This window comes from Xanthomonas sp. NCPPB 3582 (genome assembly GCF_041475735.2).
Taxonomy (GTDB): domain Bacteria; phylum Pseudomonadota; class Gammaproteobacteria; order Xanthomonadales; family Xanthomonadaceae; genus Xanthomonas; species Xanthomonas codiaei.
Window position 1 is genome coordinate 2,089,994 of record NZ_CM192968.1, and the last position, 57,671, is coordinate 2,147,664.

Annotated in this window: 41 protein-coding genes and 3 pseudogenes (2 of these 44 running past the window's edge); 33 read left to right on the forward strand and 11 right to left on the reverse strand. The window is 65.5% G+C overall.

The window, feature by feature from the left end; genetic code table 11:
- The 3 genes from ACCQ05_RS08900 to ACCQ05_RS08910 all read left to right on the forward strand — a co-directional run.
- Window positions 1-273, forward strand: the final stretch of a protein-coding gene (locus ACCQ05_RS08900; RefSeq protein WP_372394003.1) for a S9 family peptidase. Its footprint begins 2,043 nt before the window's first position; 273 of the gene's 2,316 nt are visible here — the last part of the coding sequence; its start codon lies off the left edge, out of view; the stop codon is at window positions 271-273.
- A gap of 83 nt (window positions 274-356) precedes the next feature.
- The gene (locus tag ACCQ05_RS08905; protein WP_372394005.1) at window positions 357-1,910 is read left to right on the forward strand and encodes a DUF5597 domain-containing protein; all 1,554 of its coding nucleotides are present in this window, start codon (window positions 357-359) and stop codon (window positions 1,908-1,910) included.
- 117 nt (window positions 1,911-2,027) lie between these two features.
- Window positions 2,028-2,324 (forward strand): hypothetical protein, encoded by a 297-nt coding sequence (locus tag ACCQ05_RS08910; protein ID WP_104544186.1) that lies wholly within the window; start codon window positions 2,028-2,030, stop codon window positions 2,322-2,324.
- Window positions 2,325-2,353: 29 nt separating this feature from the next.
- Here the strand turns inward: ACCQ05_RS08910 and ACCQ05_RS08915 are convergent, their stop codons facing one another.
- Window positions 2,354-3,424 (reverse strand): DUF5694 domain-containing protein, encoded by a 1,071-nt coding sequence (locus ACCQ05_RS08915; protein ID WP_228961613.1) that lies wholly within the window; start codon window positions 3,422-3,424, stop codon window positions 2,354-2,356.
- A gap of 594 nt (window positions 3,425-4,018) precedes the next feature.
- Here ACCQ05_RS08915 and ACCQ05_RS08920 point away from each other — a divergent pair.
- From ACCQ05_RS08920 to ACCQ05_RS08940, 5 genes are all read left to right on the forward strand, one after another.
- A complete protein-coding gene (locus ACCQ05_RS08920; RefSeq protein WP_372393545.1) occupies window positions 4,019-6,376 on the forward strand; it encodes a glucosidase family protein in 2,358 nt (785 codons plus the stop codon).
- 244 nt (window positions 6,377-6,620) lie between these two features.
- Entirely contained in the window at window positions 6,621-8,903 is a 2,283-nt protein-coding gene (locus tag ACCQ05_RS08925) for a S9 family peptidase (RefSeq protein ID WP_372393546.1), read from the forward strand.
- A gap of 504 nt (window positions 8,904-9,407) precedes the next feature.
- Window positions 9,408-12,299, forward strand: coding sequence for a TonB-dependent receptor domain-containing protein (locus tag ACCQ05_RS08930; protein ID WP_372393547.1), 2,892 nt, complete (start codon window positions 9,408-9,410; stop codon window positions 12,297-12,299).
- Between the two features lie 391 nt (window positions 12,300-12,690).
- Window positions 12,691-15,123 (forward strand): beta-L-arabinofuranosidase domain-containing protein, encoded by a 2,433-nt coding sequence (locus tag ACCQ05_RS08935; protein ID WP_372393548.1) that lies wholly within the window; start codon window positions 12,691-12,693, stop codon window positions 15,121-15,123.
- Window positions 15,124-15,300: 177 nt separating this feature from the next.
- Window positions 15,301-16,053 (forward strand): AAA family ATPase, encoded by a 753-nt coding sequence (locus ACCQ05_RS08940; RefSeq protein WP_372393549.1) that lies wholly within the window; start codon window positions 15,301-15,303, stop codon window positions 16,051-16,053.
- A gap of 82 nt (window positions 16,054-16,135) precedes the next feature.
- On the opposite strand, the gene htpG is transcribed toward ACCQ05_RS08940, so the two are convergent.
- Window positions 16,136-18,040: a molecular chaperone HtpG gene (gene htpG / locus ACCQ05_RS08945; RefSeq protein WP_228961601.1), complete on the reverse strand. Its 1,905-nt coding sequence runs from the start codon at window positions 18,038-18,040 to the stop codon at window positions 16,136-16,138.
- Between the two features lie 240 nt (window positions 18,041-18,280).
- Here htpG and rsmD point away from each other — a divergent pair, with 240 nt between their 5' ends.
- The 5 genes from rsmD to ggt all read left to right on the forward strand — a co-directional run bounded on the left by rsmD (window position 18,281) and on the right by ggt (window position 22,268).
- Window positions 18,281-18,904 carry a 16S rRNA (guanine(966)-N(2))-methyltransferase RsmD gene (rsmD, locus tag ACCQ05_RS08950; RefSeq protein WP_228961600.1) on the forward strand — a complete coding sequence of 208 codons (624 nt, stop codon included), beginning with the start codon at window positions 18,281-18,283 and terminating at the stop codon, window positions 18,902-18,904.
- A complete protein-coding gene (gene coaD / locus ACCQ05_RS08955) occupies window positions 18,901-19,407 on the forward strand; it encodes a pantetheine-phosphate adenylyltransferase (protein ID WP_104544008.1) in 507 nt (168 codons plus the stop codon). The genes rsmD and coaD overlap by 4 nt, the downstream gene beginning before the upstream one ends.
- A gap of 48 nt (window positions 19,408-19,455) precedes the next feature.
- The gene (locus ACCQ05_RS08960) at window positions 19,456-19,953 is read left to right on the forward strand and encodes a hypothetical protein (protein WP_029220243.1); all 498 of its coding nucleotides are present in this window, start codon (window positions 19,456-19,458) and stop codon (window positions 19,951-19,953) included.
- Window positions 19,954-20,184: 231 nt separating this feature from the next.
- A complete protein-coding gene (locus tag ACCQ05_RS08965; protein WP_029220241.1) occupies window positions 20,185-20,469 on the forward strand; it encodes a YfhL family 4Fe-4S dicluster ferredoxin in 285 nt (94 codons plus the stop codon).
- Window positions 20,466-22,268, forward strand: a complete 1,803-nt coding sequence (gene ggt / locus ACCQ05_RS08970) for a gamma-glutamyltransferase (protein ID WP_228961598.1) — start codon at window positions 20,466-20,468, stop codon at window positions 22,266-22,268. The genes ACCQ05_RS08965 and ggt overlap by 4 nt, the downstream gene beginning before the upstream one ends.
- A 70-nt stretch (window positions 22,269-22,338) precedes the next feature.
- On the opposite strand, the gene ACCQ05_RS08975 is transcribed toward ggt, so the two are convergent.
- Window positions 22,339-22,599: a hypothetical protein gene (locus tag ACCQ05_RS08975; protein ID WP_104544014.1), complete on the reverse strand. Its 261-nt coding sequence runs from the start codon at window positions 22,597-22,599 to the stop codon at window positions 22,339-22,341.
- A gap of 430 nt (window positions 22,600-23,029) precedes the next feature.
- On the opposite strand from ACCQ05_RS08975, the pseudogene ACCQ05_RS08980 reads away from it, so the two are divergent.
- Window positions 23,030-24,682, forward strand: a pseudogene (locus tag ACCQ05_RS08980) (glycoside hydrolase family 9 protein); the annotation flags it as partial.
- Window positions 24,683-24,841: 159 nt separating this feature from the next.
- On the opposite strand, the gene upp reads toward ACCQ05_RS08980, so the two are convergent.
- On the reverse strand, window positions 24,842-25,474 hold the full coding sequence (gene upp / locus ACCQ05_RS08985) for a uracil phosphoribosyltransferase (protein WP_228961596.1): 633 nt from the start codon (window positions 25,472-25,474) through the stop codon (window positions 24,842-24,844).
- Between the two features lie 152 nt (window positions 25,475-25,626).
- On the opposite strand from upp, the gene ACCQ05_RS08990 reads away from it, so the two are divergent.
- From ACCQ05_RS08990 to ACCQ05_RS09005, 4 genes are all read left to right on the forward strand, one after another.
- Window positions 25,627-28,188: a TonB-dependent receptor gene (locus ACCQ05_RS08990; protein ID WP_372393550.1), complete on the forward strand. Its 2,562-nt coding sequence runs from the start codon at window positions 25,627-25,629 to the stop codon at window positions 28,186-28,188.
- Window positions 28,188-29,306, forward strand: a complete 1,119-nt coding sequence (locus ACCQ05_RS08995; protein ID WP_372393551.1) for a phytase — start codon at window positions 28,188-28,190, stop codon at window positions 29,304-29,306. Before ACCQ05_RS08990 ends, ACCQ05_RS08995 begins: the two co-directional genes overlap by 1 nt.
- Complete coding sequence (locus ACCQ05_RS09000) at window positions 29,303-30,682, forward strand: purple acid phosphatase family protein (RefSeq protein WP_372393552.1); 1,380 nt, start codon at window positions 29,303-29,305, stop codon at window positions 30,680-30,682. Before ACCQ05_RS08995 ends, ACCQ05_RS09000 begins: the two co-directional genes overlap by 4 nt.
- A 245-nt stretch (window positions 30,683-30,927) precedes the next feature.
- Window positions 30,928-31,635: a glycosyltransferase family 32 protein gene (locus ACCQ05_RS09005; RefSeq protein WP_104544020.1), complete on the forward strand. Its 708-nt coding sequence runs from the start codon at window positions 30,928-30,930 to the stop codon at window positions 31,633-31,635.
- Window positions 31,636-32,252: 617 nt separating this feature from the next.
- On the opposite strand, the gene ACCQ05_RS09010 is transcribed toward ACCQ05_RS09005, so the two are convergent.
- Window positions 32,253-33,749, reverse strand: coding sequence for an aminotransferase class III-fold pyridoxal phosphate-dependent enzyme (locus tag ACCQ05_RS09010; protein WP_372393553.1), 1,497 nt, complete (start codon window positions 33,747-33,749; stop codon window positions 32,253-32,255).
- A gap of 121 nt (window positions 33,750-33,870) precedes the next feature.
- Here ACCQ05_RS09010 and ACCQ05_RS09015 point away from each other — a divergent pair, with 121 nt between their 5' ends.
- The 6 genes from ACCQ05_RS09015 to secF all read left to right on the forward strand — a co-directional run bounded on the left by ACCQ05_RS09015 (window position 33,871) and on the right by secF (window position 40,526).
- Complete coding sequence (locus ACCQ05_RS09015; protein ID WP_372393554.1) at window positions 33,871-34,302, forward strand: Lrp/AsnC family transcriptional regulator; 432 nt, start codon at window positions 33,871-33,873, stop codon at window positions 34,300-34,302.
- A 205-nt stretch (window positions 34,303-34,507) separates the two neighbouring features.
- Window positions 34,508-35,578, forward strand: coding sequence for a tRNA preQ1(34) S-adenosylmethionine ribosyltransferase-isomerase QueA (gene queA, locus ACCQ05_RS09020; protein WP_372394007.1), 1,071 nt, complete (start codon window positions 34,508-34,510; stop codon window positions 35,576-35,578).
- A gap of 69 nt (window positions 35,579-35,647) precedes the next feature.
- Window positions 35,648-36,793: a tRNA guanosine(34) transglycosylase Tgt gene (gene tgt / locus ACCQ05_RS09025; RefSeq protein ID WP_372393555.1), complete on the forward strand. Its 1,146-nt coding sequence runs from the start codon at window positions 35,648-35,650 to the stop codon at window positions 36,791-36,793.
- 132 nt (window positions 36,794-36,925) lie between these two features.
- The gene (yajC, locus tag ACCQ05_RS09030) at window positions 36,926-37,282 is read left to right on the forward strand and encodes a preprotein translocase subunit YajC (protein ID WP_104544028.1); all 357 of its coding nucleotides are present in this window, start codon (window positions 36,926-36,928) and stop codon (window positions 37,280-37,282) included.
- 336 nt (window positions 37,283-37,618) lie between these two features.
- On the forward strand, window positions 37,619-39,463 hold the full coding sequence (secD, locus tag ACCQ05_RS09035) for a protein translocase subunit SecD (protein ID WP_372393556.1): 1,845 nt from the start codon (window positions 37,619-37,621) through the stop codon (window positions 39,461-39,463).
- A 94-nt stretch (window positions 39,464-39,557) separates the two neighbouring features.
- Complete coding sequence (gene secF, locus ACCQ05_RS09040; protein ID WP_372393557.1) at window positions 39,558-40,526, forward strand: protein translocase subunit SecF; 969 nt, start codon at window positions 39,558-39,560, stop codon at window positions 40,524-40,526.
- A gap of 118 nt (window positions 40,527-40,644) precedes the next feature.
- Here secF and ACCQ05_RS09045 read toward each other — a convergent pair whose 3' ends face one another.
- Entirely contained in the window at window positions 40,645-40,968 is a 324-nt protein-coding gene (locus ACCQ05_RS09045) for a phage integrase N-terminal SAM-like domain-containing protein (protein WP_372393558.1), read from the reverse strand.
- 328 nt (window positions 40,969-41,296) lie between these two features.
- Between ACCQ05_RS09045 and ACCQ05_RS09050 the strand changes: the two genes are divergently transcribed.
- The 6 genes and pseudogenes from ACCQ05_RS09050 (at window position 41,297) to ACCQ05_RS09075 (ending at window position 45,171) form a co-directional block, all read left to right on the forward strand.
- Window positions 41,297-41,605 (forward strand): hypothetical protein, encoded by a 309-nt coding sequence (locus tag ACCQ05_RS09050; RefSeq protein WP_372360380.1) that lies wholly within the window; start codon window positions 41,297-41,299, stop codon window positions 41,603-41,605.
- 70 nt (window positions 41,606-41,675) lie between these two features.
- On the forward strand, window positions 41,676-42,098 hold the full coding sequence (locus ACCQ05_RS09055) for a hypothetical protein (protein ID WP_228961583.1): 423 nt from the start codon (window positions 41,676-41,678) through the stop codon (window positions 42,096-42,098).
- Window positions 42,099-42,115: 17 nt separating this feature from the next.
- Window positions 42,116-42,772 (forward strand): hypothetical protein, encoded by a 657-nt coding sequence (locus tag ACCQ05_RS09060; protein ID WP_228961582.1) that lies wholly within the window; start codon window positions 42,116-42,118, stop codon window positions 42,770-42,772.
- Between the two features lie 226 nt (window positions 42,773-42,998).
- A pseudogene (locus tag ACCQ05_RS09065) lies at window positions 42,999-43,565 on the forward strand (transposase); the annotation flags it as partial.
- A 112-nt stretch (window positions 43,566-43,677) separates the two neighbouring features.
- The gene (locus tag ACCQ05_RS09070) at window positions 43,678-44,319 is read left to right on the forward strand and encodes a DUF1629 domain-containing protein (protein ID WP_372393559.1); all 642 of its coding nucleotides are present in this window, start codon (window positions 43,678-43,680) and stop codon (window positions 44,317-44,319) included.
- Between the two features lie 33 nt (window positions 44,320-44,352).
- Window positions 44,353-45,171, forward strand: a complete 819-nt coding sequence (locus tag ACCQ05_RS09075) for a hypothetical protein (RefSeq protein WP_372393560.1) — start codon at window positions 44,353-44,355, stop codon at window positions 45,169-45,171.
- Here the strand turns inward: ACCQ05_RS09075 and ACCQ05_RS09080 are convergent.
- Window positions 45,160-46,110 (reverse strand): IS481 family transposase, encoded by a 951-nt coding sequence (locus ACCQ05_RS09080; RefSeq protein ID WP_372391432.1) that lies wholly within the window; start codon window positions 46,108-46,110, stop codon window positions 45,160-45,162. The genes ACCQ05_RS09075 and ACCQ05_RS09080 overlap by 12 nt on opposite strands.
- An 84-nt stretch (window positions 46,111-46,194) precedes the next feature.
- Here ACCQ05_RS09080 and ACCQ05_RS09085 point away from each other — a divergent pair.
- Both ACCQ05_RS09085 and ACCQ05_RS09090 read left to right on the forward strand, forming a co-directional pair.
- Window positions 46,195-49,416, forward strand: a pseudogene (locus ACCQ05_RS09085) (hypothetical protein); the annotation flags it as partial.
- A gap of 39 nt (window positions 49,417-49,455) precedes the next feature.
- Window positions 49,456-50,106, forward strand: coding sequence for a hypothetical protein (locus ACCQ05_RS09090; protein ID WP_372393561.1), 651 nt, complete (start codon window positions 49,456-49,458; stop codon window positions 50,104-50,106).
- Window positions 50,107-50,345: 239 nt separating this feature from the next.
- Here ACCQ05_RS09090 and ACCQ05_RS09095 read toward each other — a convergent pair whose 3' ends face one another.
- The 4 genes from ACCQ05_RS09095 to ptsP all read right to left on the reverse strand — a co-directional run bounded on the left by ACCQ05_RS09095 (window position 50,346) and on the right by ptsP (window position 57,152).
- Window positions 50,346-51,623 (reverse strand): carbohydrate porin, encoded by a 1,278-nt coding sequence (locus tag ACCQ05_RS09095; RefSeq protein ID WP_372393562.1) that lies wholly within the window; start codon window positions 51,621-51,623, stop codon window positions 50,346-50,348.
- Window positions 51,624-51,796: 173 nt separating this feature from the next.
- Entirely contained in the window at window positions 51,797-53,530 is a 1,734-nt protein-coding gene (locus tag ACCQ05_RS09100; RefSeq protein WP_372393563.1) for a PTS fructose transporter subunit IIC, read from the reverse strand.
- Between the two features lie 152 nt (window positions 53,531-53,682).
- A complete protein-coding gene (gene pfkB / locus ACCQ05_RS09105) occupies window positions 53,683-54,639 on the reverse strand; it encodes a 1-phosphofructokinase (RefSeq protein ID WP_372393564.1) in 957 nt (318 codons plus the stop codon).
- Window positions 54,636-57,152, reverse strand: coding sequence for a phosphoenolpyruvate--protein phosphotransferase (gene ptsP, locus ACCQ05_RS09110; protein WP_372393565.1), 2,517 nt, complete (start codon window positions 57,150-57,152; stop codon window positions 54,636-54,638). The genes pfkB and ptsP overlap by 4 nt, the downstream gene beginning before the upstream one ends.
- A gap of 160 nt (window positions 57,153-57,312) precedes the next feature.
- Here ptsP and ACCQ05_RS09115 point away from each other — a divergent pair, with 160 nt between their 5' ends.
- A protein-coding gene (locus ACCQ05_RS09115) for a LacI family DNA-binding transcriptional regulator (RefSeq protein WP_372393566.1) crosses the window boundary here: on the forward strand, window positions 57,313-57,671 show its 5' portion. 637 nt of this gene lie beyond the right edge of the window; the window shows 359 of its 996 coding nt (coding positions 1-359); it begins with the start codon at window positions 57,313-57,315; the stop codon falls past the right edge of the window.

Below are 57,671 nucleotides of genomic sequence, written 5' to 3' on the forward strand. Positions count from 1 at the left end.
GTCAATGCGAGCAAATTACAGGGCGACCTGCTGCTGATCGTCGGCGAGCAGGACAGCAATGTGGACCCGGCGTCCACCGCACAGGTAGTGGATGCCTTGATCAAGGCCGGCAAGGACTTCGACCTGCTCAACGTGCCGGGCGGCGAACATTCGGTGGGCCGCTCCAGCGGGCCGATCGACTACGTGCAGCGCCGCCAGTACGACTTCTTCGTGCGTCATCTGCTCGGGCAGCCCACGCCGCACTGGAATTCATCCGCCCCGGAGGCTCGCTGATGCTGCTTGCCCGTTTATCCGCGCTGCGCCAGCGTGGCCGCGCGGTTGTTTACCTGTGTGTGGTGTCGCTGCTGGTCATCGCGATGACACCGGCGGCATACGCCGAAGAGATGCCGCGCTTCGTCAGCGAGAACGGCCGCCACGCGGTCTTCGTCGACGGTGCGCCGTACACCATCCTGGCCGCCCAACTGCACAACTCCAGCGCCTGGCCGGCGGTGTTGCCCGAGGCGCTGGACGAGGTGGTCGCGCTGCATGCCAACACGGTGGAAGCGCCGGTGTACTGGGAGCAGTTCGAACCCGTGCAGGGCCGCTTCGACACCACCAACGTGGATGCGTTGATCGCCGGCGCACGCAAGCGCGGGCTGCGCGTGGCATTGCTGTGGTTCGGCAGCTGGAAGAACGGCCAGATGCATTACGTGCCGGAGTGGATCAAGCGCGACGAGACCACCTACCCGCGCATGCGCGATACAAATGGCACGCCGGTGGATGTGCTGTCGCCGCATGCGGCCGCCAATGTGCAGGCCGATGCGCGTGCGTTCACCGCGTTGATGCAGCACCTGCGCAAGGTCGATGGCGAGCGCCACACGGTGATCCTGGTGCAGGTGGAAAACGAGCCCGGCGCGATCGGGACGGTGCGCGACCATGGCGCGGCCGGCGAGGCGGCATTCGCGCAGCCGGTGCCCGCAGCGATCGCGCAGGCGCTGGGCAAGCCGCAGGGCAGCTGGCAACAGCTGTTCGGCGCGGAGGCGGCCGAGGCCTTCAACGCGCATGCCACCGCGGCATACATCGAGCAGGTGGCCGCCGCCGGCAAGCGCGCGTATCCGCTGCCGCTCTACGTCAACACCTGGCTGCGCTACAAGGGCAAGCGCTATCCGGGCCTGGACTATCCGTCCGGTGGCGCCACGGTGAACGTGTTCGCGCTGTGGCGCGCGGCCACGCCGTCGATCGATTTCATCGGCACCGACATCTACACCAACGATTACAACGAATACACCAAGGTCATCGGCCAGTACGCGCGGCCGGACAACCCGGCCTGGGTGTCGGAAACCGGGTTCGAAGCGGCGACGGCGCCTTACCTGTTTCATGTGCTGGGGCAGGGCGGGGTGGGCTTCTCGACCTTCGGCATGGATGGCAATCCGGACAGCGAGGCCAATCGCGCCGCCACCGCCGCGCATGCGGCCAACTTCCAGCTGCTGGCGCCGCTGCAACGCGTGCTGGCGCAGGCCGCCTTCGATGGCCGCTTGCAAGGCATCGCCGAGCAGCCTGGCATGCCGCAACGCACGCTGCGTTTTGGCGATTGGCAGGCCAAGGTATCGTTCGGGGCGCCGCTGTGGGGCGATGCGCCGGCGATCCTGCCCGGCAACGCGGACCACGCCGGTCGGCTGCTGGTGGCGCAGCTGGGCCCGGAGGAGTTCCTGGTCACCGGCATGGCCGCGCGCATTGAATTTTTCCGCGAGGCGGCCGATACCCGTCATGGGCAATTGTTGCGGGTGGAGCAGGGGCGGTATGTCGACGGACGCTGGCAGGTGGACAAGCAGCTCAACGGCGACCAGACCGACTACGGGCTCAACTTCGGCCGCGGTGGTCCTGGCAGCCCGGAACCGGTGGTGCTGCGGGTGCGGGTCGGAACCTATTGACGGACACAGGCGCTGCGGCGACTGCGTGCCTAGGGTTGCCAGCACTCCCTTGGCGTCCGTAGTGCCTCACTCCATCGAATCCCGCATTTCCTCACTCACTTGCGTAACGGAGCCAGCATGAGCATCAGCACCATCGCCAGTTCCGGCATGCAGGCCGCCGCGCTGCGCCAGCAGGTGGCCGCCAGCAACGTGGCCCGCCACCCGGTGGAGGGCAGCCCGCGTCAGGCGGTGGCCGCCAGCACGCAGGTCAATGGCGGCGTGACCGCCAGCGTGGTGGAGGCGCCAGCCGATCCGGCCGCACCCGTCGCCGATCTGGTCGAGGGGCTGTCGGCGCGCACCGATTTCCAGGCCAACGCCACGGTGCTGCGCCGCTCCGAGCAGGCGCTGGGCAGCCTGCTCGATGTACTGGCCTGACCGGCCCGTCGCCGCTTCTTCGGCCGCGCTTACTCCGGGTCGGCCCCCAGTACCTGCTGCGCATCGACGATATCCACGCCTTGCAGTTGGCCCAGCCAGTTGTCGAACCACGGCTTGTGGCTGGCGCCGACCACCGCCAGCACGCGGGCGCCCGGTTGCTCGGCGAAGCTGGCACGCACGTTGGACACCATGCGCAGGTTACGGATCTCCCAGCCGGACACGTAGCGATACCCGTAGCGCGGCGCTGAGGCTTCGCCCAGTGCCGCGCGAAAATCCACCGCAATGGCCAGTTGCTGGCTGGCCGGCAGGTTGATTGCGCGATACAGCGCCAGCAACCTGCCCGCACCTGCCAGCGCGTCTTCGTGCGCGCGCATTGCGGCTGCACGCGGCGCGGCCTTGTCCCAGGCGGCCTGGATCGCCTTGCCATAGGCCGACGGGTCGCCCAGGTCCACGTTGTCGCCGGTGTGGTCGTCGACCGGATACACGCGCTGCAGGCCAAGCCGGGCCGCCAGGCGGGCGGCGATCTGGTAGCTCTCGTTGGGCCGCTGCTCGGCGTTGCGCAGCCGGCTGACCAGCGCGGCATCCAGGCCATCGCCCGCCCGTTGCTCGCCAGGCGCCAGTTGCAGCCACTGCACCAGCGCCGACGACGGATCGCCCGCCGCAAGACACCACGCGGCCAACTGGCGGCGTTGCGCAGGCGTGGGCGTGGCCGGCCAGCGACGCAGCGTGTCCCGCACCCGCGCGATGGCCGCCGGCACATCCAGCCCGGTGGCACGCAGGGCGTCGGCGGTGTCCGGGCAATAGCTCGCGCTGTCTTCGGGGAGATACACCGCCGGATGCCGCCGCATCAGATCGCAGGTCTCGCCGGACAGGTTCTCGACGGTGATGATGGTCGGCGCGTAGGCCGCCAACCGCTCCAGCAAGGGCTGCAGGCGTGCTGCACTGATGTCGCTGCCCGTAGGCAGCTGCGACAGGTGCACGCTGCCAAGCACCAGTACCTGGGTGCGCGGCGCGGCCATCTCCGCATCCAGCTGCGACAGATCCACTTGCGCCTGCGCGAGGCAGGGGGCGAGCAGCGCCAGCAGCGCCGCGCACAGCATGCGAGGCCGCAACAGCGCGTTCAGGACTGGCAAGGCCATCGGGCGCACTGGCGTGGCGACGGACGTGCCCGATGTCGACGGTGGTGGGATCTGCATGAGCTTCCTTGTGGAGTGGTTGCGTTCGCACCGCCGCATGTGCACCCCTGCGGCAGGACAGGTGCGGCGAGTGTGGCTGCCGCACCGCCTGGTGAGCCTGGGCGAGAAGTCATGCGGTCAATCGGCAGGGGCGACGCTGCGGTGCGCTCGGTCCTGCCGTAGCGCGGCGGTGCGCGTTACGCCGTTGGGCACGCCCAGGCCGGTGTTGGCGTCCCGCCCGCTGGCGGCGCGACAGCCATCGTTGTCGCGGCCACCCTTCCGTGCCGCTGCGGTAGCGCCAGGCGCGGCTGCACGCCGCCGGCACCAGGGAGGCGTGCCGGCAAGATCACTCACGCGGCGCGGCGGCATTGGTACCACCCGTCACCGCCGGCTGGCCATCGATCGAATGATGCCGACGTTGCTGTGTGCCCATTTCCGCACGCGCACCAGACAGGCCTCACAAGACGGAGCCGGTGCCAGCGCGCAGCATGCAGGGCGGGATCACTCGAGGGCGCAACGATGGACCGGAGAACCTTCCTGCGGCAGGGCATGGCCGCTACCGCGGCAGTCGGCACCGGCGCAGTGCTTGCGGCGCAGGGCGGCCTGAACGCCACCGCCGCACCCGCCGCGCTGGCGCAACCGAAGCTGGAGGCCTTGCCCGCCACTGCGCCTGCAGGCAGCAAGCTCTGCAGTTTTCGGCATCTGCAGCAGGACTGGACCGTCTACGAGCGTCTGGATGATCCGCAAGCTGCGCTGACCCTGCAGACCGATGCCGGTGTACTGCGCCTGGACAAGCGCCTCGAAGCCACCTATCCGGCAGCAGGCGCGCCGTACTTCGGCCTGCCGCTGGCGCAGGTGGCCATGGCCGATGCGGACCTGCTGGCCGACCGGCTGCTGCGCGACGGCGACCCGGACGAGGCGCAGGTACGCGATGTCGCGCCGCCGCCGGCCTCCTTGCTCGATCCCAAGGACAACGGAGGCCGCTGGCCATGGACCACCTTCGTCGGTACGCGTGAAGCGTTGGACACCATGCCGATCCTGCCGAATGGCCGCAGCCGTACCGCGCGCCCGGAACACGCCTTCGCAGAGCTTGGCGAAGAGGCGCTGATCAAGCGCCGCGAAGAAGGCATGCTGGGCGGCTGGATGCCGGCGGTCCGCAAGGTGATGCGCCGCGAAAACGCGAGCGACGCCTGGTACGACGTGCTGGTGTTTGCCGATGTGCGCGCCACCGACCGCTTCGTGGTGCAGACCTGGCACCGCACCATGCAGGTGCGCGGCGGGCAGATCGTGGCGGTGCACTACACGCACAGCTATCCCGCATTCGGTACCGCGCGCACGGCGGCCACCGCAGAACAGTTCTACGCGGCGCTGATCGATTTCGCCGCGTACTGGCAGCACGCGCTGGCCGGCACCGTGCAGGCGCAACTGCCGGACCCCAGCTGGAACGACATGGCGCACTTCGCCTTCGCGCGCGAGCTGGTGGTGCGGCCCGGCGGCGACTACCCCAAGTACGGCGCGGTGGAGCGCGACTATTACGGCAACGAGTACGACGGCTTCCAGGACACCTTCACCAGCGCGCTGTACGCCAATCTGGAATGGGGCCGCTTTGAGCAGGCCGCGGCGGTACTCGACAACTATTTCGATGCGTTCGTGCAGGACGATGGCCTGCCGAACATGCGCGGGCCGGAAGTCGGGCAGTTCGGGCTGACCCTGTCGCTGCTGGCGCGCTATCTGCGCTACACCGGCGACGCCGCGCGCCTGCGCCGGCTGTTGCCCAAGATCGCCGCTACTGCCCAGGTGTTGTGCGATCTGCACGACCAGGCGCTGGCGCTGCCGCGCACAGTGCATGGTCATGGCCTGCTGCATGGATGGAACGAATCCGATGCCTGTTTGTTCCCCGATCCCTCGCTGTGGTGGAAGCCGTACTACGCCAACAGCGCGCTGACGATCCGCGGCTGGGAAGACATCGCCCAGGTATGGAGCACGCTGGGCGGCGATACCGCAAGGGCGGCGCAGTGGCGGCGCCGCGCACGACAGCTGCGTGCGCGGCTCCAGGCCAGCCTGCGCGCGAACGTGCGCCGCGACCTGTCACCGCCCTACGTGGGCCCGCTGCCGGGCACCACGCTGACCTTTCGCCAATCGTTGTTGCAGGAAAAGCCCAGCGAACAGCAATGGCCGCACCGCGCCTACGCCGAACTGCTGCAGGCCGATGTGCTGCCCGACGATCTGGCCCATCTGGTCATCGACTGCCTGCGCGGCCATGGCGGTACCAGCATCGGCGTGGTGGCCAATATCGCGCCGCCGGAGCCGGGCAGCCGCGACCTGCTCGGGTTCATTTCCTACGGGTATGCGCAGCAATTGCTGCGGCTGGACCGCATCGAAGAATATCTGCTGTTCGTCTATGCGCACCGCTACCAGGTGCATACGCGCGGCAGCTGGACGGCGGGCGAGGTCAGCGGCATCACCGGCGGCATGCCGCTATTCTGCATGCCCGCACAGATGACCATTCCCTTGCTGCTGCGCTGGATGCTGGTCAGCGAGGACAGTGCGGGCGAGCAGCTGTTCCTGGCGCGCGCGCTGCCGCGCGCGTGGCTGGGCAGCGGTGCACCGATCGGTATCAGCGCTGCCCCCACGCGCTGGGGCACGCTCACGCTGCGCCTGCGCACCGATCTTCAACAGCGCCGCATCGAGGGCGAGGTGGAACTGCCCGAGCGCAGGCCCGAGCGCACCTGGCTGAGCCTGCGCGTTCCGGCGGGCACGCGGTTGCAGCGCGTTCTGGTCGACGGCAAGCCGGTGCGTCCGCAGGGCCCGCATGCCGACCGGGTGGCGTTGCCGGGAGCGGCGGCGCTGGTCAGGGTGCAGGCGTGGTTTGCATGACGCGCGCTCGTCGCGGCGGCAACACGCTACGTCGTTGAATACATCGGCCTCGTAACGGTGCGCAGTCGCGCAGGCATTTGCTGCGATGCTGGCCGTGCCCTCTACCTCACAAGCCGGCGCTGGATAGACCGGGCCATCACTGCGCTGGATCGACGGAACCGCTATGAAGTCCTTATCTGCTTGTACGCTGATGCCCCGCCGTCGTCACCCTGTGGGCTGGCGCGTCTGCGTTGTGCTGTTGTCGATGCTGACGAACGCCGCGTTGGCGCAGAACGCGGCACCCACCGCCGCGCAGTACACCCAGGCGATGGAACTGTCCGATCGTTACCTGTCGCTGGTCGATCATGAACCTGCCGAGCCGGTGTGGGTCGATGCGGGGCAGTTCCTGTACCGGCGCGGTGTTGCGCGTGCCAATCGGGCGCCGGCCATCGAATACCGCCTGGTGGATGCCGCCACCGGCCGCAATGCGCTGGCCTTCGATCATGCACGGCTGGCAGCAGCCTTGAGCCAGGCCGGCGCGCAAGATGTCGACGCGGCCGCACTGGCGCTGAAACAGCCAACGCTCGTGCAGCAGCGCCTGGGCTTTCAATTGGCGCGGCTGGGGTGGCAATGCGATCTGGCGCGGTATCGCTGTGCGCGTCAGCCTGACCGCGACGTGCCAGCCGAAACGATGGACATGGCGCTGCCACTCAAGCAAGGCGAGCGCACTGCCAAGCCATCGCCGGACGGGCGCTGGCGCGCGTGGGTGGAGCAGGGCAACCTGGTGATTGCGCCGAAGGACGGTGGCGAACGCCGGGTTCTCAGCCGCGACGGCAGCAGCGGCGACTATTACGCTATCGACAGCGTGGAATGGTCGCCGGACTCGCAGCACCTGGCCGCCTACCGGGTCAAGGCGCCGCCGCCACACATGGTGTATTACATCGAATCGGCGCCGGCCGATCGCGTGCAGCCCAAGCTGCATCAGCAGATCTATCCAAAGCCGGGCGATGCGTTGCCGGTGATGCAGCCGGTGCTGTTCGATATCGCCACCGGTGCGGCCCACCCGGTCGCAATGACGTTGCTGCCCAATGCCTTCACGCTGACCAGTCTGCAGTGGTGGAAGGACAGCCGCGGCTTCACCTTCGAGTACAACGCGCGCGGCCACCAGCTCTATCGCGTGATCGAGGTGGATGCGCGCACGGCGGCCGCACGCACGCTGATCGAAGAAACCTCGCCCACCTTCATCGAATACTCCGAACTCAGCGGCAGCCACGAAGACGGCGGCAAGCACGCGCGCAAGGATCTGGCCGACGGCACGCAGATTCTGTGGGCTTCCGAGCGCGATGGCTGGGAGCACGTGTATCTCTACGATGGCCATCGCGGCGAGGTGATACGCCAGGTGACACGTGGCGACTGGGTGGTGCGCAAGCTCGACTACATCGATGAGGCGGCGGGCCAGCTGTACTTCACCGCCTCGGGCATGCAACCCGGGCAAGACCCGTATTACCGGCACGCTTACCGTATTGGCCTGGATGGCACGGGCCTGATAGCGCTGACGCCGCAGGCCGCCGATCACCAAGTGAGCTACTCGCCGGACGGAAAATGGTTCGTGGATCTTTACTCGCGCGTGGACCTTGGCCCGGTACTGGAGCTGCGGCGCAGTGCCGATGGCGGATTGGCGCAGACCGTGGAGCGCACCGATCTGAGCCGGCTGCTCGCCAGCGGCTGGCAACCGCCGTTGCCGTTCCACAGCGTCGGGCGCGATGGCAAGACCGAGATCTGGGGGGTGATCCATCGCCCGCAGCAGTTCGACCCGCAGCAGCGGTATCGCACGGTCGAGTACATCTATGCCGGCCCGCAGGGATCGTTCGTGCCCAAGACGTTCAGTGCCCACGTGTTTACCCTCACGGGGATGGGATTCGCGGTGGCGCAGATCGATGGCATGGGCACCAACAACCGCTCGCGCGCTTTTCACGATGTGGCCTGGCGCAACCTCAAGGATGCCGGTTTGCCCGACCGCATCGCCTGGCATAAGGCCGCTGCCGAGCAGTACCCGTGGTACGACATCGTCGGCGGCATCGGCGTGTTCGGCACGTCCGCCGGTGGGCAGAACGCGTTGGGTGCGTTGCTGTTCCATCCGGAGTTTTATGTGGCCGGCGTGGCCAATTCCGGTTGCCACGACAACCGCATGGACAAGATCTGGTGGAACGAGCAATGGATGGGCTGGCCGGTGGGGCCGTGGTACGCCGAATCCTCCAACGTGGAAAACGCCGCACGCCTGCAAGGCCATCTGTTGTTGATCACCGGCGACATGGACATGAACGTCGATCCGGCCAGCACGTTCCAGGTGGCCGATCGCTTGATCAAGGCCAACAAGGATTTCGACCTGCTGGTGGTGCCGGGCGGCGATCACGGCGCTGGCGGCGATTACGGCAGGCGGCGCCTGCTGGATTTCTTCATACGCTGGATGCAGCGCGCCCCAACGCCGGAGTGGAACCGCAGCCCGGCAAGCACTGCACCGCAGGCAGCGGTGCCCGCCGCACCGTGATGCACGGCGCGGCGCCGCGGTCGGCGTGATCGGGCCGGGCTGGCTGCCACCATCGCGCAAACGCGTCAGGCCGGGCATGCAGCAGCAATCACAGCGCGTGCCGATGGCCACGGGGGCGTGGCTGCGCGGATGACGGTGGATGGACCAGACCCAACTGCACTAGCGCTGCAGTGCCCGCGCATGCGCGGGCCAACCATGCTGTTTTCCGCATGCGCTGCCGCCAAATGCGACAAGACGTCGCGCGTGCGCATAGGCACATTGTGACCAACCGATGAAAGCGGATCGCATAGGGCGACACCGCTACGCAAAAACATCCATCCGACTCCGGGCAGTGCGACACGGCCGGTAGCGGCGTGCACCTGCAAGGTGCCGAACACATCCGCAGCGCGTGCGTCGCAGACGCCGTGCCGCGGCATGACCACTCTTTGGTTCCGACCGCGCTGGCGCATGCCGGCACGGACTTGTGTTGCCGATCGTTTGCCCACGTTCTCCCAGGAGCTCCGCATGCCGATGTCGTTGTTGCCTCATTCTCCAGCCCGCGCTGCCGCCACCCGCACGATCCAGCATGTGCTCGGCAGCGCATTGTCGGTGGTGCTGTTTGCAGGTGCGGCGGTACCGGCGCAGGCACAACAGGCAGCAGGCGATGCAACCCAAACGCTGGACAGCGTGGTCGTCACCGGCTCGCGGTTGCGTCGTGTGGATACCGAAACCGCCAACCTGGTGGTCACGGTGAGCCAGGAACAGATCGCCGCCACCGGCAAGGCCACGGTGGGCGATCTCTTGCAGGAATTGCCATCGATCGCCGGCAATGCCACCAACCCGTACACCAATAATGGTGGCGGTACCGGCGCATCGGCGGTTTCGCTGCGCGGCCTGGGCGACAAGCACACGCTGGTGCTGGTCAACGGCATCCGCCTGGCCTACAACGACGTCAACGCGATTCCATCCAGCATGATCGAGCGGATCGAAGTGCTCAGCGATGGCGCATCTGCGGTGTACGGCTCCGATGCCATCGGCGGCGTGGTCAACTTCATCCTGCGCACGCGCTTGGACGGCGTGCAGTTCAGCAGCGACTTCGGCACCAGCAGCGAGCGCGATGGCAACCGTCGCAACTTCGCGCTCACCACCGGCAAGACCTGGGAGCGTGGCAGCCTGATCGGTGGGTTGTCGTATCACAGCATCGACCCGGTATCGGCCGGTGCCCGTGCGTATTCCAGGGACGCGCTGGCCTTGATCGATGGCCAACCGGTCAAGCAGGGCTCCTCCGCCACGCCCACCGGTACGGTCAATTTCAACGATGGCTCCGCGCAGTCGGCGCAACTCGCCCAGGCCAATGGCTGCAGCCGCGTCACGCTCAACAGTGGCGTCAGCGGGCGCGCCGGCCCGGGCGATTTCCACTGTTACGACGCCAGCGCAGATTCGTACAACTACCAGCCCTTCAATCTGCTGCAGACCCCGCAAAAACGCACCAATGCCTTCCTGCTGGGGACGTTTCGCTTCAGCGACAGCGTGGAGGGGTACCTCAACAGCTGGTTCAGTAAGACAGAGTCGGCATCGATCATCGCGCCAATCCCGATCTTCTCCAACGGCGACAACATCCTGGTATCGTCGCTGAGCTACTACAACCCGTTCGGGCTCAACTTCGGTACCGATCGCACCACCGGCACGTCCTACAACGATCTCAACACTCGTGCCACCGTGCTGGGCAATCGCAGTTACCAGTACAACACCTACAATTTCCAGATCAGCCCCGGGTTGCGTGGCCGTTTCGGCGACAGTTCCTGGCAGTGGGATGCCACCTTCAACTACGGCAAGGTCAAGCAGAAGTCGATCAACAACGGGTTTCTCGACTACGCAACGTTCAATCAGGCGATCGGCTCCTCGTTCCTGGACAGCGATGGTGTGGTGAAATGCGGCAGCGCGGGCGCGGCGATCGCCGGCTGCACGCCGTTGAACTTCTTCAACCTCAACGACAGCGCCAATCTGGATACGCTGCAGGGCATGGTGGTCAACCCGATCGTGACCAGCGTCTATACCGTCAAGCAGTTCGAGGCCAATGCCAATGGCTCGCTGTTCGAGCTGCCGGCCGGCACCGTCAGCCTGGCAACCGGCGTCTCCTATCGCAAGGAGCGCTCGACCACCGCCTCCGACCCGCTATGGACCGGCGATGAAGACGGGCTGTGCGGGGTGATCGAGTTCTGCTCGTCCACCTTGGCCGGCAGTTTCGACGTCAAGGAGGCCTATGCCGAAGCGCTGTTCCCGCTGCTGAAGGACCTGCCCGGCATCAACGCCTTGAACATCACGTTGGGCACGCGTTTTTCCGATTTCAGCTCGGTCGGCAGCAAGACCAACAGCAAGATCTCGCTGGAATATCGCCCGATCGAGAACCTGCTGATCCGCGGCACGGTCTCGGAGGTGTTCCGCGCGCCCAACATCAACGAGTTGTACGCCGGCGTAGCCGGCGATGCCGCCACCGTCAACGACCCGTGCAATGGCTACACCGGTGGCAATACCGCGGCCTGCGCCAATGTGCCCACCGATGGCAGCTACCAGCAATCCGATGGCCAGGTGTCGGGCAAGGTGTCCGGCGCAGCGGTGGCCGGGTACCAGCTCAAGCCGGAAACCGGCAAGTCCTACGACGTGGGGCTGGTGTACGACCCGCAGTGGATCGACGGCCTGTCGCTCAGCGCAGACTGGTGGCGCATCGATCTGGAAGACACCATCACCACGGTCTCCGCGCAAACGGTGCTCAACCAGTGCTACGCCAACGCTGCCAGCGCGTTTTGCGCGCTGATCCATCGCAACGGCAACGGCACCATCAACTACATTGCCGAGCCCACCGTCAACCTGGGCAAGCTCTGGGCCAAGGGCATCGATTTCAACCTGACCTACCGCCTGCCGGAGACCGCCTGGGGCAGGGTCAATGCCAGCCTCAATGGCACCTACCTCACGCGCTACGACGTGCTGCCCGACACCACCGACCCCAGCTCGGTCACCATCCACAACGTGGGACGCTACACCCAGGCCTATGGCAATTTCCCGCGTTGGCGCGGCCTGGGTACGGTGAATTGGGCATTGGGCAACTGGAGCGCCACCTGGCGTATTCGCTACGTCGGCAAGACCGACATCGGCAATGCCGATCTGGACCAGAGCCTGTCCGCCGACGCAGGCATTCCCGGCGTGGTGCGCAGGATCGGCGCGTATGTCTACAACAATCTGCAGCTGGGCTACGAAGTACAGCCCTGGCATACGCGCTTCGAGATAGGCGTGGACAATGTTGCCGACAAGCAGCCGCCGCTGTATTACTCCAACAATGTCGGCAACGCCAATACCGACGTCGCCACCTACGATTTGCTGGGACGGTTCTATTGGGCGCGCGCCACGGTGAAGTTCTGAGCTGCGGGCGCGCGTGCGCGTACCCAGGTTCGCCTGGTTGGTACGCGCACCTGCTGCGCCCCGGCATGCTGCTGCAAGGTGCGGCCCACAACCCGTCATGCGCAGCGCACAGGTGAAGGGCAGGGCCTGTGCAGTGCAGCAGTGGTCCACGCCGATTACCGATACCCGCGCGTACGCCTGGCCCACGCGCAGCAGCCTTTGCAGTCGCTGGAAGGATGGAACGGTGTGCATCGCCCATTCCGACGTTCTCGCGCCGGGCTCGCTGCCGTGGCGGCCAGGGTGGGGCGGATGCCGGCCGCACTGAAGTGCGATGCACGACGTTCTGCTTCCGCCATTCCTGCCCGCATGATGCGGGCGTGCTCCGTTCCATCAGCCACTGCGAGCCCAGCCAATGACCGACGCACGCGATTTCGACGATCCCCGCCTGACAGCCGCCAGCCTGTCGCGGCGGCGCTTTCTGGCCTGGAGCAGCCTGGCGGTTGCCGCCGGTTTTTTGCGCTTTCCCGCCGATGCCGCCGCCGCCCAACCTGGCCGCATGCGCGCGGTGCCGCTGAATCAGGTGCGGTTGACACCCTCGCTGTTCCTGGACGCAGTGCAGGTCAACCGCCGTTACCTGATGCGGCTGGCGCCCGACCGGTTGCTGCACAACTTCGTGCTGTATGCGGGTCTGGACCCGAAGGCGCCGGCTTACGGCGGTTGGGAGGCGGACACCATCGCCGGCCACACGCTCGGCCACTATCTCAGTGCGTTGGCGCTGATGCATGCGCAAACCGGCGATGCGCAATGCGCCACGCGTGCCGCGTATCTGGTCAGCGAACTGGCGCGTTGCCAGGCGCATGCCGGCGATGGCTATGTGGCTGGCTTCACCCGCAAGAACGCCGCAGGGCAAATCGAAAGCGGTCGTGCCGTTTTCGACGAACTCAAGCAGGGCAAGATCGATCCTGCACCGTTCTATCTCAACGGCAGTTGGGCGCCGCTATACACCTGGCACAAACTGTTCGCCGGCCTGCTCGACGTGCATGCGCACTGCGAGAATGCGCAGGCGCTGCAGGTGGCTGTGGACCTGGCCGGCTATCTGCAGGGCGTGTTTGCCGCGCTGGACGAAGCGCAGCTGCAACGGGTGCTGTCCTGCGAGTTCGGTGGCCTCAATGAATCGTTCGTCGAACTGCATGTACGCACCGGCGATGCGCAGTGGCTGGTGCTGGCGCAGCGCCTGCACCATCGTGCCGTGCTCGATCCGCTGATCGCCCAGCGCGATGAGCTGGTCCACCAGCATTCCAATACCAACATCCCCAAGCTGATCGGCCTTGCGCGCGAGTACGAAGTCACCGCCGATGCCGCATCGGGCGCGGCGGCGCGCTTCTTCTGGCACACCGTCACCGACCACCACACCTATGTGATCGGCGGCAATGGCGACCGCGAATATTTCCAGCAACCGGACAGCATCTCCAAGTTCCTCACCGAGCAGACCTGCGAGCACTGCGCCAGCTACAACATGCTCAAGCTCACCCGCCATCTGTATCAGTGGGGGCCACAGGCGGCGTTCTTCGACTACTACGAGCGCACCTTGCTCAACCACGTGATGGCGCAGCAGCACCCACGTACCGGCATGTTCACCTACATGACACCGCTGCTGGCCGGCGAGGCGCGCGGCTGGTCCTCGCCATTCGACGACTTCTGGTGTTGTGTCGGCAGCGGCATGGAGGCGCACGCCCAGTTCGGCGACTCGATCTATTGGGAAGACGGGCAGGGCGTTTACATCAATCTGTATGTGCCCTCCACGGTGCGCGATGCGGCAGGGTTCGCGCTCAGCCTGCGCAGCACGCTGCCCGAGCAGGGCCAGGTCTCGTTGCAGGTCGATGCCGCGCCTGCGGCAGCACGCACGTTGGCGCTGCGCGTGCCTGGCTGGGCCGGAGCATTCACCTTGCAGGTCAATGGCCAGCGGCAGGACTTGCAGCCGGTGGATGGCTATCTGCGCATGGAACGGCCGTGGACCGCTGGCGACACCGTGTCGCTGCAACTGGAGATGCCACTACGTCTGGAGCCCACCCCCGACGATCCTGCCTGGGTGGCGGTCATGCACGGCCCGTTGGTATTGGCGGCCGATCTTGGCGACGCCGCAAGACCCTGGAACAACAAAACCCCCGCGCTGATTGGCGGCGACGAGGTGCTGCAACGTCTGCAGCCGCTACCGGCACACGGCCATTACCGCTACACCGAAGGCGCGCAGCAATGGCGCCTGTCGCCGTTCTACGCCCAGTTCGACCGCCGCAGCGCCGTCTATCTGGAACATCGCGATGCTGCCGCCTGGCAGCAACGCCAGGCCGAACAGGCTGCCGGTGCGCAACGACAAAAGACACTGGACGCCAGAGCACTCGACTATGTGGCGCTGGGCGACGAAGCCTCCGAGAAAGCCCATGCCCTGACCAGCGCCAGCTCCTACGCCCTCAGCTATCGCCGGCGCGCCGGCCGCGACGCCCGCACCGGCGGCTTCATCGCCTTCACCGTGCGCAATACCACGCACGCCCGCATCCTGCGCCTGCGCTACTGGGGCGACGAAACCCGCCGCCGCTTCCGGCTCCTCGCCGACGGCGAGCTCATCGCCAACGAGCGCCTGGACGGCAACCGCGGCCTGGATTTCATCGATGTCGATTACACCTTGCCCGCAGCAGTGGCCGGCCGCGCCACCCTGCAGATCCGCATCGAACCGGAGACCAGCTACTCGGCAGGTCCGGCGTTCGGGTGTTGGGTGTTGGGTGTTGGAGTCGGCGTAAGGGTTGCTAGACAGGATGGACCCTTCTGCCGTCCGACTACGAGCAGGTAGGCAGCAGCACCTGATGCATTACATACTGGCCTCAATCCTTGATCGGGGCGCATCGTATGAATAACCAGCGCGGGGGCTGCATCGTGTTGAACGCCAACTGTTGCATGCCGGCATCCGCTTGGCGGATTTCTTCAGTGGTCCCGCGTCCCCGTACGCATCACAGGGGCTGAGCCTACGATGCGCGCACTCGATGCTGATCATTATTTGTTGGAAGTCAGTCTGAAGAAGAAACATCCGCCCCTTGGCCAGTACCCCTTTTCTCTCCCCGTTGTACGTCATCTAGGTGTTCTGGAGCTACATCCCAAAGTCACATTCATTGTTGGTGAGAATGGAAGCGGAAAGTCGACCTTGCTGGAAGCCATCGCGGTTGCCTTTGGCTTCAATCCTGAGGGAGGAACGAAGAATTTTAACTTCCAGACGCGGGCATCGCATTCGGACTTACATGAGCACCTGACCCTGGTGAAGGGAATTAGGCGTGCTAAGGACGGCTTCTTCTTGCGTGCAGAAAGCTTTTTCAATCTTGCAACAGAGATCGAAAGGCTGGACGGAGATGCTTACGGCGGTGGGGCAGTCATCGATTCGTATGGTGGTGTCTCGCTTCATCAGCAGTCCCATGGGGAATCCTTTTTTGCGCTGATGATGAATCGCTTCGGGGGAAATGGCCTTTACATCCTCGATGAGCCGGAGGCTGCGTTGTCCCCCCAGCGGCAGTTGGCGATGATTTCGCGTCTCCATCAGCTGGTTCAATCCAACTCCCAGTTCCTGATCGCCACGCACTCGCCAATTCTGATGGCCTATCCCGACGCCTGCATTTACCAGATTGGCGAATGCGGTCTGGAAAAAATCGACTATGAGGACACGGAACATTACAGGGTTACCAAATCATTCCTCAATAATTACAAGCGCCAGATCGACTATTTGCTTGATTGAAGAATTCGCGGTCATCGCTGAGCTCTCAAAACACAAAGGCCGGCATCAAGCCGGCCTTTGTGTCACGCTCAATTCCTACGGCTCACGCAGACAACTCCAACAACAATTTATTCAACCGCCGCACATACCCAGCCGGATCCTTCAGGCTATCGCCGGCCGCCAGCGCCGCTTGGTCGAACAACACCCGGCTCAGGTCGCCGAAGCGATCCATATCCTGTTCCGCGTCGAGTTTCTCGATCAGCGGGTGGGTAGGGTTGAATTCGAATACCGGCTTGGATTCCGGCACGGCCTGGCCGCTGGCTTCCAGCAGCTGACGCATCTGCAGGCCCAGGTCGCCCTGGCCGATCGCCAGGATGGCGGGGGAGTCGGTCAGGCGGTGCGAGACGCGCACTTCGGCTACGTCTTCGCCGAGCGCGGCCTTGATGCGCGAGGCCAGGCCTTCCTTGGACTTGGCGACTTCTTCCTGCGCTTTCTTGTCTTCTTCCGAGTCCAGCTTGCCCAGGTCCAGGTCGCCGCGGGCCACGTCCACGAACGACTTGCCGTCGAATTCGGTGAGGTAGCTCATCAGCCATTCGTCGATGCGGTCGGTGAGCAGCAGCACTTCGATGCCCTTCTTGCGGAACACTTCAAGATGCGGGCTGTCCTTGATCTGCGCGTAGCTCTCGCCGGTGAGGTAGTACAGCTTGTCCTGGCCTTCGGCCAACCGGCCGACATAGTCCGCCAGGCCCACGCTCTGCGCACCCGTGGCGTCGTGCGTGGACGAAAAGCGCAGCAGGCCGGCGACCTTTTCGCGGTTGGCATAGTCCTCGGCCGGGCCTTCCTTCAGCGCCTGGCCGAAGTTGCGCCAGAAGGTGGCGTAGTCGTCCGGCTTGTCCTTGGCCAGCTTCTCCAGCATGTCCAGCGAGCGCTTGGTCAGTGCGGACTTCATCGAGTCCACCACCGGGCCGGACTGCAGGATCTCACGCGAGACGTTGAGCGACAGGTCCGACGAATCCACCACGCCCTTGATGAAGCGCAGGTACAGCGGCAGGAACTGCTCGGCCTGGTCCATGATGAAGACGCGCTGCACGTAGAGCTTCAGGCCCTTGGCCGAATCGCGGTGATACAGGTCGAACGGGGCGCGGCCGGGCACGAACAGCAGCGAGGTGTATTCGAGCTTGCCTTCGACCTTGTTGTGGCTCCACGCCAGCGGGTTGCCGGCATCGTGGGCGATGTGCTTGTAGAACTCCTGATACTCCTCGTCCTTGATCTCGGACTTGGGACGGGTCCACAGCGCGCTGGCGCGGTTGACCACTTCCCACTCCGGCTCGGCCGGCTTGTCGGCTTCCTCGCCGTAATGCTCCTTGCGCATCTCGATCGGCAGGCCGATATGGTCGGAATACTTCTTGAGGATGTTGCGCAGGGTCCAGCCGTCGGCAAAGGAGTCTTCGCCTTCTTTGAGGTGCAGCACGATGCGGGTGCCGCGCTCGGGCTTGTCGATGCTGGCGATCTCGAATTCGCCTTCGCCGCGCGATGACCAGTGCACGGCCTCGTTGGCGGGCAGGCCGGCGCGGCGCGAGTACACATCCACCTGGTCGGCCACGATGAAGGCGCTGTAGAAGCCCACGCCGAACTGGCCGATCAGGTTGGCGTCCTTTTTCTGGTCCCCGCTCAGGTGCTTGAGGAAATCGGCGGTACCGGATTTGGCGATGGTGCCCAGGTGCGACACCGCATCCTCGCGGCTCATGCCGATGCCATTGTCGTCGATGGTGACGGTGCGCGCGTCCTTGTCGTAGTCGACGCGGATGCGCAGTTCGCCGCCGCCTTCCAGCAGCTCGGGCTTCACCAGCGCCTCGAACCGCAGCTTGTCGGCGGCGTCGGCGGCGTTGGACACCAGCTCGCGCAGGAAGATTTCCTTGTTCGAATACAGCGAATGGATCATCAGCTGCAGCAACTGCTTGACTTCGGTCTGGAAGCCCAGCGTCTGCTTGTCGGTCTCAACGGTCATTGGGGTCGTGCTCCGTGGTGGTCCAGGCCGCACTGCGGCCGATGGCCTGGGGGATGCGGCCGTGGGCGGATTTTTTCAAGGCGTGGGGGCACGAATGTGTCGTGCAGCCGTGCCCGGGCGGGTAGGTCGGGTCCGTTGACGACGGCGGTATCATGGGCACCCCCTTGCCGCGCTCCGAGCCATGCCGCCACGCGTTCCTGCCATCTTCGACCTCCGCCGGCCCGTCAACGGCAGGCCGCGATGAGCCGCCCGGCACGGCCGGCGCCGCGTGGCGCGGAGGGGCAGGTCCGCATCGTGGGCGGGCGCTGGCGCAATACGCGGCTGGCGGTGCCCGACGCGCCGGGCCTGCGGCCCAGCAGCGACCGCGTGCGCGAGACGGTGTTCAACTGGCTGATGCCGCGCCTGCCCGGTGCGCGCGTGCTGGACCTGTTCGCCGGCTCCGGCGCGCTGGGCCTGGAGTCGGTCTCGCGCGGCGCGGCGCATGCCACCCTGATCGAGCGCGACCCCGGGCTGGCGCAGCGCCTGCGCGAGCACGTGGCCCGGCTGGGCGCAGCCGCGCAGGTGCAGGTGCTGCAGGAGGACGCGCTGCGCTGGCTGGAACGCGCGCCTGCGGCCGCGGCCGATATCGTGTTCGTCGACCCGCCGTTTGCCGCCGGGCTGTGGGCCGGCGTGCTCGAACGCCTGCCTGCGCATCTGGCCGACGATGCCTGGCTGTACCTGGAGGCGCCGGCCGATGCGGGGCCGCTGCTGCCGGCCGGGTGGCAGGTGCACCGCGAAGGCGGCACCCGGCAGGTGCGGTATGCGCTGTATCGCCGGGCCGCTGCTACACTGAACAGCGATCCGATCCCGGTAGTGTCCGTATGAGCGTTGCCAACAGCCGCACCGCCGTCTATCCAGGTACCTTCGACCCGATCACCAATGGCCATATCGACCTGGTGAATCGCGCCGCGCCGCTGTTCGAGCGCGTGGTGGTGGGCGTTGCCTACAGCCCGTCCAAGGGGCCGGCCCTGCCGCTGGAAAAACGTGTTGCGCTGGCGCAGGAAGCGTTGGCGGCGCACAAGAACGTGGAGGTGCGCGGCTTCGACACGCTGCTGGCGCATTTCGTGCGCGACATGCAGGCCGGGGTGCTGTTGCGCGGGCTGCGTGCGGTGTCCGACTTCGAATACGAATTCCAGATGGCCAGCATGAACCGCCATCTGATCCCGGAGGTGGAAACCCTGTTCCTCACCCCGGCCGAGCAGTACAGCTTCATTTCGTCGTCGCTGGTGCGCGAGATCGCGCGGCTGGGCGGCGATGTGTCCGGCTTCGTTCCGGCCTCGGTGGTCGAGGCCCTGCGCCAGGTGCGGGCATCCCGCGCCCAGGCCTGATCCGATCTTTCGTTACATCACCACACGCAGTTCAAAGGGAGGAGTTTCATGAAACATACCATGCGCGCTCTGGCGCTCGCTTCGATCGCCGCGCTGGCGGTCACCGCCTGCAAGAAGGAAGAGCCGGCTCCGACCGCCGCTGCGGCTCCCGCGCCGCTGAAGGCGCCGGCCAAGGACGACAACGCCGGCTGGAAGAAGTACCTGCAGGAAGTGGTCGGCCAGAACCTGGGCGCCACCACCAACAGCCCGTTCCTGTACTACTTGCCGCCGGAATCCGATGCCGAGTTCGCCGGCAGCTACGAGCGTCAGCTGGAAAGCGTCAAGACCGCACTCGCCCGTGGCGTGCAGCCGGGCAACATGCTGGCCTTCGGTTCGTCGGCCTCCACCAAGATGGCCGACCTGATCGAGGCCGCGTTCAAGGACGTGCAGCCGGATTCGATGAAGGGTGTGCGCGTGCTGTTCATCGGCGATGCCGCCGAGAATGCGCGCGTGCAGACCATCGTCCAGCCCAAGGGCGCGGAATACACCTTCGTTGAAGCCAAGTAATGCCGTACCAGGCCGGATGCGCGGGAGGGCGCAGCCGGCCGCCGTGTGTGGAGCCAGCAGCATGCTGACTTCGCACATCGCCGGAGCCGGCCGCGTCAGGCCGGTATCAGACAGCGCCTACCGCGCTGTCCCCTGGTCGACCCGCGCCGAGTGCGCCTGCCTGCAGCAGTACGTTGCGTTCCAGCGCCTGCAGTTGAACCGCGCTGCCTCGCATCGCATGGTGTTGCCGATATGTCGCTGAAAATCAACGAGCTCTGCGTCAACTGCGACGTCTGCGAGCCGGCCTGTCCGAATCAGGCGATCTCGATGGGCGAAACCATCTACGTGATCGACCCGGCGCGTTGCACCGAGTGCGTGGGCCATTTCGACGAGGCGCAGTGCGTGGTGGTGTGCCCGGTCGAGTGCATCGACCCGGATCCGGACATTCCGGAAACCCACGATCAGTTGCTGGCCAAGCTCATGCAACTGCAGCGCGATCACCCCGAACTGTACGAACAGGAGCCTCCCGCCCCGTGAGCACTTTCCTCCGACATTTTTCGACACGCGGCCTGCTGTTGCTGGCTTTCGTGCTGGCACCGCCTGCCTGGTCTGCCGATGGCGTCGCGCCTGCCGCCGGCGCGCCCGCGGCGGTCGCCACGCATCCGCCCGGCGCCGCCGTGGCCAGCGGCCATGCGCTGGCCACCGATGCCGGGCTGCAGATCCTGCGCGAGGGCGGCAACGCTTTCGATGCGGCGATTGCGGTGTCGTCCACCCTGGCGGTAGTCGAGCCGATCAGCTCCGGTCTGGGTGGCGGCGGTTTCTTCCTGCTGCACGACGCCAAGACCGGCAAGGACGTGATGCTCGACGCGCGCGAATATGCGCCCGAATCGGCCTCGCCGGAAAAATTCCTCGACAAGCGGGGCGAGCTGGATCGCGACCGCTCGGTCAACGGCCCGTGGTCGGCCGGCATTCCCGGCCTGCCGGCTGCGCTGGTCGAGCTGGCGGCCAAGCATGGCCGGCTGCCGCTCAAGCAATCGCTGGCGCCGTCGATCCGCATCGCCACCGAGGGCTTTCCGGTCTATGCGCGCATGGCCAAGGGCTACGCTTCGCGGCGCGAGGTGATGGAGCGCTACCCCGGCACGCGCGAAGTGTACCTGCGCGGCGGAAAACCCATTGCCGAAGGCGACATCTTCAAGCAGCCCGAACTTGCGCATACCTTGACGCTGCTCGGCGACAAGGGCTTCGACGGCTTCTACAAGGGCGAGACCGCCAGGAAGCTGATCGCCGGCGTCAAGCAAGCCGGCGGGCACTGGACCGCGGCGGAACTGGCCGGCTATACGGTCAAGCAGCGCACGCCGATCCAGTTCGATTACCGTGGCTGGAAAATCACCACCGCGCCGCCGCCGTCCTCCGGTGGCATCGCACTGGCGGCGATGCTGCAGATCCTGGAGGGCTGGGATCTGAGCAAGCTCGATGACGTGCATCGCACCCACCTGGTGGTGGAGGCGATGCGCCGCGCCTACCGCGACCGCACGTTCTTCCTGGGCGATCCGGATTTTGTCGACGTGCCGCAGCGTGTGCTGACGAGCAAGGACTATGCGCAAGGCCTGCGCGCCACGATCAACCCGGACAAGGCCACGCCCAGCGATCTGTTGTCGGGCAATCCCACGCCGCTGGAAGACGACGAGACCACGCACTTTTCCATCATCGATGGCGAAGGCAACCGCGTCGGCGCCACCCAGACCGTCAACCTGCTGTACGGCTCGGGGCTGATTCCAAAGGGCACCGGCGTGCTGCTCAACGACGAGATGGACGACTTCGCGCTCAAGCCGGGCACGCCCAATGCCTTCGGCGTGATGGGCTACGACGCCAATGCACCCAAGCCGGGCAAGCGCATGCTCAGTTCGATGACGCCCACCTTCATGGAGTCGGCCGACAAGGCGATCGTGCTGGGCACGCCGGGCGGCAGCCGCATCATCACCATGGTGCTGCTCGGCATCCTGGGCTACGACGCCGGGCTGGATGCGCAGGCGGTCAGCGCACTGCCGCGTTATCACCATCAATGGATGCCTGACGTCATCGATGCCGAGAGCAACGCCTTCTCGGCGCAGACCGCCAAGGGTCTGGAAGCGCTGGGGCATGCACTCAAGCGGCCTGGCGACACCGCCGAAGGCGGGCGCGGTTCCAGCCATGTGTGGGGCAACCTGCAGACGGTGGAATGGGACAAGCGCCGCAACGTGCTCAGCGGCGGCAGCGACCCACGCAATCCGGTGGGCAAGGCGCAGGTGCAGCTGGATCCCGGTACTGGCGTCGACTCGAAGGCCGGCTCTCGATGATTCACAGACAGGCGGCAGGCCAGTGCCTGCCGTCTGTCTGCGTGGCTGTCTTTTCGCAGTTGATCCAGGATCAGTTCAATAGCCCGTAGAAGTGGCCATCCTTGGCCTCATAGACGGTATAGGTCTCGTAGTCGGGGTCGTCCTTCTTGCTGTTCACGGCGGCGTCGACCAAGCGAACGACGAGCTTGCCTTCCAGCACGTATACGTCCGGATTCGTATTGCCTCCGAGGAATGGCTTCCAGCGCAGCATTCCACGTTGTTTGGCTTGGTGCTGGTCAGGGTCCAGAGTTCCGGGCGGAATGGGTTTCTTGTTGCTGTCGATGAAGTTCATCGGATGTTCTCCTGGTGATGAAGTGGCGATGCGCCTGTCGTGAGAGCGGTGTACGCAGCGCGAGGACGCCAAGCCAAGTTAGCTGGCAGTCGAAGGTGAGGATCGGCGTAAACGACGTAAACCACGGGCGTTTCGACGGGAGTCAAATGTTTTTTTCGTGCAAGCGCAGCGTTGCCACAGCGAGGCAGTCCAATCAGGTCTAATCGCCTAAAGAATGCGACACGGCCATCATTTGACTGTCATTCTCGAACGATTCCAGTGGTCCCATCAGTGCGGCGGCAGCTGCGTCGCGAGTGCCGGGCTTGTGGTGGCGCTGTGGTGCGGCCACCATTGGCACATGAAAAATCCTGCCCTCATCTCGACTGCCGTCGTTCTGCTGTTTTCCTTGGGTGTCCTCGCTGCTGAGCCCGACGCCCCTCGTTCCGGTGGCCTGATCCACGTCAACCAGCTCGGCTATCTGCCGGGCTCGGCCAAGCTGGCGGTGGTCGGGTTGCCGCAGAGCTCGGCGCCGGGGACGGACCGCTTCACCGTCGAAGATGCACATGGCCGTACGGTGCTGCAAGGCAGCTTGCAGCCGCCAGCGCTATGGACGGCGGCTGGCCAGCAGGCGCAGGTGGCGGATTTCTCCAGCGTGCGTGCGCCGGGAAGCTACCGGTTGAAGATCGATGGGGTGCCGGCGTCGGACACGTTCGCAATCAATGCGCATGCGTATCAGCCGCTGGTCGATGCAGCGTTGAAAGCCTTCTACTTCAATCGTGCCAGCACCGCGCTGCCGGCGCAGTATGCCGGGCGCTACGCGCGTGCGGCCGGGCACCCGGATACGCAGGTGCGCATCCATCCGTCTGCAGCGTCGGCCACGCGCCCGGCCGATAGCGTGATCAGCGCGCCCAAGGGCTGGTACGACGCCGGCGACTACAACAAGTACATCGTCAACTCCGGCATCAGCACCTACACCTTGCTGGCGGCCTACGAGCATTACCCGGCGCTGTTCAAGACCCAGGCGTTGAACATTCCCAACGACGCGCCCGGGGTGCCCGGCATCCTGCAGGAGACCTGGTGGAACCTGGAATGGATGCTGGCCATGCAGGATCCGGCCGATGGCGGCGTGTACCACAAGCTCACCGATAAGCAGTTCGATGGGTTGGTGATGCCGGAGCAGGCCATGCAGCAACGCTACGTGGTGATGAAGGCCACTGCGGCCACGCTGGATTTCGCTGCGGTGATGGCGACCGCCAGCCGCGTGTATGCGCCGTTCGAAAAACAGTACCCCGGTGTGTCGGCGCGCATGTTGAAGGCATCGCGGGCGGCGTGGGCCTGGGCGCAGCAGCATCCGGACGTCATCTACCGCCAGCCCGACGACGTGCGCACCGGCGGTTACGACGATGCGCAGGTGGCCGACGAGTTCGCCTGGGCGGCGGCGGAGCTGTATGTCAGCACCGGCGAAGACCGGTTCTACGATGCCATGCTGGCGCGCAATGTGCCGGCCAGCGTGCCGGGCTGGAGCAATGTGGGCGGGCTGGCCTGGATGTCGCTGGCCGCGCATCGCGACACGCTCACCCCGCATGCGGACCGTGCACGCATCACCCGAGAGGTCACCGGTCTTGCGCAGCGCCTGGCGGATCAGTGGCAGGCATCGCCGTGGCGGTTGGCGATGACCGATACCGATTTCGTCTGGGGCAGCAATGCGGTGGTCCTCAATCAGGCGATGATGCTGTTGCAGGGCTACCGCGCGACGCAGCAGCGCCGTTACCTGGATGCCGCGCAGTCGCAACTGGACTACATCCTGGGTCGCAATCCGTTGGGGCTGTCGTTCGTCACCGGGGTGGGGCAGCGCACACCGATGCATATCCATCACCGCCCCTCGGAGGCCGATGGCATCGATGCGCCGGTGCCTGGCTGGTTGGCGGGCGGCCCGCAGCCGGGCCAGCAGGATGCCAAGGACTGCAAGGCGCGTTATCCCTCCAAACTGCCTGCGCTGTCGTACCTGGACGATACCTGCAGCTACGCCACCAACGAGGTGGCGATCAACTGGAACGCGCCGCTGGTGTATGTGAGCGCGGCGATCCAGGCTTTGACGCGCTGAGGGTAGGGCAAGACGTGTCAACCCTCATCCCGCTTGTGACGGCAGTTGCTTCCCTCGCCTGCGGGGGAAGGTGCCCGAAGGGCGGATGGGGGCCGCGCACCGCGCCAGTCATTTCTCAACACGCCCCACATCCACGCGCCGTCGGCCGGCGGGCAGGGCCTATTCCATCCGCGTGCCGAAGATGCGGTCGCCCGCATCGCCCAGGCCGGGCAGGATGTAGCCCTTTTCGTTGAGATGGTCGTCGATGGCGGCGGTGTAGACCTCCACGTCCGGGTGCACCGCTTCCAGCGCTTTCAGGCCTTCGGGGGCGGCGACCAGGAAGATGCCCTTGATGCGGCGCGCACCGGCGCGCTTGAGCATGTCGATGGTGGCGATCAGGGTGCCGCCGGTGGCCAGCATCGGGTCCAGGATCAGCGCGTCGCGTTCTTCCAGCCGGCCGGTGAGGCGTTCGAAGTAGGGCACCGGTTGCAGGGTCTCTTCATCGCGCTGCAGGCCGACCACGCTCACGCGCGCGGCCGGGATCAGGGCCAGCACGCCCGGCAGCATGCCAAGACCGGCGCGCAGGATCGGCACCAGGGTGATCTTGGCGCCGGCGATGCGCTGCACGTTCACCGGGCCGGCCCAGCCCTGTTGCACGTGCGTCTCGGTATCCAGATTCGCCGTGGCCTCGTAGGCCAGCAAGGTGCCCAGTTCGGTGACCAGTTCGCGAAAGCCCTTGGTGCTCAGGGCGGCATCGCGCAACAAGCCGATCTTGTGCTGGACGAGGGGGTGGCGGACTTCAACGATTTTCATGGGCGACGAGGACACGGAAGAGAAGCACAGTGTGCCGCAGCGACGCGTTGCGCTGCCACACATGGCGTGTGATCGCGCTTGCACATGTCATGTCGGTGAAACGTCGCAGACATAGTGTGCACACCCATTCTTAACCGATTGGGGACGCACTCGTGGTGAACAAGACTCCGCTCTGCCTGGCGATCACGCTGACGCTGGCAACCGCCGGCTGGAGTCAGCAGGCACGTGCGGCAGAGGTTGCTGCCCCGTCCGGCGCCGCCAGCAGCGCCGCCGCCATCGATCTGGAGCGCCTGGAAGTGCGCCCGCAGCTGGAAGCGCAGGAGCGCGCCGTGGATCTCAAGCGCGCCTCCGATGCCATCCAGGATGCGGTCGCCTCCGACGCGATGGGCCGCTACCCCGACAAGAATGTTGCAGAATCCTTGCAGCGCCTGCCGGGCGTGAGCGTCACCCGAGACCAGGGCGAAGGTCGCTTCGTGGTCATCCGCGGCCTGGACTCCTCGCTCAACAGCGTCACCATCGACGGCATGAACATGGGCACGCCTGAAGACGGCACGCGCTCCACCCCGCTGGACGTGATTCCTTCCGATTCGACCGAGCGGTTGAAGGTGGTGAAGTCGCCGACCCCGGACATGCCCGGCGATTCGATCGGCGGTGCGATCCAGGTGGAATCCACCTCCGCCTTCGACCGCGACGGCCGCACGCTGCGCGGGTCGATCGAAGGCAGCCACCAGTCGCTGTCCGGCAAGACCAGCCCCAAGGGCGCGTTCAACTACAGTGACATCTATAACGGCACCTTCGGTGTGGCGGTGGGGGTGAACTATCAGGACCGCGAGTTCGAATCGGACAATACCGAAGTGGCCTACGATACGTTCGCCGGCGGCGCCGAAGACGATCTGTTTGCCGGCGAAGTGCAACGCCGCAAATACTTCATCGAACGCACCCGCATGGGGGCCAACCTCAATCTGGACTGGCGCCCGGATGCGGACAACCGCTATTACCTGCGCTCGCTGTACAGCCGTTTCGACGATGCCGAAACGCGCCAGCGCACCATCTTCGGCCTGAGCGACGGCGAGGTGAGCGCCAATGGCGATGGCACCTACGACGTGGCCGACCTGCCGGCCGACGCGATCTCCAAGCGCGTGCGCTACCGCACCAAGAAGGAGGACAATACCGCGATCAGTTTCGGCGGCGAGAACCGCCTGAGCAGCGCCACCATCGATTACAAGGTGGGCTATACCAAGACCACCGAGCGCGTGAACGACGAGAAGGAGGCCTATTTCGACTACGACGGCGATGACCTGGCAGCCACGGTGGACCAGCGCAGCGGCATTCCGCGCCTGGGGTTCTCCGACAACGGCTGGCAGAGCAACCAGGACTTCGTGTTCGACCGCTTCGTGGTGGCACCCAAGCAGGTGGACGACAGCGAGCGCAGCGCGCAGGTCAACGTGCGCTTCGACGGCGAGCATTCCAGCCTGAAGATGGGCGTGCTGGGCCGCTGGCGCGAGCGCGACGTCAACGTGGACGAAAGCGAGCTGCGGCGTGGCCCGGCGATCGACCTGAGCAGCTGGACCACGGCGCCGCCGGAACACCGCGGCGGCACGCTGGGCCAGAGCATCGGCTCGGATGCCATGCGCCGTTACTGGAACACCTCCGGCAACCTGTACAGCGCACGCCCGCAGGATGTGGGTGGCAACCTGCAGACCTCGCTGCAGGACGATTACACAGCCACTGAAGATGTCTTCGCCACCTATGCGATGGGCACCTGGGACATCGGCGCGCTGCGCATGATTGCCGGCGTGCGCGTGGAAAACACCCAGTTCAACGCCACCGGCAACCAGGTGGACGTGTCGCCGAATGGCCGCAGCGCCACGGTCACCCCGCGCGAGGCCTCCAGCAGCTATACCAATGTGCTGCCGGGCCTGCATCTGCGCTACGACAGCGGCAACGACTGGGTGCTGCGCTTTGCGGCCAACAAGACGCTGTCGCGTCCGTCGTTCGGCGATGTGTCGCCGCGCGTCAGCATCAACCGCGGCGATGAGGAGGTGAGTATCGGCAATCCGGAGCTCGATCCGTACCGCTCCACCAACCTGGACCTGTCGTTCGAGAAATACATCGGCAATACCGGCCTGATCTCGCTGGGCGTGTTCCACAAGTCGATCGACGACTACATCGTGCAGACCATCAGCACCACCGATGCAGAGTTTCCGGGTCTGCAGGTCACCCGCTCGATCAACGGCGACACCGCCAAGGTGCGCGGTGCCGAATTCAACTGGCAGCAGACGCTGGATTTCCTGCCCGAAGGCTGGAACGGCCTGCTGGTCGGCGCCAGCGCCACCGCGCTGGACAGCGACTTCGATCCGGGCCTGGACAACCGGGCCGGCGACGACTTCATGCTGCCGCGTTCGTCCAAGCGCATCTACAGCGGCCACCTGGGCTATGAGAAGTACGGTTTCAGTGCGCGCGTGGCGGCGGTGTACCGCAGCGAGTACCTGGACACCATCGGCCAGAGCCGCGCTTACGATATCTATGTCGCCCCGCATACCCAGATGGACTTCAGCATGAGTTACCAGTTCAACCGCCACATCAGCCTGTACCTGGAAGCGCAGAACCTGCTGGACGAACCGCTGGAGCTGTATCAGGGCGTGCGCTCGCGCACGCTGCAGAACGAGGAATACGGCCGCACCTACGCGCTGGGCCTGAAGGTGGCGCTGTGATGCGCGCACCGCTGCTGCGCCACACCGCGCTGCTGGCCGGTGCGCTGGCGCTGGCCGGTTGCGCCAGCACCGGCGTCGATCGCGAGGCCGACGAAGCGCTGTTGAAGGACCCGCTGCTCAGCGAGGCGAAGGTGGCGCACCAGGTGGTGCCGGAAGCCTTCATCACCGCGCTGACGCCTTCGGACAACCTGGATTCGCCAGCCAGCTGGGCCGCGCCCGATGGCAGCCGCTGGGTGATCGCCACCGCCAAGGCCACGCACGCACTGGTGGTGTTCGATGGTGACAGCGGCAAGCGTCTGCGGGTGGTCGGCGGCAAGGGCAAGGCGCTGGGCAAGCTGGATCGCCCCAACGGGATTTCGGTGGTCGACGACCTGCTGTTCGTGGTGGAACGCGACAACCGCCGCGTGCAGGTGTTCTCGCTGCCGGAGTTCAAGCCGCTGACCGCCTTCGGCCAGGACGAGCTGCGCGAGCCGTATGGACTGTGGGTGCGCAAGCATGCCGGCGGCTACGAGGTGGTGGTCAGCGACAACTATATGTCGCCGGCCAACAAGGACCAGCCGCCGCCGCTGGCCGAGCTGGGCCAGCGCTTTCGCCGCTATCAGCTGAGTGCGGCGGGGCAGGGCTGGCAGGCGCAGCTTACGCAGAGCTTCGGCGACACCACCGAGGCCGGTGCCATCCGCATCGCCGAGTCGGTGTTCGGCGACGAGGCCAATGCGCGCCTGCTGATTGCCGAAGAAGACGTGGCGGTCGGCACGCAGTTGCGCGAGTACGGCATGGACGGGCGCTATCGCGGGCGCGATGTCGGTGCCGGGCTGTTCAAGGCGCAGGCCGAGGGCTTGACCCTGCTGCAGTGCGCCGACGGCAGCGGCTACTGGATCGCCACCGACCAGTTCAAGGACCGCAGCGTATTCCAGGTGTTCGATCGCCAGACCCTGGCGCATGTGGGTGCCTTCGCCGGTCGTGTGACCGCCAATACCGACGGCGTGTGGCTGGATCAGCGCGGCGATGCGCGCTTCCCCGGCGGCGTGTTCTACGCGCTGCACGACGACCAGGCCGTGGCCGCATTCGACTGGCGCGATATCGTGCGCAGCCTGCGCCTGAAGGAGTGCGCGCGGTGATCGCAGTGCGCATCACGCTGTACGCTGCGCTCTGTGCATGTGCACTGGCCGCTGCCCCGGCACTGGCCGCCGAGCGCACCGCCGAACCCAATACCCAGGTGCCGGCCGGTTCCACCCACTATGTGGCCGATGGCTTCCCGGACCGCATCGTCGCCACGCCGGCGCAGGACGCGGCCACCGGTTTTGCGGTGGCCTGGCGCACCGATACCAGCGTCGATCGGCCGTGGCTGGAACTGGTGGTGGCCGGCGATTCGCCCGACGTGGGCACGCCGCGGCGCGTTCGCGCCAGCACCGCCACGCTGAGCAGCGAGAACGGCAGCTCGCATCATCATCGTGCCGATATCGACGGCCTGCAGCCCGACACCTTGTACGCCTACCGCGTGCAGGGGCACGACACCTGGGGCGCGTGGAATCACTTTCGCACCGCTGCCACGCCGCAGACACCGCTGACGCTGCTGTATTTCGGCGACACCCAGAACAAGAATCTGAGCCTGGTGTCGCGGGTGATCCGCCAGGCCTGGCGCTCGGCGCCGGATGCGCGTCTTGCGCTGTTCGCGGGCGATCTGGTCAGCGGCAAGGATGGCCAGGACGACAACGAATGGGCCGAGTGGTTCGAGGCCGGGCGCTGGCTGCTGGAAGGCACCGCAGTGGCGCCGGCACCGGGCAATCACGAGTACCACGAAGACGGCGAAGACACCCCGCAGGCCACCCGCACGCTGGGCAGCCATTGGCCGGTGACGTTCGCACTGCCGCGCAACGGGCCGTCGGCCACCGCACGCACCAGTTATTGGTTCGACTACCAGGGCGTGCGCATCGCCGTGCTGGACGGCACCTCGGTACTGGACCTTGGGACCGGCCCGGCCCAGGCGCAATGGCTGGACAAGGTGCTGGCCGACAATCCGCACCCGTGGTCGATCGTGCTGATCCACCAGCCATTCTTCTCGCCGCGCGCCGACCGCGAGAACCAGAAACTGGTCGAGCAGGTGTTGCCGGTGATCCGCCGCCACAAGGTGGATCTGGTGCTGCAGGGCCACGACCATACCTACGGCCGGCGCGGCGATGACGCCGGGCAGGCGACGCCGGTATTCGTGGTCTCGGTGGCCGGGCCCAAGCAGTACCGGCTCTCGGACATGGCGCGCAAGACCATGCGCCCGGTGGGCGAAGACACCCAGCTGTACCAGGTGCTGCGCATCGACAACCAACATCTGGTCTACGAATCGCGCACCGCCACCGGCCGCCTGTACGACGCCTTCGAACTGCAGCGCGACGCAAGCGGCGGCAAGCGGCTGATCGAACACGAGCAGGGGCGTATCGCGCCGCGCGATTGTCCGCGCAACGCCACGCTCAAGGGGCGTGCGGATCGCTGTTGGGAGTGATGCCTGATGTCACGGCGAAGGCACGGCGATGACAGGCGTCGTGCAATGTGTGGCACATGTGCCAACTTCTGCCATGCATAGTTTTTGTTGATGGGGGAGTGGGTCACTCATTCAATACTGTGTGTTATGTCACATTGATAACGAGGCTACGGTGCGTCTAGCCAGAGCCTCCAGCGGGTTGCGTATTCGATGCAGCTGCGGCGGCCGGGGTTCTGGTGCCCCCCGGACCACTGAGCCGTATTCCCATGATCCCCCATGTGTTTCATCTGACCGCACCCACCAAACAGCTGTTGTGGGAAGAGCGCAGGGTGTGTGCCCGACTGCAACGTCTGCTGCCCGACTGGACCTGTTATGTCTGGGACGATGCGGATAATTCCGAGTTGATGCGGCGTGCATTTCCGGCGCTTGCGCAGCGCTACGAACAGATCCGCTTCGGCGTCATGAAGGCCGATATCGCGCGGTGCGCCTACATGCATGCGCATGGCGGCTTTTACTTCGACACCGACTACAAGCTGCTGCGCCCGCTGGGCAACGATCTGCTGATGCAGCACTGCGTCTTGCCGGTGGAAGAGGGCGCGCCGGGGACCGAGGATTTCAAGATCGGCAATGCCGTGTTCGGCTCCGAGGCCGGCCACCCGTTCTGGCGCGCCTTCATCGAGCATATCTTCGAGCTGCATGCCCCCGAGACGCTGGATGACCACCGGCAGATCCCGATGATCTCCGGCCCGCGCGGGCTGACGCGTTTCTACAACGCGCACCAGCAGCAGTTTGCCGGCATTGTCTTTCCGCCGCGCGATGCGTTCCATCCGGACCGCACCTGGTTTGGACTGGGCCATCGCGGCGGCGCACTCGCGGTGGGCTCGCACCTGTGCTGGGCATCCTGGCGCGGCAAGTCGCCGCGTCGCGCGATGACCAACTACTTGCGGCGCAAGTTGAGCGCTGTTCCGATCTGATCGGCGGGCAGGCAGCAGTGCGGATGCGGTTCGCCGATCGCCCAGCCGGCCGGCATGCAGCGCCGTGACTGGCCAGCCACGGAGTTGGCGGTAGCCGCGTTCCCGCGGCATCGAGGCGCACGGTGGCCTGCTCGCGCGTGGGTGCCCGTGTGGCGGCTAAGCGGCATCGCGAGGCGCAATGGTGGTTCGGAAGCCGCCTGCTTGCAGCATCGAAGGGCAAGGTGGCGTGCTCTCGCGTTAGGCCCGCGTGGGGAAAGTAAGCAGTAAAGAAATGCGCAGTGATGGCGCCGCGAGGCATGCATACGAACAGGGCGCAACAGCGAGCCCGGATCGACGCCGCTCGCCGGTCCGCGTGGCTGCCAAGCGCACCCGGCCAGCTGCGATTCATGCAAACCTGCCCGGTCGAGCCGTTTTTAGCTTCGCATCGCTGCTTGACGTTGCAAGACCACGCCGTACTCGGTGACCTTGGTGTTGTGACCTTGGCGTTCTGCATGCATGCCACCGGCATGCAGACCGTGCGCTGCGCTCTGGCCGCATCGCTGCCGGCGGCGTTGCACTGACGCGCGTTCGGGCACACACCTCGACTGCACTCGGGCAGTCGAGGTGCCGGTAACGACTCAGGCCGCCTCGGCCTGTGCCTGCCGCGGGCCTTCCTTCAGGGCGCGTGCGATCAGGCCGACCAGCAGGTCCAGCTCGTCTTCGTCCATCGCAAAGTGGGGTGTGAAGCGCAGCGAGTTTTCGCCGCCGTGGATCACGTTGACGCCGCGCTTGCGCAGCCACTCTTCGGTGGAGCCGGCACCGTAGCATTTGAACTGCGGGGCCAGCTCGCAGGAGAACAGCAAGCCGGTGCCCTGCACCTTGGTGATCAGACCGCCCAGCTCCGAGCGCAGCGCTTCCAGCTTGGCGATCGCCTGCGCGCCACGCACGCGGATGTTGTTGCGCACCTCGGGCGTGAACAACGCCAGGGTGGCGCAGGCCACGTCGAGCGCACGCGGGTTGGTGGTCATGGTGTTGCCGTAGGTGCCCTTGCGGTACACCTGCGCGGCGTGCTCGGTGACGGCCAGTACCGACAGCGGATATTGCGCCGCGTTGAGCGCCTTGGAATAGGTCTCAAGGTCCGGTGGGTCCAGCTGTTCGAAGCCGGGGTAATCCACCACCGACAGCACGCCGTGCGCGCGCAGGCCGGCCTGGATGGAATCCACCAGCAGCAGGCTGCCGTGGCTGCGGGTGAGCGCACGCGCGGCGGCGTAGAACTCGGCGGGCAGTGCACGGCCCGGGTCGCCTTCGCCCATCACCGGCTCCAGGAAGACCGCCTCGATGAACCAGTGATTGCGCGCGGCCTCGTCGAAGGCGCGCTGCAGGGCGGCCACATCGTACGGGGCGATGGCGATCACCGAATCCTCGTCGCGATAGCTGGCCAGGTATTTGGTGTAGGTCTTGCGGCTGGAGTCGGAATACAGGCCGGGCCGGTCGGTGCGGCCATGGAAGCTGCCCTTGACCACCAGGCGCTTGATGGTGGCGCCGGCATGGCGTGCGCCCGGGTCGGTATGCAGCTTGGCGTTGGTATCGACGATCCGCGCGGCCAGGCCCACCGCCTCGGACCCGGAGTTGAGGCACATGAAGCGCGCGAACGGGCAGCCGCCGCGGGTGTGGCCGATCTCGGCGCGCAGGGCGCGGTCGAACCGGCGCTGCGACAGGCTGGGCGTCATCACATTGGCCATCACCTGCGGGCGCGCCATGGCCTCCAGGACTGCTGCAGGGGTGTGGCCGAAGCCCAGCATGCCGTAGCCGCCGGCGTCGTACAGCACTGCGCCCTTGAGCGTGACCACCCACGGCCCGCGCGCGGCCAGCGCCACGTAGGGCGTCACCGCATCGTCGGCGTAGAAGTTGATGAAGCCCTCCTGCACGGCGGCGATCTGCGCCTCTTCGTCCAGCTCGAGCAGGTCGCCGGCCTCGTCACGCACCTGGGCGTATTCGGCAGCGGCGGCGGCGATCGCCTGTGCCAGGTCCGGGTGGCTGCCGGCCAGGCGCGTGATGGCGGCATCGTCCAGGCCATCGGTCAGGCGGCGGCCGGCATGGGCACGCAGCGGGGCGAGCGGGGCAAGGATGGACATGGCGCATCTCCAGCAAGGTGGCGTTGTCTTTCTATTATCGGCAGAGGATCGGCATTTGGCAGCGTGAATTCTGACGAGATGTGCGGTATTTTCGTCGATTCGCCGAAACGTCTGGACAAAAGTGAAGATCACCCCCTCCGACGAGCGCCTGTTGTCGCTGTTGCGCGAGGACGCCCGCGCCTCCACCGCGCAGATCGCGCGCCGGCTCGGCCTCTCGCGCACCACGGTGCAGAGCCGCATCGAAAAGCTCGAGCGCGATGGTGTGATCAGCGGCTACACCGTGCGCACCCACGACGCCTACGACCAGGGCCGCATCCGCGCGCATATCCTGATCACCGTCCTGCCCAAGAAGATGCCGGCGGTGGTCAAGGCGCTGCGCGAGATTCCCGAGGTGCGCTTGCTGCATTCGGTCAGCGGCGCCTACGACCTGATCGCCCTGGGCGTGGTGGGCGGCGTCAACGAGATGGACGTGCTCACCGACGCCATCGGTGCGATCGATGGGGTGGAGCGCACGACGACGTCGATCATTTTGTCGACGAAGTTCGAGCGGTGATAGGGGCGGGGAGTCGGCATTGGGGATTGGGGATTCGTCAAAGCGGGCCGGCCTGTGTCGTACACGTTCCGGCTAGCGGATCCTGCTTTTGCGAATCCCCAATTCCCAATCTCCAATCCTCGCCTCACTGCGAATCCCCAATCCCGAATCTCCAATCCCGGCCGCAGTTACAATGCCCGGCTCCTCAGCCAACCATCCTGCGGCCTTGAAGAAGTCCGATTTCCATTACGACCTGCCCGACGAGCTGATCGCCCAGGCGCCGCTCGCCGAGCGCGCGGCTAGCCGTTTGCTGGTCGTTCCACCGTTGCCGCAAGCGCTGGCCGATCGCCAGGTGCGCGATCTGCCCGAGTTGCTGCAGCCCGGTGACCTGCTGATCTTCAACGACACCCGGGTCATCCCCGCGCGCCTGTTCGGGCAGAAGGCCAGCGGCGGGCGGGTGGAAATCCTGATCGAACGGCTGCTGGGCGAACGCGAAGCGCGGGTGCAGATCGGCGCCAGTAAGTCGCCCAAGGCCGGTAGCCTGATCGCGCTCGATGCCGGCGGCCAGGCCGAGGTACTGGGCCGCGATGGCGAGTTCTACCTGCTGCGCTTCGATATCCCGCTGCCCTTGCATCAATGGTTGCCGGAGGCTGGCCGCCTGCCGCTGCCGCCGTACATCCGCCGCGAGCCGGGGCTGGAGGATCGCGAGCGCTACCAGACCGTGTTCGCCCGCGAAGTCGGCGCGGTGGCCGCGCCCACCGCCGGGCTGCATTTCGACGAAGCCCTGCTGGCGCGCCTGCGCGAGCGCGGGGTGGAGTTCGGCCACGTCACCCTGCATGTGGGCGCCGGCACCTTCCAGCCGGTGCGCGTGGACAGGCTGGACCAGCACGTGATGCACACCGAATGGCTCAACGTGGGTGCGGCGCTGGTGGAGCAGGTACGCCGCACCCGTGCGCGCGGCGGCCGCGTCGTCGCCGTGGGCACCACGGTGGTACGTTCGCTGGAAAGCGCCTGGCGCATCACCGACGCCGCGCCCGAGGGCGAGCTGCAGCCGTTCGCCGGCGAAACCCAGATCTTCATCCTGCCCGGCTACCGCATCCGCAGCGTCGACGCGATGGTCACCAACTTCCACCTGCCCGAAAGCACGCTGTTGATGATGGTGTCGGCCTTCGCCGGCCGCGAGCGCATCTTCGAGGCGTACCGGCACGCCATCGCGCAGCGCTATCGCTTCTTCTCCTACGGCGATGCGATGTTGTTGTGGGGCAGGGATTGGGGATTCGGGAGTGGGGATTCGTAACGGCCTGCCTCTCACCGCCTTCCCGCTCTTGCCAATCCCGACTCCCAAATCCCAAATCCCGGCCCCTCAATGTCCCGACTCCAGTTCCAGCTCCAGACCACCGATGGCCACGCGCGCCGTGGTCGCCTGACCTTTCCGCGCGGAACGGTGGAGACGCCGGCGTTCATGCCGGTGGGCACCTACGGGTCGGTCAAGGGCATCCTGCCCGAGCAGATCCGCGCGCTGGGCGCGGAAATCATCCTGGGCAACACCTTCCACCTGTATCTGCGCCCGGGCCTGGAGGTGATTGGCGACCACGGCGGCCTGCATGGGTTTGCGCGCTGGGACGGGCCGATCCTCACCGATTCCGGCGGTTTCCAGGTGTTCTCGCTGGCGCACCGGCGCAAGATCACCGAGCAAGGGGTCACCTTCTCATCGCCCGCCGATGGCGCGCGCGTGTTCCTGGGGCCGGAAGAGAGCATGCAGATCCAGAAAGTGCTCGATTCGGACATCGTGATGATCTTCGACGAGTGCACGCCATACCCGGCTACCGAAGAGGTGGCGCGGCGCTCGATGGAGCTGAGCCTGCGCTGGGCGCAGCGCTCGCGCGATGCGCACGACGGGCTGGGCAACGATGCGGCGCTGTTTGGCATCGTGCAGGGCGGGGTGCATCCGGACCTGCGCAGCCGCTCGCTGGAAGGCCTGCAGGCCATCGGCTTCGACGGCTACGCCATCGGCGGCCTGGCCGTGGGCGAGCCCGAGCACGAGCGCAACGCGATGCTGGAACACCTGCATCCGCGGCTGCCGGCCGAGCGCCCGCGTTACCTGATGGGCGTGGGCCGGCCGGAAGACCTGGTCGAAGGCGTGGCGCGCGGGGTGGACATGTTCGACTGCGTGATGCCCACCCGCAATGCGCGCAATGGTCACTATTTCACCTCGTTCGGCACGGTGCGCATCCGCAATGCCAAGTACGAACGCGACCTGGACACCATCGAGCCCGGCTGCGGTTGCCATGCCTGCAGCAGCGGCTACACGCGCTCGTATCTGCGCCACCTGGACCGCTGCAACGAGATGCTGGCACCGATGCTGGGCACCCTGCACAACCTCTGGTACTACGAAAAACTGATGGCCGACATGCGCGCGGCGATCGCAGCGGGAACCTTTGTGCAGTTCCGGCGGTCCTTCTATGCGGCACGCGGCGCCATCACGCCGCCGTTGCCGGGGGAAGCCAGCTGAGCCCTGCCGTCCGTGCCCCCGGCGCGGACGGGGTGGAACCCGCATGGCATAATTCCCGGCTGTTCCGCCCTGGCGGTACCTGAATAGCGAGTGTGCCCGTGGGCGCGCTGGCACCAAACTAGGATGCACTGAATGAATTTGCTCGATTTCCTGATCCCCGCTGCCCAGGCACAGGCTGCCGGTGGCGGCGCGCCGGCAGGCGGCCCGATGGGCGGCCTGTCCACCTTCGCGCTGCCGATCATCCTGATCGCGGTCATGTACTTCCTGATGATCCGCCCGCAGATGAAGCGCCAGAAGGAGCACAAGGCGCTGCTGGACAAGCTGGCCCGTGGCGATGAAGTCATCACCTCCGGCGGCGTGGCGGGCGTGATCACCGATATCGGCGACAACTTCATCACCGTGGAAGTGGCCGACAACGTCCGCATCCGCGTGCAGCGCAGCGCCGTGGGTCATGTGCTGCCCAAGGGCACGCTGAAGTCGGCCAGCTGAGCATCGCGCCCGGCACTGCGAGCAGCGTTGGGCAGACGCGGCCGGCGCTCGAAAACGGCAGGAACCACTCGTACACTCCGTGATCGCTGCGCCACCGACGCTTGACCGGCCGGTTGCCCGCACCGTTGTTCGCTTTGCAAGATCCGCAACATCACTGCTGCGCGCACCGTCAGGCGGGCGCAGTCGGTGCAAGGAGCCGCATCGCACCCTGTGTGCTGCGGTTTCCGCGTACTGCTCGCATCCACCGGATGGCCACTGGCGACCTCGTGTCGGTCGCCGGAAGTCGTTCTCACTGCTAGGCGCGGCGCCGGGATGGTGCCGCGCGGGACTGTCGCAATGCTCGAATTTCCTCGCTGGAAGTACTTCCTGATCCTGCTGGTACTGGCCGTCAGCGCGCTGTATGCGCTGCCCAACGTCTACCAGAAGGACCCGTCCGTGCAGATCACCGCCAGCCGCGGTGCGCAGCTCGACGACGCATTGCGCAGCCGCATCGACGGCGAGCTCAAGAGCGCCGGCATCACGCCCAAGGCGATCACCAAAGAGGGCGAGAGCCTGATGGTGCGCTTGCCCTCGCTGCAGGCGCAGACGCGCGCCAACGACGTGCTGCGTCAGCAGCTGGGCGAGAACTACACGGTGGCGCTGAACCTGGCCTCCACCGTGCCGGACTGGCTGGCCAAGCTGGGCGGCCGGCCGATGGTGCTGGGTCTGGACCTGGTCGGCGGCGTGCACTTCGCCATGCAGGTCGATCAGAAGGCCGCGCTGGAAAAGCGCCTGGACGGCTTTGCCGAAGACATCCGCACCACCTTGCGCGACGCCCGCATCGCCTATCGCTCGGTGGAGCGTCGCGGCGACAACAGCATCCAGATCAGCCTGGGCGAGGGCGCCGATGCCGATGCCGCACGCGTGGCGCTGGCCAAGGCGCAGCCGACCCTGACCTACGACGTCAGTGGCCAGAACATCGCGGTCAAGGTGCCCGAGGCCGAGCTCAAGCAGATCGCCAGTGGCGCGATCGAGCAGAACCTCACCACCTTGCGCAATCGCGTCAACGCGCTGGGCGTAGCCGAGCCGACCATCCAGCGCCAGGGCGAGGACCGCATCGTGGTCGAACTGCCGGGCGTGCAGGACACCGCCGAAGCCAAGCGCCTGATCGGCGCCACCGCCTCGCTGGAATTCCGCGCCGTGGTCGAGGGCAACGCCGAAGATGCCGTGCGCAGCGGCACCATCCCGCCGGAGGCCAAGGTCTACCGCGTGCGCGATACCGGCGCGCCGGTGCTGCTCAACAAGCGCGCGCTGGTGACCGGCGACCAGATGGTCAGCGCCTCGGTCAGCACCGACCAGAACGGCATGCCCGCGGTTGCGGTGACGCTCAACAACGTCGCCGGCCAGCGCATGTTCGACTACACCAGCGCCAACGTCGGCAAGCTGATGTCGGTGGTCTACATCGAGCGCATTCCCACCGTGACCATGGTCGACGGCAAGGAAGTGCGCAGCGTGCGGGTCAAGGAAGAAGCCTTGTCGCCGACCCGCATCGCCGGCGTGTTCGGCAAGAACTTCCAGACCACCGGCCTGGAGAAGACCGAGGCCGAGAACCTGGCCAAGCTGCTGAAGTCCGGCTCGCTGGCCGCGCCGATGGATTTTGTCGAGGAATACGTGATCGGCCCCAGCCTGGGCGCAGAGAACGTGGAACGCGGCGTGACCGCAGTGGTCTACTCGTTCCTGTTTACGCTGGTGTTCTTCACCATCTACTACCGCGTGTTCGGCGCGATCACCTCGGTGGCGCTGCTGTTCAACCTGCTGATCGTGGTGGCGGTGATGTCGCTGTTCGGTGCCACCATGACGCTGCCGGGCTTTGCTGGCCTTGCCCTGTCGGTGGGTCTGTCGGTGGACGCCAACGTGCTGATCAACGAGCGTATCCGCGAAGAGCTGCGGCTGGGCGTGCCGGCCAAGTCGGCGATCGCGGCCGGTTACGAAAAGGCCGGCGGCACCATTCTCGACGCCAACCTCACCGGCCTGATCGTGGCAGTGGCCCTGTATGCCTTCGGCACCGGCCCGCTGCGCGGCTTTGCGCTGACCATGATGATCGGTATTTTCGCCTCGATGTTTACCGCGATCACCGTCTCGCGTGCGCTGGCGGTGCTGATCTACGGTAGCCGCAAGAAGCTGAAGACCGTCGCTATTTGATGCGAGTCCCTCGCAAGAGCCCGCACGAAGAAGTGCGAGTCCCTCGCAACAGCCCGCACATCCATGTGCGGGTAAATATGAAGAGCTGGATTCAATGAAAATTTTTCCGCTTCACCTGATTCCCAACGACACCAAGATCGACTTCATGCGCCTGCGCAAGCCGGTGCTGGTGTTGATGCTGGTGATCGCTGTCGCCTCGATCGGCGTGATCGTCGGCAAGGGCTTCAACTACGCGCTGGAATTCACCGGCGGCACGCTCGTGCAGACCTCGTTCCAGAAGACCGTGGACGTGGACAGGGTGCGCGAGCAGCTGGCCAAGGCCGGGTTCGAGAACGCCCAGGTCCAGAACGCCCGTGGCGGCAATGAAGTCATGATCCGCCTGCAGCCGCATGGCCAGCACAACAACCGCGACGATGCCGCGCGCACCGTGGCCGAGGATGTGCGCAAGGCGGTGACCAGCGACGAGAATCCGGCCACCGTGCAGCCTGGCGAATTCGTCGGCCCGCAGGTCGGCAAGGACCTGGCCCTGAATGGCGTCTACGCCACCGTGTTCATGCTGGTGGGCTTTCTGATCTACATCGCCTTCCGCTTCGAGTGGAAGTTCGCGGTGGTCGCCAGCCTGACCGCGCTGTTCGACCTGCTGGTCACTGTGGCCTACGTGTCGCTGACCGGCCGCGAGTTCGACCTGACCGTACTGGCCGGCCTGCTGTCGGTGATGGGCTTTGCGATCAACGACATCATCGTGGTGTTCGACCGTGTGCGCGAAAACTTCCGCGCCCTGCGCGTGGAGCCGCTGGAAGTGCTCAACCGCTCGATCAACCAGACGCTGTCGCGCACGGTGATCACCGCGGTGATGTTCTTCCTGTCGGCGATGGCGTTGTACATCTACGGCGGCGAATCGATGGAAGGCCTGGCCGAGACCCACATGATCGGTGCGGTGATCGTGGTGATCTCCTCGGTGATCGTGGCCGTGCCGATGCTGAGCATCGGACCGTTTGCGGTGACCAAGCAGGATCTGCTGCCCAAGGCCAAGGACTTGGAGGCGCTGGCGCGCCGTCCTTGATTAGTTGGCAGAGGGTCTGACGAAAAAACCGCGCATTGCGCGGTTTTTTTGTTTCTGTTGTTGGACGTCGTGAGTGTCCGGTTTTGCACTGTGACGCCACGACGCAAGATCGTGAGCATTAGGGACTTAATCGGCTACGTGATGCCGATCGATACGCAATACGTTGCGGTAGAGAAACAGCGCCGCCAAACGCCTGGGTCTGTGTGCCCGCAGTCACCTGCGCATCGGTCGCCAAGCGGAAGAGGAACGCCTCGACCTTCGCCGGGCCCATCTGCGCCGGATGGCGCTTGCCGCTGGTCAGGATAAAGCGCCGCATCCATCTCAGATGGGTCTGCTCGGTTTGCAGGCTGTAGTGCCGTACCCGAAGGCGATCGCGCACCTGATCGAGTAGCCAGAGCGGTGGAAGTGCTGTTACGCCGTGATTTTTGGGGGTGTATTTCATACGCCTGCGTCCTTGTTGGATAACACTCAAAGCATCCGCATGGTCGCGTCCGCTTGCCATCGCGCAATCCCATGACCCCGGCTAGGATTTCCCCATTCACAAAGTGCCAGCGATCGAAGATACTCAGCGCAACACCGCATTTCGGCGGTCCAATAGTTGTTAGGTGGCTATGACAGAACTCTGGGAAGCAATCAAAGTTTGGCCGGCTATAGTTCAGGGCGCACTTGGGTCCGCCTTGTTTGCGCTCATTGTATTTGGTGGGCAGAAGTCTGCCGGTTTCTTGGCGCCATGGGTCGCAAATGTGTCGCTCGAGCGCAAGAGGAGTCGCTTGATCACGGAGATGACGCGGCTGCGAGCAGTTACTGCGAGAGAGGATGCATCGCGCGGCTACTATGCAGCCATCCTATGGCTTAGATCATCGCGCTATCTACTTAAAGGCCTTATTTGGCTTGCGCTTGGACTTTGCTTCGGTACATTTGTTAATGCTCTGGGCGTGGTTGGCTATATAGGATGCATATTTTATTTATTCACCGCACTTGATGGCGTCAAAGGGATCAAGAGGACAGGCGATGAAGATCAACGACTGGCTGGACTCGCTATTGAGCTAAAAAAGCTCAATGAGAGGCTAGATGCCTAACAATTTATTCAAGCCGATGCCGCTCTGCATCGCGGCTTAACTCAGGTGTTAGGCCCCCCAGGGGACTCTCTTGCAAGCTCTCAAATTCTTCGCGCTATCGTGTTTTGCAGTGATCGTGTTTGATGCAGTAGCATCTCTCGCTTCTCTGGTACTTGGCTTTCCTTACACTTACGCAGCGTTCGGATCCACTATTCTCTACATCGCATTTGCATTCTTCGCTGCGTGTAAGTTTGGGTTCTGGGCTGCAGTTTTTCTCGGTTTAGCTATGGGCATCACTGATGCAACGCTTGGCTGGGCAACCTCTTGGGCCCTTTGTCCAGGCCGCCTTGCCCAAGGCACTCTTACCTTGTCGGTTTGGCTCTACACTGCAACGTTCGTTGTAGTCTTGGGCGAAGTTTATGGGTTATCGGCGGCGGCATTGGTGCGCTCAAGGGGCGGCGGCGTGCCGCCTAACAATTCATTCAAGCCGAACCCGCTTCGCGTGCCGGCTTAATTCAGGCGTTAGTACTGATGTCCAGCAAGCTCGAATCCCTGCTAGGCAAGATTGACGAGGAGAGAGAGCGGCACCTTAGTCTAGGAAAAGCAATACTTGAGGCTGACGGCTGCAAGCTCTTTTCGCTAGATTTTCTGGCAGTAGCCGCATTGAATCGCTCGCTCAGCAACTGCTCCGCTTTCACTCAGATGGTTCGCGCTCAGAACTACCTTATCGCCGCATCGCTGGTTAGACTCCAACTCGATACCTTCTTGCGCTTCTTTGCTTCATACCTCGTTAGCGACCCACATGAGTTCGCAACGTCCGTACTTGCCGGAACTGAGATAAGAAAGCTAAAGGATCGTTCCGGCGTACCAATGACAGATCGGCACCTCGTACAATCTGTTTCACTGGAGTTTCCGTGGGTTCACAGTGTGTACAAATCCACTTCAGGTTTCATCCACCTTTCGAACAAGCACATTTTCAGCGCTATTCAATCAGTCCAAGGCGATGGGAGGCTATCCATGCTAATTGGCTCAGATCCGGAGCGTTTCCCTAGTGAGCTCTGGGTTGAGATGTCGGAGGGCTTCACGGCAGCGACCGAGGCATTGTTTCGCTACGTAGATGGTTGGGCTTTCACAAAAGCGAACCCGCATCTTGTGCGGGCAGCGAGAGAACAAGTAGATGAGTGCTAACAATTCATTCAAGCCGAAGCCGTTTCGCGGCGCGGCTTAACTCAGGCGTTAGGTGCTTATGGACGCACACCAAGTCATCCAAGAATCCCGGCCGATGTTGGAGGACGTCCTAAGAGCAGCTAGCAAAACTACTGTGCGGCCGCCAGGCGGGCGCGGTCGCCCCCCCATGTCAGAGTAGTTGTCGCCCGGATAGGATTCTGCAGTGGGGCGATAACGCGAGGTTGAAGTGGCACGCTACGGACGACAGTTCAAGGACAAGGTGGTGGCGCGGTTGTTGCCGCCGAAGAGTGCGTCGGCCAGTGCGCTGTCGGTTGAGACGGGGTATCGGAAGCCACGCTGGAGCGCTGGCTGAGTCAGGCATTGGCCGAGCCACAGCGTGACCGGGTGTGGACGGCGGCCGCACGCTTCGATGCGGTGCTGACCACGGCGAGCATGGACGAGGTCACGCGCAGCGCCTGGTGCCGCAGCAACGGGGTGTATCCGCAGACGTTGGCGCAATGGCGCGCCTGGGCCCAGCAGAGCCTGGCCGAGCCCGGCGAGCCTGGTGGTGGTGGTCGGCAGCACGCGCAGGATCGTCGCCGGATTCGTGAGCTCGAGCGCGAGCTGCAACGCAGGGAGAAGGCGCTGGCCGAGACGGCCGCGTTGCTGGTGCTGTCAAAAAACTCGAGGCGATCTTCAGCAAAGGCGAGGACGCATGATCGTCCTGGAAGATCGTCGCAGCCTGGTGGCAGACATCGCGCAAGCCCATCGCGCGGGTGCACGGCTGCACCAGGCGTGTGCCACGGTGGGGATCGGCGGCAAGTGGGATGTAGCATCTTCGTTGCGTCATGGCTTGGGTCGGCAAAGCGGCCGAGTTAAGCTCTTTCTGTCAGCTGAGACCACAGCACACGGAAAGGATGAAACGCATGCCATCAACAACACCCAATCAGCCGACGGCCGGGAGCTTTTACATGTTCGAAGCAGACATGGAGAGCAACAGGCCGCCCTGTGGGGTGAGGTTCGAGAATGTTCGCAACCTGCTTTCCCCTCCGCGGTTGATCCTGCGGCCGGAGGAAGGAGGATTTCCGACGCTCCGCGAAACACCTCAGCTGACCTGCGACCCCAAGACAGGCCCGGCCCCGCGCGATCTAGAGCCGGGATTCAGTGGTTATTGGTTGGTTTCCGAGCGACTCCACGATGTCATGGTGTCTGTGGACTCCGGCGCCTTTGCTTTTGCGGAGGTGGATTACCGCTTGGCCGACGGAGCCAGAGGTCCGCGTCATTTTTTGTGCGACGTTGTTCGCGAGCTTGATGCTTTGGATGAAGTCGCGTCGAAGCTCCAAATTGAAGTAGACGACGACTATGTCAATGGCAAGTTCTACTCGGTGGGAGGAGGAGCCAGCTTGGCCTTTAGGCCGGAAGTCGTGGGTCGAGCGCACGTATTCCTGACGCCGTTCAGCTCATTCGTGATCTGCGACCGAGTCTTCAAAGATGCGGTCCATGACGCGGGAATTCCTGATGATGCTGGTGAAAGCGGCATCTCTTTTATCGACGCGTCAGACATCTAGCCGCACCTGGGCAACACGTAAGGAGCAGGGATCATGCCGCGCAGCAGCCCTATTTTTCAGGATCATCATGGATTCGAGCAGCAAACCCTTCGCTACAGCCGCATCTTGCGGGTGCTGTCGGACTCAGATCGCTTCGACATTGATGCGCCTGAGAATCGAATTTTCATGCCGCACGATAAGGGGCTGGCTCAGGCAATGGGCGTCTCACCGCATAGCGGCGGGCCAATTCGAGACTATCAGGTCGGACTGCTCGACAACCTTCGTCGCTTAGAGCAATCCAAGGATGGCAGGGCCGCGCTGGCGGGTGATCCCGATGCCTTAGATCGTGTTGCCGTCAGAGTGAATCACCTGCGCGACACAGTGAAGGTGGGATTGGTCAACGGAGATCTTCACACGAATGCTTCGTTAGGCCAGACGGCAAATGATGCACGTGTAAAGACGCAGGCCTTTTTCGGGGGCGCACGTGGTTACGCCGATACTTATGCGAATCAAGTCGGCGCTCTTGGGAAGGTAGGCGCCGTTGAACACGGGTGGATTGGAGTCACCCATAACGAATCCCGCGTCATCGCCACCTTGAATCACTTCAATGGGTCAGGACAGATGCTGACCCGCGGCGGCAATCTCGATCTTCAGCGTCATGGCTTAAGTCAGGCCATCTCCGACGCTTATCACGGTGGGAAGCTGACGCTGTCACCAAATGGCGTGGCTGTGGTTGAGAACACCTTGGGCGAAGAAGCCGCCAGACCTTTACGGGTTCCTCGAGGTCAAAGCGGTGCCGCGTCCATGGAAGTGTTGCTGGGCAATGCATCCGCCAGCACCCTGGTGCGCTCGGGTGGCTTGCTAGCTGTGTAAACCCACCACGTTGTTCAGTGGAATGTGGATGCGGGAGATGGGGGGGCGTTTTCCGAGACTGGCATGGGGCCGATGCCAGTTGTAGTGATGGAGCCAGGGCAATAGGTGCGCGGCACGTTGCTCGGAGTTGTCGTAGCGGTGGGCATAAGCCCACTCACGCAATGCCGTCTGGATGAAGCGTTCTGCCTTGCCGTTGGTGCGTGGGGTATAGGGGCGGGTGCGGTAGTGCCTGAGGTTGAGGCGCCGGATGGTGCGGGCGAAGGCCTTGGAGCGATAGCAGGCGCCGTTGTCGGTCAACACCCGCTGGAAGGTCACGCCCAGGCTACGGTAGTAGCGCAATGCGGCGATCAACGCCCGGCAGGCACTAACACCGCACTCATCTGGATGCAGGCTGGTAAAGGCAACGCGGGAGTGATCGTCGATGGCGACATGGACATACTCCCATCCGGCGCCTCGGCTGGTCTGGGTACGGTCCCCCGTGACGCGATGGCCGGCTTGCTGGAAGCGCCCGAGCTTTTTGATGTCCAGATGCAACATGCCGCCAGGCTGGGGGTATTGGTAGCGCACGACAGGGGGCTTGGGTTCCAGTTCGGCCAGGCGATGCAGGCCGGCACGGCGCACGATGCGCGCGATGGTGCTGTGGCCCACGTTCAGGTGGGTGGCGATCTGCCAATAGGTGGCGCGTTGTCGGCGTTGCTGCAGGATCTGCTCGACCAGTTCCGGCGGCGTGGCATGCGGACAGTGTTGAGGGCGCGAAGAACGGTCCTGCAGGCCGTCCTCTCCCAACAGGCGGTAGCGCGCCAGCCACTTGTAGGCGGTCCGCACGCTCACGCCACTGGCGTGCGCGGCCTCTTCCACTCGCAAGCCGTGCTCCACGATGCGCTGCACAAGCAAGGCTCGACCTCGTGGCGTCAAACGGGCATGTTTATGCAGGTTCATCCGGGGCTCCTGGGGGCTGGGTTGGTGTGGTAACCCCCATCTTCCAGATCGGCCCCGGATGAACAACCTACCGAGAGATCACAGCTAGCCACCGGCGCCGATGCGGTGCTGACCGCGCGCCGCTCGGCCGAGTTGCTGGAGCAAGGCAACGCCACGGCCGCGCAATCGGAAGTTCAGCATGCCATTGCCCGCAATGTCGGCGGCTGGGCCGGTGGTGCCTCCACCGCAGCGGCTCTGGGCGGCAGCGGCTTCGTGCCGGCGGCGTTGGTCGTCGGCGACGCCCTTTTGATGAGCAAGGCGTTCGACAAAGGCGCCGACTTGCTCGACAACCGCGCCATCTATCACCAAACCGACAAGGCCGGTGTGGAGTGGCAATTCAATGGTCGCAACTGGCAGCGCGAAGCGGCCATTGACCTCGCCCAGGATGGCCGGCGCACGAGCGGCGAGCAGCCCGTGGTTGCGAGCTACGAAAAATCCCAGGAGCTGGGTGCGCTGGCCAACGCCAAGGCAGTGGAACTAGCGCTTGGCAAGGCTCCACCACCACAGGACCCGTTCAACCTTCCAGCTCAAGCAAGCGACCAGGTAGGACTGGACAACCAAAACTGGCAGCGCAATCCCGAGCGTCAGACCTGGGAGCGCCAAGTCAGGACGGCGGCCTCTGGCTCCGATGAGATTGGCAGCTATGCACTCCAACTCGCTCCCCCGGAACGCGCGCAACAGCTCAACCAAGAAGCCCTGGGCCGTATCGAAAGCAATATCGCCACCGGGCGCGAAGCCATCGCCGCCGCCTATCTGGAAAACCATGCAGCGCAACGTGCCCAGGCTTACGGGGTCGAAGTGCCTGCGGCCGTCCAAGCCGTCCAGGCCAAGCCCGGCGCGGTGCTGGGGTCGGACGCTCAGCTTTACCAGCGGAACGAGTCTGGGCAGTGGGCCGGCAAGGGTGGCGTCGCCAGTGGCAATCTGGCGGTGGAGTTGGAACTGACCGACCAACTGCGGCAGCCCTCAATCGAGCGCTCCCAGGAAGCCTTGGCGGCGATCCAGGCACTTCCCGCGCCGACCGCTGCGCAGATGGAGCACAACGAACTGCTGCATCGTTACCGGGCCGCCGGCGTTGATTTGAACGTCAACCCGCAGACCCAGCAGGCCGTAGAGCTAGCTTCGCAGCGGACCGTGGCGGCCAACGGCATCACCGGGCCGACCATGCAGCAGTTGCAGCGCAATGAGTCGGGGCAATACGGCTACGACAGCCCCATTGCGCACCTCCAGCGCGGCAGTGATGGGGTCACTCGTGTGGTGGCTGTCACTAGCAGCGAGGATATCCGGCAGGCATTGAGCGAGGCGCAAGGCAATCGACCAGATTCGCCAAGCGTTGGGCGCGCGGCCGAGGCAACGGCAGATGCGGACACCTCGACCTCCGATTCGTCCAATCCACAGCAAGTGCTGGATATCCAAGCACGCATGCAAGCCTCTGTCGCGGCGCAGGCGCGGCAAGAACGCGCACAGCAAGATCGCCTCGTGCAAGAGCAGCACGTCGCGCAAGTGCGCGAGCACCTCCAGCAGGCACAGCCTGAGCACGAAGACAGGTCACAAAGCGAACAAGTGGTCCAGGCGCACGCAGTGTTGGAAGGCCAACGCCAGGCAGAGCAGCAACGCGAACTAGAAGAACGCCAACTACAAGAGAGGCAGGCACAGGCCAGCCAGCAACGCGAGCTGCAGGAGCGTGAGGAGGGGGACGCCCAGCAAAGGCAGGCGCAGGAACGCCAAGCCGAAGACAACCAGCAGCGGGAGCAGCAAGACCGCCAGGCTCAAGAAGCAACGCGAATTGAGGCCCAGGAAGATCAGGCTCGGCTAGCACAGGATCAGCAGCAACAAGTTCAAGGACTCGAACAGCAGCAGGCCCAGCGTCAAGAATCCTCGCCGCAACCAGACCCTCAACCGCACGCTCAAGATGCCGCGCTGGCTCAACAAGCACCACGGCCCGAGTTGCAGCACAAAGAGGCGCGTCAGCAGTCTGAAGTCCCGAACCAACAGATAGGCGAGCAGCTGGCTCACAACCCACCTGACCCACCAAAGCAGACGACGGGCCCAGGTGACGCCCAGCCGCATCAAGCACAAGAAGCGGCACGCGCGCTGGAAAGGCAGGCGTTGGGGAGTCGCGATGCTGCGCACCTCCAAGTGCCTCCCTCTGGGGGCCGGGAATCCGGCGACCAACCTGTGCAAAGCGCGCAGGCCGAGGCGGTGCCGCCGGCACTGCATCCCCAGGTGCAAACGCAGCAAGCAGAGATGGAGCAAGCGTCAGTCCGTCAGCAAGAAGTGGCGCGTGAGCAGGAAGCAGCGCCGACTCGCGGAATGCACCAAACAACGCCTGAGACAGCAGAACCATTGATTGCATCGCTTTCCACAGCGTCTGCCACGCCTGAGCGAGAAGCCGAGGCCGAACAGCCCCGTCCCTCAGACGCCTTGCTCGCTGATTATGGTGCGCCGGTGCTGCCCCGAGAACCCCTCGCGCAAGCGCGTGAGCAGTCATTGGCAAGCAGTGCCGCTACTCACGTGTCCGTCGGGTCTGCTGACGCAGAAGACCAACGAACGCAATCGACCCCAGCGCAGGACCGCAGTGCCGCAGACCCGGGCGGCGCCCTGTTCCTGGAAGAGACCATGCGCTCGCTGCGCGAGCTGCAACAGGAGATTGAGCGGGCTGATCGGGAAGACGAACGCTTCCACCAGGAATGGAAGGCGTATCGCGAGCGTGGAGAACCTTATCCCTTCGCTCAAAAGAGGGCGCTAGACCAAGAGGGTGGCAGCATCGATGCATTCAGCGCGCACCAACTGGATCGCCGCTCTCCTAGCGAAACGGCTGAGCCAACCAATGCCTACCCACCTCCAGCTCAGCGCTTCGCCGGTCCAGTGGCAGGGGATGCGCCAAACGATGTGTCGCAGACTCAGCGAAAATCCATCACCGGCGACCCGGACATCGAAGAAGTGCTCTACGCGCTCGACAGCAAAAACGAGCTGGCGATCGAGCAGGCCCTAAACCGGGTGGCCAACAGCGCGGCAACGCAGGCGCTGATCAAAACAGGCAACGAGTTCCTGGAGGAACAGGCCCAGCAGGAGGCCCAGGAGCTCGCCGCCACGCGCCAGGCGCTGGGGATGGATGTCTCAGCAGAGGTCAACACCAGCCGTGGGCCGGTGATGGTGCTGACGCTGCCGGAGTTCGCCAAGGGGCCGATGCAGAGCGGTCCCCAAGGGGACGGAGGGGGTGGTGGTGGAGACGGCGGAGGCGGGGGCGGTGGTGGTGGTGGCGGTTAGTCAAAACTTTTCTGGGATCAACCGAGTTGAGGAGACCTCATGGACAGGCAAGACGCTACCGCAGTGGCGGACATGATGGTGATGTTGAACGCATCGAACGCGTCGTTGCAGGAGACCATCAAGGTGCTGACGACCCTGGTGGCATCCATGCAGAAGCGCGAACAACGGCTGCGCGATGTGGTCGCCGAGCAAATCCAGGTGCTCCAGCACGCGGCCAGCAGCGCCGATGCCAAGGTCAACCGGGTGCTTGAGAATGCATTGCCGAGGCTGACGCAGCTGACCAATCAGGCATTGACGCAGACGCTGGAACCGGCCGCCAAGCGGTTCAACAAAGAGATGGTCCAGGCCGATGAGACGTTGCAGCAAGCCACGCGGCGTTACGCGCAGGCCCAGCAAACTTTGGAAACAAAGATCACGCGGCGCGTGGGCATTGCATCCGCCACGATGCTCGTGGCGGGCGTGCTGGGGCTGGGGGCGGTGGCCTACTCGTTGGGCATCATCAACGAAAAGCGAACCGAACTCGCACAGCTTCGAGCATCCATCGACTACCTGGATCGCGTGTCGCGTGCCGACCTGGCTCCTTGTGGCGAAGGCCGGCTCTGTGCCACCTTCGAGAAGAATGGGCCGCGTTACGGCAACCAAAGGCAATACAGAGCGATCAATCTGCGCGCGACATCAGATTCGCAATGAGGCGATGTCGTCATTACAGCGACCGGCTTGTGCGCGACCGGGTGGGCCGATAACGCCTCATCACGCGCGATTGCGCACCGACGCGGCTCATAGAACTCGTCGGCTACATCCGGCAAATGCCCAAGCCAACCGAGTCAACGCAACGCGTTGCACTGCAGTCAGATGCAACGCACCCACCACTCACTCCAGGCAATGGAGCCCGCCAGGCATGCGAACAACGCGCGCAGCCTCTCTACGGCTCACAGATTCCAGTCGATCCGCATGCCTGCGATCAACGCGTTCTTCAGATCGTTGGTGCGGGTCGGTTCGTTGAACTGATCCGGGTTGATCACGTAGTGCAGGTTGGGGGCGATGCGCAGGCGCTTGGTGACCTGGATGCCGTAGCTGAGCTCCATCATGATCTGGTTGTCGGCGGGGGTGCCGGTGCCGCCGGCGGAAGCGCGGGCCAGACGCAGGTTTTCGATGGCTTCGTCGCTGTATTTCTGCTGGGTGATCACAAACGCAATGTTGTCCTGCGGGCGGCTGGCGAACGTGCCTTTCTGCACCAGGCCCAGTTGCACGAAGTGGTCTTCGATGGCCTGGCCGCTGGTGCTCTGCAGGACGGCACCGAACACGGTCAGGCCACGCGTGCCCGACGGATCGGGGTTGGTCACCTGCTGCTCGAAGCGGGCGAACAGACCCGAGCGGCCTTGCTTGTTGTCATAACCCAGGCCGCTGAGCACGGCGGGGTTGCCGTTGCGGTCGCGTAGCGGGTCGGTGTAGTCGGAGTTGTCCTGCCAGCCGCCGAGTTCGTACATCGCCGCCAGCGTGCCGTCGCCGCCCTTGTTCTTGTAGCCGATGGCGTAGGGCACCACCACGCCGGTGGTGTCGTCGGTGCTCCACTTCAGGCCGTGCTGGCCGTCTTGTGCCTGCACCGGGTTCACTTCATACGCGCCCACATGCACATAGACCTTGGGCGTGACCCAGGCGGTGGCGTGTGCGGCCCAGCTGGAGACCGGCCAGTAGGTGAAGTTGCTGGTGCGGAACACGAAGGTGGGGTTGCCGCAGGCGGAGTTGCCCTGGAAGTACTGGCACAGGTCCGAGCCGAGGAAGTGGATGTTGGCCACGCTGCGGCCGGCTTCCAACTCCAGGCGGTCGTTGAAGAGCTTCTGCAGCAGGGTGAAGTTGGCCAGCCTGGTGCCCTGGCCGCCGTAGATTTCCTGCACCGAGGTGCTGTTGCCGATGCTGCTGTTGGACAGGTTGGTGCCATGGCGGTTGGTGACATAGAGCTTGATGGTGGCGTCGTTCCAGCCGAACAGGCGGTCCATGTCCACGTCGGTGCCGACCATGAGCTGGCCGGCATAGGCGTTGCCGCTCTTGCGACCGCCGTCGATCATCGAGGCCGCTTCGCCGGTGTAGCCGAGCTTGAGCTTGAAGGCATCGGCGGCCTCCTGCGCGTGGGCCAAGGGAGCCAGCGCCATGGCGAGCGACAGGCACAGCAGACGATGGGAAGCGCGGTGGGAGAGCGGGGCGGACATGGCAGGACTCCGAACGAATAGGGCGTGGCCGAGGTGGCGGACGCAACAGCAAGGGGATGGGCAAGCCGCTGGCGGCGCGCGATCGATGCGCGGCGCGGCGGTAACAGCAATCAGGGGCGACGCGCGTCCGGCGCGTCGGATGCGGCGGCAGGTGCCTGCCGCCGCGGCTTGGCTCAGGCGACGACGTCGGCCACCGGTTTCTTGAGCACGCGCAGGGCGATGGCGGTGACCACCACGCCGGCCAGCAAGGCCAGCACATACATCGCCAGGTGGGTCACGGCATTGGGGATCAGCAGCACGAAGATGCCGCCATGTGGGGCCTTGAGTTCGGCGCCGACCGACATCGAGATCGCGCCGGCCACCGCCGAGCCGATCACCAGTGCCGGGATGGTGCGCAGCGGATCGCGTGCGGCATACGGGATCGCTCCTTCGGTGACGAAGGCCAGCCCAAGCACGCCGGCTGCGGTGGCCGAGCCGCGTTCTTCGGTAGTGAAGCGATTGCGGAACACCCAGGTGGCCAGCGCGATGCCCAGCGGCGGGGTCATGCCGGCCACCATGGCGGCGGCCATCGGGGTGTAGACCTGGCTGGCGATCAGGCCGGTGGAGAACGCATAGGCGGCCTTGTTGACCGGTCCGCCCATGTCGAAGGCCATCATGCCGCCGAGCAACAGGCCCAGCAGCAGCGCGCTGCTGCCCTGCATGCCGCGCAACCACGCGGTGAGCCAGGCCAGCAGGTCGGCCACCGGTTGGCCGAACACGTACATCATCGCCAGACCCACCAGCAGGGTGCCCAGCACCGGCAGGATCAGCACCGGCTTGAGCCCTTCCAGGGTGCGCGGCAGTTTGATATAGCGGTTGAGCGCGGCCACGCCGTAACCGGCGATGAAGCCGGCAATGATTCCGCCGAGAAAACCGGCATTGAGATTGGCCGCGACCAGCCCGCCGATCATGCCGGGCGCGATGCCGGGGCGGTCGGCGATGGAGTAGGCGATGTAACCGGCCAGCGCGGGCACCATCAGGGTGAAGCCGGCCTTGGCGCCGATCTGGAACAGCGACCAGGCCAGGGTGCCCTGGTGCGCATCGTCGCCGGCGTAGATGCCGCCCAGCGCAAACGCCAGTGCGATCAACAGGCCACCGGCGGTGACGAAGGGCAGCATGAACGACACGCCGGTCATCAGGTGCTTGTAGGCGCCGGTGCGGCCGTTGCCCTTGCTGGCGGCCGTGCCGGTGGCCGGCGCCGCGCCACCGTGCACGCTGGCCTCGGCCAGCGCCTTGTCGATCAGGGCCGGGCCGTCGTTGATGGCCGGCTTGGTGCCGCTCTTGAGCACGCGCTTGCCAGCAAAACGGGCCAGGTCCACTTCGCGGTCGGCGGCGATGATGACCACATCGGCCGCGCGGATTTCGGCGTCGGTCAGCGCGTCCTGCGCGCCCACCGAGCCCTGGGTTTCCACGCGCATCTGGTGGCCGAGTTTCTTCGCGGCCTGTTGCAGGCCTTCGGCGGCCATGAAGGTGTGCGCGATGCCGGTGGGGCAGGAAGTGATGGCGACGATGCGCTTGCTGGCGTTGGAAGACACATCGCCCGCAGCGGACGCGGCGGCAGCGCTGGAGGTGATGGCGAGCTGGCTGATTGCCGCGGCCGGGTCGTCCAGCACCGCGCCCAGGCTCAGGCGCAGCACTTGCGCGTCGCCGAAGCGGCCGGTGTCGGCATCGGCATCGCCGATCACCAGCACCTGGGATGCGCCGCTGGCCAGTTCGGCGGGCAAGGCGCCAAGCACGCCCTGGTCGCTGCGGATTTCGATCGTCACGCTGCGGCCGGCGGCGGTGGCCGCACGGCGCAACGCTTCGGCCGCCAGGACGGCCTCGGTGCTGCGTTCGCCGGCGGCGATGACCACGATGGAAGAGGACATGGGAATACTCCTGCGGTATTGCGGTCGCCGGCTGGCCGGCGGGGGGATAGGCAAGGTTTACGCGCGCGGGTGACGCAGGCCGGAGTTGCGCAGACGCATGGCACCGGGCGTGGACATGCGTCCGTTGGAGTGCAGCGGCGGCAAACAGGGGCTCACGACAGCATCTCGATCACGACCTGGCTTGCGGCGTGGCGCACGCCATCGGCCGTGATCCGGCGCGCGTCGCCGCTTTCCAGCCGGCAGATCGAAAACGCGGTGGCCAGCCGCGCGCATTGCTCCAGATCGGTGGCCCCATCCAGCAGCGCGGCGGCCAGGCCGGCCACCATCGCATCGCCTGCGCCCACGCTGCTGCCGTGCGCCAGCCACGGCGGACGCGCGATCAGTCGCTGCTCGCGCTGCACGAACAACGCACCGTCAGTACCCATCGAAATCACCACCAGCTGGATACCGCGCGCGAGCAGTTCGTGTGCGGCAGCGCTGAGCGCGGCGCGGTCGGTGAGCGGTCGGCCGGTCCAGGCTTCCAGTTCGTGGCGGTTCGGCTTGACCGCATACGGCAGGGCCTCGCGGGCGGCGCCCAATGCCGCCACCAGCGGCGCGCCGCTGGTATCCAGCAAGACACGGGCGCCGGCCGCGCTGGCCTGCGCCTGCAGCTGCGCCCAGCTGTCCTCGGACAGGCCGGCCGGCAGGCTGCCGGACAGCACCACCGGCAGGCCGGGGCGCAGTAGCGGCGCCAGTTGATCGGCCACGCCCTGCAGATGCGCGCTGGTCAGTTGCAGGCCGGGCAGGTTGATGTCGGTGGTGTCGTTGCTGCGGGCTTCCACCAGCTTGAGGTTGGTGCGTGTCTCGCCGGCCACGCGCTGGCAGTGGTCGACGATGCCGCGCTCGCGGAACAGCGCTTCGAACACGCCGGCATTGCCGCCGCCGAGCACGCCGAGCGCGGCGACATCGCTACCCCAATCGGCCAGGCACGCCGCCACGTTGATGCCCTTGCCGCCGGCATCGTTGCGCACGCTGCTGGCGCGATGCACGGCGCCGGGCTGCAGGTGGTCGAGCCGGATGGTCTGGTCGATCGCCGGGTTCAGCGTGACGGTGATGGTCTGCAGGCTCATGCCTTGTCCTCGCGCTGCGCTTCGAGGGCGCGCACTTGCTCGGCGGTTTCGCAGTGCAAGGCCTGCTCGGCCAACTGCTGCAGCGTGCTGAGCGCAGTGCCGCGCAGACGTGCCTTCACCGCCGGGATGTCGTTTGGCGTCATCGACAGTTCCTGCACGCCCAGGCCGGCCAGCAGGCTGGCACCGAACGCATCGCCGGCCAGGCCGCCGCACACGCCGACCCAACGGTCATGCTTGCGTGCGCCTTCGATGGTGCTGCGGATCATGCGCAGCACCGCCGGATGCAGGCTGTCGGCCTCGGCGGCCAGTTCGGGGTTCTGGCGATCGATCGCCAGCACGTACTGGGTCAGGTCGTTGGTGCCGATCGAGAAGAAGTCCGCGTGGCGTGCCAGCACGTCGGCCTGCGCGGCGGCGGCCGGCACTTCGATCATGATGCCGATCGGCACTTCCGGAGCGTCCAGGTCGGCGCGGATGCGCGCGCAGATGTCGCGCAGTGCGATCAGCTCCGGCACCGAGGTGATCATCGGGAACATGATCGACAGCCGCGCGCCGTCCTTGGCGGCGCTGTACAGCGCACGCAGTTGCGGCTCCAGCAGGTCCGGGCGGCGCAGCAGCAGGCGCGCGCCACGCACGCCCAGGAACGGGTTTTCCTCGTGCGGCAGTTCCAGGTGCGCCACCTGCTTGTCGCCGCCGATGTCCAGCGCCCGCACGATCAGCGGGCGACCATCCAGGGCCTGCGCCATCGCCAGGTAGGTCTGGTACTGCTCGTCTTCGCTGGGCGTGCGGCCGCTTTCCAGGAACAGGAACTCGGTGCGCATCAAACCCACGCCCTCGGCGCCCTGGGTCAGTGCCATCGCCACCTGATCGGGCAGGTTGACGTTGGCGCCGATGTCGATGTGGTGGCCGTCGGTGGTCTCGGCGGGCAGGGCGCGCTGGGCGGCTTCGCGCTCGCGGATGGCCTGCTGCTCGGCGATGTGGGTGCGTGCCGCGTCCAGGTCCTGCTCGGACGGGTTGAGATACAGCCGCCCGCTGCTGCCATCGATGATGGCGGTGAGGCCATCGTCGATGTCCAGCAACTGGCCCCCGGCTGCGACCAGCGCCGGCAGGCCCAGGGTGCGCGACAGGATCGCGGTGTGCGAGGTCGGGCCGCCTTGCGCGGTGGCCAGGCCGACCACGCGGGCGGTGTCCAGGTTGGCGGTATCCGACGGCGACAGGTCGCCGGCCAGCAGGATGCAGGGTTGCTCGGGCAGGTCGGCCAGGCCGGTGCCAGCCGCAGCCGGGTCCAGCTGCGCCAGTACCCGGCGGCCGACATCGCGCAGGTCGGCGGCGCGGCCAGCCAGCACCGGGTTGCCCAGCGCGGCCAGACCCGAGGCGATCTGTTCCACTGCCTGATGCCACGACCATGCCACGCCATGGCCTTCGACCATCAGCTGGCAGGTGCGGGTGATCAGGTCGGTGTCGTTGAGCAGCTCGGCCTGGGCCTTGAAGATGGCCGCGTCCGAGGCGCCGAGCCGGCGCTGGGTATCGTCCTGGATCGCCGCCAGCTGCTGGCGGGTGCGGGTCAGCGCGTCATGCAGCTGCGCGCCGCCATCGCCCAGGCCCACCGGTTGATCGGCCACCTCGGTCTGCGCCGCGCGCAGGCGGTGCACGATGCCGATCGCCACGCCCGGGCTGGCGCCGATGCCGACGATGGCCGGCTGTGCCTGCGGCGGTGTCCAGCCGACCACCGGCGCGGCGCGGCGTTGTGCGGCGCGTTCGGCATCGGCCTTTTCCTGTGCGGTGAGGCTGTCCATCACCGCACGCAGGCGCTTGAGCAGGGCGGCGGCATCGCTGCCCTCGGCAGAGACGGTGATGCTGTCGCCGGCACGCAGGCCGAGTTGCAGCAGGCCGACCAGGCTCTTGGCATCGGCGGCCTGGTCGCCGGCGCGCACCTGGGCGCGGGCGCTGAAGCCACGCGCGGTTTCGGCCCAGCGGGTGGCCGGGCGCGCGTGCAGGCCGCTGGGGTAGGCGATGGTCCACTCGAAGCGTTCGGCCAGATCGGTGGCCGGCGCAGCGCTGGTATCGGGGGCGCGGTCGCCGGTGAGGGCGGCCACGATCACGCCGGCGTCGTCGGTGCTGAACAGCGCCTCCAGCTGCGCCGGATCCTGGATCAGCCGGGTCAGCCGCCGCAGCATGGTGATGTGGGTGTCTGATTGTGCGGCGATGCCCACCACCAGCCGGGTGGTCTGGCCCGGATTCCATTCCACGCCTTCGGGCAGCTGCAGCACCGCGATGCCATCGCGGCGCACCAGGTGGCGGTCTTCGCCCACCCCATGCGGGATCGCCAGGCTGTGGCCCAGGAAGGTGTTCGCCAGGCCTTCGCGGCGCCGCATGCTGGCCTCGTAGCCGGGTGCCACGCAGCCAGCGGCGACCAACAACTGCGCGGCCTGGGCGATCGCGTCGTCCTTGTCGCGGGCATGCGCCCGCAGGCGGACGAGCTCGGGAGTCACGGGGGCAAGCGGCGGAGAGGACAAGGCGGGCTCCGGATGAGGTCGGGCTGGAGAGTATAGTGGGAACGTTCCCATGATCCAGGTCAATGTGCGGTGCACAAAAACCAAGTAACGCTTTCAGGTTAGGATCGAGGTCGTTAGGCGCCTGGGTCTGGGCGCGCCATATGGAGCGGGAACGGTCCCAGTGAGTATCAGCATCAATGACGTGGCCCGGGTGGCCGGAGTGTCCAAGTCCACGGTTTCGCGGGCCCTGGGCAGCGGCCCGGTGAGCGAGGAGGTGCGCGCCAAGGTGGAAGCGGCGGTGCGCCAGACCGGCTACCGGCCCAACCTGATGGCGCGACGGCTGCGCTCGCAGCAGTCCGGCATTCTCGGGGTAATCGTGGCCGACATCCGCAACCCGTACTTCACTGCGCTGATCCGGGCCGTGGAAGAGGTCGCCTACAAGGCCGGTATGCGCGTGACCCTGTGCAATACCGATGAAGATCCCGAGCGCGAGGCGCTGTACCTGCAACTGATGCAGGAAGAACGCATCACCGGATTGAT

Bases quoted from the DNA above. Each gene is read 5' to 3' on its own strand.
- tgt (WP_372393555.1), top strand. From the start codon at position 35,648: ATGTCCCGACTCCAGTTCCAGCTCCAGACCACCGATGGCCACGCGCGC.
- ACCQ05_RS08920 (WP_372393545.1), top strand. From the start codon at position 4,019: ATGGACCGGAGAACCTTCCTGCGGCAGGGCATGGCCGCTACCGCGGCA.
- ACCQ05_RS09045 (WP_372393558.1), bottom strand. From the start codon at position 40,968: ATGAAATACACCCCCAAAAATCACGGCGTAACAGCACTTCCACCGCTC.
- ACCQ05_RS09090 (WP_372393561.1), top strand. From the start codon at position 49,456: ATGGACAGGCAAGACGCTACCGCAGTGGCGGACATGATGGTGATGTTG.
- ACCQ05_RS08940 (WP_372393549.1), top strand. From the start codon at position 15,301: ATGCGCGCACTCGATGCTGATCATTATTTGTTGGAAGTCAGTCTGAAG.
- rsmD (WP_228961600.1), top strand. From the start codon at position 18,281: ATGAGCCGCCCGGCACGGCCGGCGCCGCGTGGCGCGGAGGGGCAGGTC.
- coaD (WP_104544008.1), top strand. From the start codon at position 18,901: ATGAGCGTTGCCAACAGCCGCACCGCCGTCTATCCAGGTACCTTCGAC.
- htpG (WP_228961601.1), bottom strand. From the start codon at position 18,040: ATGACCGTTGAGACCGACAAGCAGACGCTGGGCTTCCAGACCGAAGTC.
- yajC (WP_104544028.1), top strand. From the start codon at position 36,926: ATGAATTTGCTCGATTTCCTGATCCCCGCTGCCCAGGCACAGGCTGCC.
- pfkB (WP_372393564.1), bottom strand. From the start codon at position 54,639: ATGAGCCTGCAGACCATCACCGTCACGCTGAACCCGGCGATCGACCAG.
- ACCQ05_RS09010 (WP_372393553.1), bottom strand. From the start codon at position 33,749: ATGTCCATCCTTGCCCCGCTCGCCCCGCTGCGTGCCCATGCCGGCCGC.
- ACCQ05_RS09100 (WP_372393563.1), bottom strand. From the start codon at position 53,530: ATGTCCTCTTCCATCGTGGTCATCGCCGCCGGCGAACGCAGCACCGAG.
- ACCQ05_RS08930 (WP_372393547.1), top strand. From the start codon at position 9,408: ATGCCGATGTCGTTGTTGCCTCATTCTCCAGCCCGCGCTGCCGCCACC.
- ACCQ05_RS09080 (WP_372391432.1), bottom strand. From the start codon at position 46,110: ATGAACCTGCATAAACATGCCCGTTTGACGCCACGAGGTCGAGCCTTG.
- ACCQ05_RS09060 (WP_228961582.1), top strand. From the start codon at position 42,116: ATGTCCAGCAAGCTCGAATCCCTGCTAGGCAAGATTGACGAGGAGAGA.
- secD (WP_372393556.1), top strand. From the start codon at position 37,619: ATGCTCGAATTTCCTCGCTGGAAGTACTTCCTGATCCTGCTGGTACTG.
- ACCQ05_RS08925 (WP_372393546.1), top strand. From the start codon at position 6,621: ATGCTGACGAACGCCGCGTTGGCGCAGAACGCGGCACCCACCGCCGCG.
- ACCQ05_RS08915 (WP_228961613.1), bottom strand. From the start codon at position 3,424: ATGCTGTGCGCGGCGCTGCTGGCGCTGCTCGCCCCCTGCCTCGCGCAG.
- ACCQ05_RS09005 (WP_104544020.1), top strand. From the start codon at position 30,928: ATGATCCCCCATGTGTTTCATCTGACCGCACCCACCAAACAGCTGTTG.
- ACCQ05_RS09075 (WP_372393560.1), top strand. From the start codon at position 44,353: ATGCCGCGCAGCAGCCCTATTTTTCAGGATCATCATGGATTCGAGCAG.
- ACCQ05_RS08905 (WP_372394005.1), top strand. From the start codon at position 357: ATGACACCGGCGGCATACGCCGAAGAGATGCCGCGCTTCGTCAGCGAG.
- ACCQ05_RS08910 (WP_104544186.1), top strand. From the start codon at position 2,028: ATGAGCATCAGCACCATCGCCAGTTCCGGCATGCAGGCCGCCGCGCTG.
- ACCQ05_RS08965 (WP_029220241.1), top strand. From the start codon at position 20,185: ATGTCGCTGAAAATCAACGAGCTCTGCGTCAACTGCGACGTCTGCGAG.
- ACCQ05_RS08935 (WP_372393548.1), top strand. From the start codon at position 12,691: ATGACCGACGCACGCGATTTCGACGATCCCCGCCTGACAGCCGCCAGC.
- secF (WP_372393557.1), top strand. From the start codon at position 39,558: ATGAAAATTTTTCCGCTTCACCTGATTCCCAACGACACCAAGATCGAC.
- ACCQ05_RS09095 (WP_372393562.1), bottom strand. From the start codon at position 51,623: ATGTCCGCCCCGCTCTCCCACCGCGCTTCCCATCGTCTGCTGTGCCTG.
- ACCQ05_RS08975 (WP_104544014.1), bottom strand. From the start codon at position 22,599: ATGAACTTCATCGACAGCAACAAGAAACCCATTCCGCCCGGAACTCTG.
- ACCQ05_RS08960 (WP_029220243.1), top strand. From the start codon at position 19,456: ATGAAACATACCATGCGCGCTCTGGCGCTCGCTTCGATCGCCGCGCTG.
- upp (WP_228961596.1), bottom strand. From the start codon at position 25,474: ATGAAAATCGTTGAAGTCCGCCACCCCCTCGTCCAGCACAAGATCGGC.
- ACCQ05_RS09070 (WP_372393559.1), top strand. From the start codon at position 43,678: ATGCCATCAACAACACCCAATCAGCCGACGGCCGGGAGCTTTTACATG.
- ACCQ05_RS08995 (WP_372393551.1), top strand. From the start codon at position 28,188: ATGCGCGCACCGCTGCTGCGCCACACCGCGCTGCTGGCCGGTGCGCTG.